A 57,671-nucleotide genomic window follows, 5' to 3' on the forward strand; every position below is an offset into this window, starting at 1 on the left:
GCTCAACGAGATCCTTTGCAGATGGAATTACGTGTACAATTACGTGAGACCACACCAGAGCCTGGGTTATCTCACCCCCATGGAGTTCCTGAAGGCGTGGATGGAGGAGAGCAAGGATAGGGATGATGTGTTCACCATGTAGTGAACCAGCACAGGGACTTGCGCGAGAGGCCGGTTCTCGCGCAATATGTATGCGACGCTGTCGATGCCTTTGCGATAAACCGGCTGCATGCTGTGGGCTCGCGTCCACCGGCGCGCAATCATGATGTTGCTGCGTGAAGCCGGGCATGACATGAAAGAGTACGGGGATGGGGATGAAAATGGCGGGGGAAAAAGCGCAGATGGCGCTGCGCATGGTCGTCACGACCGCGTTGATGGCCATCTTGGCGACGGTGGGTTGCGGCGGAGGGAAGCCGGTTCTCACGGAGACCATGTACTGCGGCGAGCCCTCGGCTCTTATCTATGATGCCGGCCTGGTGAGCGTAAGCGCGAACGGCGATCCCCTCCTGGAGCTCGCGGAGCTGCCCGATGCGTACTGGACGGCCACCTACAAGGATCCCCGCTACCTCGCCGGCCCCGAGTACCACGTGCTCGACTTCTGCCCCGATGGGAATATCGTGGTGGTGGGCGATTGCGCGCACTTCTCCGACTGGTCCTCCGAGGTGATAGTGGGGAAGTATGACGGCAACGGAGCGCCGCTTCCCGGCTGGCCCAAGTTCTACAAGGGTCCGCAGCGGTCCTGGAACGAGGGGCAGGACGTCACGGTGGATGACGCGGGGAATATCATTGTCACGGGATATGCCGTCCTGTGGAGGCTCGACGCGGAGGGAAACGTGCTCCCCGGCTGGCCCCAGTACTTCATGGGGGACAGCTCCATCAGCACGGCCGTGATCCTCGATACCGCGGGCGACATAATAGCCTGCGGGACCACCGCCTGGGAGGGGGGCCAGAGGTTCGTATTGAAGAAATACAGGGCGGACGGGAGCGTCGTCGAGGGCTGGCCGAAGAGCTACGGGATCGACGGCAGCGAGGAGAATTTCGCCTACGATCTCCTGCAGGATACCGACGGGAACCTGGTGGTATGCGGCTATACCCAGACGGCGGGCGTCCGGGCCGCGTTGCTGTACAAGCTGGACGCCGGGGGGAATGTCCTGCCCGGGTGGCCGAAGACCTGGAGTTCGGGATCCGGGGGCTACGACGAGTATTTCAAGGTCGCGCAGGATTCCAACGGCAACTATTGCCTGGTGGGAATAACCGGCGCCAGCGAAAGCTCCGGGAGACTGCTGGTCACGCGGTACAGCGCGGGGGGCGAGCAGTTGACCGACTCGGGCTGGCCCCAGGTCTATGATCACAACGGGTTGCGCGATGCCAGCCCACCCGACGCCTGGGGAGGCGGCGTGGACAGACTGGGAAACATCGCCGCCGCGGCTACCTGCCAATCGGACACCAATATAAGCACGGTGAAATACACGGACAAGGCGGCCATGGCAAGCGGCTTCCCCAAGGTGATGCAGCACCCCGGCTATTACGAGGTGACGCGCTCCTGCAGTGTTGACGAACAGGGCAATATCTATACCGTGGGATACTGGGAGGTCGACGACGGCAGCCACGCCGACTACACCACCTTCATTGTGAAGTACCCGCCGGGCAGGTATTCCGACACCCGTCCTTCCGCCGTCTTCAAGGAGGGAATCTGCTACACGGGCCTGGCAGGCTTCAGCGAGACGCTGGGACCGGAGAATCAAGGAAGCGTGCTTTACCAGCTCTCGCCGGATAGAGAAAACTGGTACTATAACGATGGCTCGGAATGGAGGATGGCTACGACGAGCCGTGAGGCAAACACCGCGGAGGAGATAAACGCCTCCATCGTTGATTACGCGGAAAAGATCGGGCCCGGAACGCTCTACCTGAGGGTATTCCTGGTAAGCGACGGCACGCAGAGGGTTCAGCTCGAGTCGATAACCGTAAGCTATAAGAGTTAGCGACGAGGTTGCTACACCCACGGGGAGGGTATCCCCCGTCACGGGAGGGTTTATAGTAATAGGGTAGTATTTAAACCGAGTATTTGGGAGGGGATGGCCATGATACGCAACGGCGCCGAATACCGCGAGAGCCTCAAGTCCATGAAACCCAACATCTACATGGGCGGGGAGATCCTTGGACGCGACAACCTTCCTGGGACGGAGATCCTGGAGCTCACCTGCGAGCTGGCCCACAACAAGGACCTGCAGCACCTGACCACCGCCAAGTCCCACCTCACCGGGGAGACCATCAACAGGTTTTGTCACATCCACCAGAGCCAGGAAGACCTGCTCATAAAGCAGGAGATGACCAGGGTGGCGTCCCGCATGGTAGGGGGCTGTATCGCCCGCTGCATGGGCATCGACGCCATGAACGCCCTCTCGGTGATCACCTACCAGTGCGACCAGGTCCACGGTACCGAGTACCACCAGCGCTGGCTGGAGTACCTCAAGTACTGGCAGGAGAACGACATCGTGGGCTGCTGCGCGCAGTCCGACGTCAAGGGCCACCGCAAGCGCCGCCCCCACGAGCAGACCGACCCCGATCTTTACCTGCGGGTGGTGGAGAAGAAGAAGGATGGAATCGTGGTGCGGGGCGCCAAGGCCCACAACTCCTTCGCTCCCCTGGCCCACGAGATAATCGCCATCCCCACCCGTTTCCTGACACCGGAGGAAGGACCCTGGGCGGTGGCCATCGCCGTCCCGGGAGACCATCCCGGCGTGAAGCTGGTCTGCCGCGGCGCCCGTTACCGGGACCGCGTCCCCTCCGTGGCCTCGCCGCTTTCCGGCAAGGGGGAGATCGAGTCCCTCACCATCTTCGACGACGTCTTCGTGCCCTGGGAGAGGGTCTTCCTCTGCGGGGAGACGGAGTTCGGCGGCCAGCTCGCCCTGCTCTTCAGCCTCTACCACCGCCATTCCTACACCGGGTGTAAGCCGGCCATGTCCGACGTGATCATGGGATCCACCGCCCTGGTTGCGGAATACAACGGCATCGAGAGGGAAGGCCACATAAGGCATGCCCTGGCGGAGCTCATATGCGTGGCCGAGCTGGTGTACGGGTGCGGCATCGCCGCGGCGGTGAAGTCGAGCAAAGCTCCCTCCGGCACCCAGATACCGGACGTCGTCTTCTGCAACGTGGCCCGCAAGCACGCCGGCGTGAACCTCTACCACGAGTACGACATCCTGGCGGAGGTGGCGGGCGGGCTCCCGGCCACCCTGCCCTACAGCGAGGAGTTCGAAAGCCCCGAGGTGGGGGAGCTGGTTAAGAAATACCTGGCGCGCAAGGACGGGGTGAGCCCGGAGAACATGTACAAGTGCTTCGCCTGGATAAGCGACCTTTCCTGCTCCTCCATGGCCGGCGTCATGCAGTACGCCGGGGTGCACGGCGGCGGTTCCCCCATCATGGAAGATATTGCCATTCTGGGCACCTACGACATCGAGGAGAAGAAGAACATCGCCAAGTTCCTGGCCGGCATACAGGATTAAGCGAAGACTTCATCTCAGCGCTGTCCTTTCTCGCGCAGCCCCGGGCGCCGGCCCCCGGGGCTTTTTACGCCTCCGCTCTTTGTCGCGAGGTGGCAGGCCCGGGGTGCGAGGATAACCGGTGATCGTCCATGGCGGCGGCCACGGCACGGCGACGGGCGTGGCTCGCGGAAAAAGCGCCTTACCGGTCATGAAGGCCATTCATCACCGCGTTCCCGCTCGCGTTTCCTTTCGTCTGTCGTGATGCGAAAAAACATCCCCTCGCAAACTCGCCGCAGCGGTCGCTGCGGAAAAAAGGACTTTCGGCGCGACCGTGGAAGAAAGTAAACGAGGCAGGCCCGAAGGGAGGGAGAGGCCGAGATTGTGTAATATCCAGCCGCACAAGAAGTGCAGCGAGTGCCCTTTCGTGACCTGTGATCATCATCCGCAGTTCTACCTCGCCCTGCAGTGCATCCAGCGCTGGTACGAGCTACACGAGTTCTACGGGATGGGGCCTTCCGGCTGCCGTTAGCCGGGCGGCAAGCCCCCGGGAACCCGCGAGGCAGACGGTTGCAGGACGGCGCTACCCAAGTTTTCTTCTGCAGCGAGGCCTTGTGCCTGGTAAACTCACACGGCTAAAAACCGCAGGACGGCGAGTCCATGGTTCTCACTAGGGCGGTTTGCGGGTAATCCCCTTGCGGAAAGGGTAGAATCTTATCATGAGCATCGTGCAGAAAGGGGAAGAAGGAGGTGGCGCCTTGCGTGAAAGCGGCGATGAGCGGGAGACAGCCCTGCGGGTTGAGGGCCTGAGCGTGGAGGTGGACGGCAGGGAGATCCTGCATGACGTCAACCTGTCCGTCAGGTGCGGCGAGACCCACGTCCTCTTCGGTCCCAACGGGTCCGGGAAGACCACGCTGCTCATGGCCCTCATGGGCTTTCCGCGTTACCGGGTCACCGCTGGACGCGTCTTCTTCGAGGAAGAGGACATAACCGGCCTTCCGCCGTACGAGAGGGCCAGGCGCGGCTTCGGTATCATGTTCCAGCGGCCGCCGACGGTCAGGGGGGTGACGCTCGAACAGATGGTCGGCCTCTGCGCGGGCGACGGCGTGGACGTGGAGGCCCTGGCCGGGGACATGAACCTGGAGGAGTTCCTCGCCCGGGACGTCAACCACGGTTTCTCGGGGGGAGAGATCAAGCGCTCGGAGCTCCTGCAGCTCCTGGCGCAGAACCCGCGCATCATCCTCCTGGACGAACCGGAATCGGGGGTGGATATGGAGAACCTCCAGCTGGTGGGGAAGGCCATCCGCAAGCTGCTCCAGAAGGATCTGCGGCGCCGCAGGACCAAGTGCGGCCTCATCATCACCCACACCGGGTATATCCTGGACTACGTGGAGGCGGACGTGGGGCACGTCCTCTGCGACGGCACCATCGTCTGCTCGGGGAACCCCCGGGAGCAGCTGGAAGGAATTAGAAAGTTCGGTTTCGAGGAGTGTGCCAGATGCACGCGATGAAGGGGTTAAGGGAAGAGCTCAGGGAGAGGGCAAAGGCGGCCGCGGGTAAGCGGGCCGCCTACGGGAGCGACCTGGACCTCCGCGCTTTCGTGGACGAGGCGTCGGAGGCCTGCTACGTGGACTCCCTGGAGGAGCTGGAGGAACTGAGCGCCGAGGAGCTTGCCCGCGCCGGCGTGGAGAAGAGCGGGCGCGAGAGGTCGGGCTCCTTCGTGCAGATCGACGGGACGGTGGTGCACCGCAAGGCCATGGAGAAGGGGCTGGAGATCCTGAGCACGCAGGAGGCCCTGGGAAAATATGACTGGCTGTGGGATTACTACTGGAAGGCGGTTGCGGTGGACGCCGACAAGTACACCGCGGCGGTGGAGCTCTCTCCCTGCGAGGGTTACTTCATGCGCGCACTGCCCGGCTCGCGCACCATATATCCCCTGCAGGCGTGCCTCTACATCCGCGAGCCGCGCTTCGTGCAGAGGGTGCACAACATCGTCATCGCCGAGGAGGGCTCGGAGCTGCATATCATCACCGGCTGCGCCAGCAGGCACGAGATCGAGGCGGGACTGCACCTCGGCGTCTCCGAGTTCTACGTGAAGAAGAACGCCAGGGTGACCTTCACCATGGTGCACAACTGGGCGGAGGGGATGGACGTCAGGCCGCGCAGCGGGGTGGTGGTAGAGGAGGGAGGGCTCTTCATGTCCAACTACGTGGTCATGGAGCCGGTACGCACCCTGCAGCTCTATCCCACCGCGAGGCTGGTGGGCGAGGGAGCGGTGGCGCGTTTCCACTCCATCCTGGTCGCCCAGCCCGGCAGCGAGCTGGACGTAGGCTCGCGGGTCATCCTCTCCGCCCCCCGTTGTAACGCGGAGATAATCTCCCGCGCCATCACCAGGGGCGGCTACATCGCGGCGCGTGGGCACATCCGCGGCGAGGTGGGGGGAGTGAAGGCACACCTGGAATGCCGCGGGCTCATCCTCGACGAAGGCGGGGTGATACACGCCGTGCCCGAGCTGGAGGGGCTTGCGCCGGACGTGGACATGTCCCACGAGGCGGCGGTGGGAAAGATCGCCCAGGAAGAGGTGGAATATCTCATGGCCCGCGGCTTGAGCGAGGAGGAGGCGACCTCCACCATCGTGCGCGGCTTCCTCAACGTGAAGATCGAGGGCCTGCCTCCCCTGCTCGAGAGGGAGATGCGGCGCATGATGGAGCTCTCCGAGCAGAAGGCCCTGTAGACATAAACGGGGTCGAGGCTCGTCTCGTGCGTGGTTGGGTGTGTGTTGGGAGGCCGGGCCGTGGGCTCATGCGCGCTCCACAACGTGCGTATTTCCTTCTTCCGGCGGCCGGGCCGCCGGGTAACGGTCTCGCTCGCAGGCTCGCTGCGACCGACCCTGTAGTTCCCGGCCTCGGTGTGTGTTGGGAGGCCGGGCCGTGGGCTCATGCGCGCTCCACAACGTGCGTATTTCCTTCTTCCGGCGGCCGGGCCGCCGGGTAACGGTCTCGCTCGCAGGCTCGCTGCGACCGACCCGGTCGTTCCCGGCCTTGGTGTGTGTTGGGAGGCCGGGCCGTGAGCTCATGCGCGCTCCACAACGTGCGTATTTCCTTCTTCCGGCGGCCGGGCCGCCGGGTAACGGTCTCGCTCGCAGGCTCGCTGCGACCGACCCGGTCGTTCCCCGGGCAAGTTGTGTGCGGGTAAGAAGGCCGGGCCGGGGGATCGTGCTCGCTCCACGACGCGCGGCCTCGCGATGGTTCTCATCTTCACGCAAAGGCTCCATCCATGCAAGGGTTTACCACCTACCTTCCTTGTCCAGAGGCCGCTTGCGATGTCGCTCGCCCGACCCCCGGACCCGGCCTGCCGAACGCGGAGACAGCATGCGTGTAAAAATCTGATAAAAAGGGTGCCATGTTACGACGATTGATAACTACTGTAAATAAATGTAAAATGTAGTTAAGTTAAGGTGAGAGGCGGCGTGACCGAAAATGGAAGGGATGCGTAAGGTCGCGCTGATTTTCGGAAGGGAGCTGGGAAGAACGGGATCATTCTTCCATGTGCCGGATGGCTGGAGGAGAGCAATATACGGGAGGTGGGGAGATTGAGGTCAAGGCTCATGGTGATGTTGTGCTTCACATTAACGGGTCTATTCCTTGCCGGCTTTGTCCTGGTGGGGGTTTCCGGGTGCGGAGGTGGCGGTGAGGAGAAGGGCGATGAGTACCAGAAGGGCTACGAGGACGGCGTGAGGGCCGAGCGGGCGAAATGGAGCGATGCCAAGCTGCAGCTTGCCAGGACGATGATCGAGGAGCAGGAAGCGAGCCAGGAGACCCTGCAGAGGCTCCTCAAGGGGGAGATCACCGAGATCAAGGTGGGCGAGATAACCGTTTCCGGAAGCGCGGCGAAGGTCAACATCCAGGCGGTCTTCACCGATGGGACGGTGATCAACGGTTTCGTGGACCTCGTGCAGCTGGACAACAAGTGGTATATGCAGAAGGTGACGGCGGAGAGGGGAAGCACCCCGAGTTGACGGGAAAGGCCTTCATCGACTCCAGCGGTTCCCCTGCCCTTGTCCTTGCGCGCGTTAAGCGGCGCTCTCAGGAAATGGGTACCGAAAGGCGATGGCGTGACCCCGGTGAGGCTCCTCACGGAGGGCAGGGGATGAGACAGAAGCGGAACGGCCGAAAGGCCCCAGCAAGGCCATGACGCCGGGGAGGCGGGTACGAGGGAGCCGTGGGACAGGCAAAGCGGCGCAAAGAGGTCGATGCGGGAAGGGTGTGAAGAGGTCGACGCGAAGAGCGTGCAAAGAGGTAGACGTGAAGAGGGCGCAAGAGAGAGGCGCATGAAAGGGATGGAGAGAGCCGGGATGAGAGCCACCCGGGAAAGCCGCGGAGAGCGGCTTCTCCCACCAGCCGCACTCGCGGCCTCTGTGCTGGCGCTTCTCCTGCTGTTTGCCTGCTTTGCCTTTGCCGGTTGCTGGCTGCGGGACGACAGGATGGAGGAAGAGTTCCGCAAGGGATACCAGGCGGGGCAGGCGGCTGCCGAGGCGGCTTCCCTCGAGAGCCGGAACGGCATGGAAGGAGAAGAGGCACAGGCGCTCCTCTCCCAGATAGGAGAGGGCAAGGGATCGAACCTCGAGTTCCGGGAGTACTCCCTCCAGGAGGACAGGTGCCAGGTCTACGGGCTGCTGCACCTGGCCGACGGGAGCGCCCTCGACGTCTACCTGGTGCTGGAGAAAAAGGACGGGATTTGGAAGATAGTGGAATTAAGGAACCTGGGCCAGGGGAACGGCGCCGGGGCCCAGTGAGACGGGAGAGCATGAGCCGGGTGAGCTCGGCAGAGGGAAGAGGCAGGAAACGGGGCGTGTCGGTTGGAGCTTAGGGACTACATCCAGGTCATCAAGCGCAGGAGGTGGTGGATCGTGGCTGCCGTGCTCCTGGTGACGGCGGCTGCGCTCCTCTACTCGTTCCTCCTGCAGAGCAGGCTTTACCAGGCCTCCTCGTGGGTGGTGGTCAAGGAGAAGCCCCTGGAGAGCTCCGTCCTGGAGCAGACCATAAGCGAGCTCAGCTCGCAGCCGGAGAGGTCCCTGCAGACCCACGTGGAGCTCCTCAGGACCAAGGAGATGGCCAAGAAGGTCGTCGAGGCCCTGCAGATGGAAATGGGCACCTCCGAGCTCATGGAGAAGATCGACGTACAGCCGGTGAGCAACACCAACATCATCGAGATAAAGGCCACCGACCGCTACCCGGAGAGGGCCCGGGACATCGCCAACATCTACGCCCGGGTCTACCAGGAATGGAGGCGCTCGGAGAACGTGCGCGAGATATCCAAGGCCCGCAGCGAGGTATGGTCGGTGCTGCAGTCGACCAAGGACGAGGCCATCGACCTCTCGCGCCAGATCGAGCAGCGTTTCGGTAACCAGCCCATCCCGGAGGAGCTGAAGGTGGAGCAGCAGATAGCCTACAACTACTACGTGGACCTGCAGCGTATTTACCGGGAGCTTTCCATCTCCGAGGACCTCATGTCCGGGGGCCTGGAGGTCATCGCGGACGAGGACGTCCCCGGGTCGCCGGTGAGCCCGCGCCCGGTGCGCAACGGGGTGCTGGCCTTCTTCCTGGGGTCCATCCTGGGGCTGGGGCTCGCCTTCCTCGTCGATTACCTCGACGACACCATCGAGTCCCGCGAGGAGGTGACCAGGCTCTACGAGATACCGGTGCTGGGAGAGATCCCGCGCTACCGGGAGCTGGAAAACCAGCAGCGCCGCTCCTCACTGGTTATGGTGACCGAGCCCAAGTCGCCCATCGCGGAGGCCTTTCGCGCCCTGCGCACCAACATCCAGTACGTGAATTACGAGAGGAAGCTGAAGACGCTGGCGGTGACAAGCGCCGGCCCCTCGGAGGGGAAGACCTTCGTGGTGGCGAACCTGGCGGTGTCGCTGGCCGAGGCCGGCCACCGCGTGCTGGTCATCTGCTCCGACATGCGCCGCCCCGCCATCCACGAGTTCTTCCACCTCCGCAACCAGGAGGGGCTTTCCACGGTGCTCGTGGGCGGCAAGACCCTCGAGGAATGCATAAAGGATGCCGGGAAGAGGAACCTGCGCGTCCTCACCTCGGGACCGCTGCCCCCCAACCCATCCGAACTCGTCGGCTCCCGCCGCATGAACGAGGTGCTGGCCAGGTCCAAGGCCCTGGCCGACCTGGTGCTCATCGACACTCCGCCCACCCTTGCGGTGTCGGACACGGCCGTCCTCGCCCCCCGCGCGGACGGCGTGCTGATAGTTGTGGGCCTTGGGACAGCAAAGCGGGATGACGCGCGCAAGGCAAGGGACCTGCTCCTCCAGGTGAACAGCAACCTGGTGGGCGCGGTACTCAACAACGTGGAAGAGGCGTGGAGCTACGGCTATTACCATTACTACCACCCCCAGACATAACGCAACACCTCACAGACGTAAGAACATGGTCCCCAGATCGAACATTTGGGAGATCGCTCCTTTCATCCTGTCGAATTTGCTTGTTTTGTCAGGATGAAAGGGCGGTCCCCCGACCTTTTCAACCCGGGAATCGCCTCCAGAAACGATACGGCATCCACCTCGGTGTCGGCCCTTGTTCGTTGCCTCTGGCGACACCCCGGTGCCTGACCTCCTGTTGGCCTCAGGGCGGGATTGTTTCGTCGGCGCTTCGCGCCTCCTCGCAGTGACATTCCCAAGACGCGCCTCCTCGCAATGACAGGGGCCCGGAAACGTCATCGCGAGGGATTCCCGGAAACGTCATCGCGAGGGACCCCCTGAAACGTCATCGCAAGGGACCCCCGGAAACGTCATCGCGAGGAGCGGAGCGACGAAGCGATCTCACACGTATTGCATCACCTCGTGCACATACCGAGACCCTTTCATGTCGGCCTTAACATGTGGAGCCCAGGATATGTTCAAGGGCATAGAAGCTCATGGCGTGAATGACGAATGTCGATATATTTCATTATGATGAACTGATGGTTGTGTTATATTGCGCTCGAGGACTCTTTTATCACGGGAGTGCCGGAGATGTGGCGTAAGACATTTATTGTCGGATTGGTGATCCTGGTCCTGGGAGGCGGCGTAGCCGCGGCCGCCTGGAGGTTCGTCGGCGGGGGCGACCGGTCAGCCGTCGAGGAAGTGCGGGAGGAAGGTGGCAGTTTCCAGGAGGAGCTGCAGGAAACGACGGCGGCACAGGAGGGGACCACGGCGGAAGGTGAGGATGCCGGCACGCAGGAATATTCCGGAGCCGGCGCCGCTTCGCCGGGCGTCACCAGCGGCGAGGACTTTTCCTACACCTCGCCCGAGCAGAGATACGTGACGGAGACCCAGAGGCACCAGAACTTCTTCCGCGCCGTGGCCGAGGGGAGGGTGCGCCGCCTGGACGTGGTGAGCACGGATGTCCGCCCGGTAGGCGACCCAGACACATCATACGTCTACTTCACCCTGACCACCACGGACGGGGGCACGAGCAACGGCACCATGGTCATGAAATACGAGGGCGGCATGTGGAGGATCGCCGCCATCGGCCAGTTGCAGGGGAGCCTGGGAGGGGGGACCAACTACAAGGTCCCGGCGAGCTTCGAGTCGGACCTGGCGAGAGAGGTCGCCGAGCTGCAGCCATTCCTCACCAAGGTAGCCGAGGGGAGGCTGGATTACATGGCGGTCTTTTCCGCTTCTCGCCCCTCGGAGAACGAGGCGGTCCTGAACGGGGAAGTGGCCGGGGTGGGCGGCAGGGTGGTCCCGGCCGAGATGCGCCTGCGGTGCGATTACGGCATATGGCATCTCACCTACGTGACCAACCCCCCTTGATGGCAGAGGTTCGCTAGAGGGACATATGAGGATTACCGGATGGTGGGCGCAGAGATGCCGCAGGTAGCAGATCCCAGGAAAGGAAAGAACCACCGTATCCCTCTCGCCTTGCTCCTGACGGTTGCGATGCTGGCATTCCCCACAGCCCCGCTCCTGCCCCCCGCGGGTCGCGCGCTTGCCGCCGCGACGGCGGAGGCGGCGAGAGACTCGGAACTCCCCCACGACCCCCTGGGAAGGTTGCCTTCCACCCCGGAAGAAGCCCACGCACGTCTCCGGGGCCGTGGTTTCGACTGGCCTGGGGTGGATGGCGGGGAGGGCGCTTTGCGGACGTACGGCGGCATGGCCGCAAGCGACAATGGCGGTGCCGCCAATGACGCAGGTGACGCCAGCGACGGCGAAGATGCCTTCCACGCGGCGAGCGTGCAGTCCGGGATCTTCGTCTCCCTCCCCTTCGAGACGGTGGAGGGAAAGATAACGCACGCGGGCGGCGGCGTGAGGGTGGAGCGCATCCGCGGCTCCGACACCCGGACCATAGACGACACCGCCAACGCGCAGGGATGGTTCTCGGTCGATTTCACCTCCATAGGCCAGGACATCCAGTCCGGGGACACGGTCAGGGTCACGGACCTCTCGGATTCGCAGACCGCGACGGTGGACTGCACCCTCACCGCGACCGTGAACGTCTCGGCGGAAACCGTTTCCGGAAGCGCCGCTTCAGGCAACCGGGTGGACGTGTACCTGAAGACGCCCTCCACCTATTACGGGGACATGCCGCCGGGCGCGGCGCATCGCCAGGTCTCGGCGGGCGGCGGCGTCTACAGCGCCGCCTTCGCAGGCACCAACATCCGCGACGGAGATGCCGCCTACGTCTACTCCACCGACGCCTCCGGCCATGTGGTGATGGAAATCGCCAGGACCGGAAGCACCCTGGTGGTCTATCCCCAGTACGACGAGGTGATGGGGTTCCACCAGCCCGGCGTCTCGGTCACGGTGGCGGTGGGCAGCGATTCGCGCACGGTGGGCAGCAGTGCAGCAGGGTTTTTCGACGCCGTTTTCACCACACATGACATCGTTCCCACGGATGTGGTCTCCGCGAACCTGGGCGGCGCGCACAGCATCACCGTTGCGGATGTTTCCGCCACCGCGGACCCCCTCACCGACCTTGTGCAGGGTAACGCGCCACCCAACCGCCCCATCCGCATAACCCTTAACACCTACCGGCAGCCTCTCATGGTGGAGACCGCCAGCGGCCCGGACGGCTCCTTCTCCTATGATTTCACTGGGAAATACACCGTCTCGGGCATCGAGGTGTTCAACGTGGCCTGGTACGACGACGACGGTGACTGCGTGGTCTACGAGTTCCAGACCTACAGCTGGTTCCTGCCCGAGGGTTACACGGGGCGCGGCTTCGACGAGTGGGTGCTGATCATGAACCCTAGCCAGGATGCAGCCTGGGTGAGGGTGCTTTTCCAGACCCTGGTAGGGCAGGTGGAGGGCCCCCTAATCCACGCCATGCCGCTGACCCGCGTCACGGTGCACGTGAACGACTGGGTCCCCGGCCACCACGTCGCGACCATGGTCACCGCCATCGACAGCGGGGAGATCATGGCCGAGCGCGCCATGTACATCAACGCCCCCTCGGAGGGGAGGTGGGGCTCCCACGACTCCATCGGCATCGTCACCCCCAGCCCGACCTGGTACCTTCCGGAAGGGGCCACCTATCCCGGCTTCGACGAGTGGGTGGTATTGCAGAACCCCAACGACGCGCAGGTGCTGGTGAAGGTGCAGTTCCTCGCGAAAGGCGGCGTGGCCAAGGAGCTGTACGTGAGCATCGAGAAGCGCAGCCGCTTCACCATCCACGCCAACGACCACGTCCCCAACGCGGAGTTCGCCACCCGCGTGGAGTGCCTCACGTCCGTGGGCGGGGAACCCCTGCCAGTCTTCTGCGAGCGCCCCATGTACATAAGCACCAGGGACGGCAGGCGGGGTGCCACCTGCTCTATCGGCTCGTCCACGCCGGCTCCGGAGTGGTACCTCCCCGAGGGCACCACGCGGCCCGGCTTCGACGAGTGGGTGACGGTGATGAACCCCAACAGCGTGGGCATCAACGTGCGGGCGGCCTTCCACACTCCCGCGGGAGTGGCGGGGAGCGTCACTTTCTACATGGTTCCCCATTCCAGGGGGACCGTCCACGTCAACGACCACGTCCCCAACCAGGACGTAGCGACGATGGTGACGTGCCTGGAAGGGTATGGCATTCTGGCAGAACGGCCCATGTACATAAACACCAGGGACGGCAAACGGGGCGCCCACGACTCCATAGGCGCCTTTGCCACCGCCGCCCGCTGGTACCTCCCCGAGGGCACCACCCGCCCCGGGTTCGACGAGTGGGTGGTGGTGCAGAACCCCAATGACGCGCCCGCCCAGGTGAGGGTCACCCTCCTGGGCCCGCGGGGGCCGGTGGCCCAGGCGACCTTCACCATGGGCCCTCGCAGCAGGGCGAGCGTGCACGCGAACGAGATGGTGGCGAACACGGACGTGTCCGCCCTGGTGGAGTCGGTGGGGGCAGTGCCGGTGGGGATACTGGCCGAGCGCGCCATGTACATGTGGGCGGCGGACAAGCAGGGCGCGCACTGTTCCATCGGCATCTCCCCCCTCTAGAGACATCACCCGGTGCAAGGCGTTGCGCGGCCGGGCCGCCGGGTAAAATTCTCGCTCGCAGGATCGCTGCGACCGACCCGATCGTTCCCGGCCTTGGTCGGGCGCATAACCGCATGGAAGGGAACCGCCCGGTATGGCTGGTCCGGTATGGACATCAGGCGGGGCGTCGGCCGCGCATGAGGTGATGAGGGATGTGCAGGAGGCCGCGCAGGCGCTCTGGCGGAGTATCGGCGAGGAGGAAGAAGATGAGGTTGGGGAGGGAGAAGGAACGCGCGCGGTGGGAGGGAAGGTGGCCGAGCGGGAGGGTGCGCAGGAAGCGCCGCATGAGTGGATAGGAGGGAAGGACGGACGCGGGGGCGTGGTCGGGGACGCGGCGCGCGCTGTCGAGCTCCCGCAGGTACCATAGGCCCGGCCCCACGTAACTCGCGACCATCCAGTCACGGCAGCAGCGGACGAGCTCTTCCCAGCTCGGCTGTGATTTCCCAATGATTTCCAGGACATCGCGGAACTTGACGAGGCGCGCGAAGCGGTGGTTCACCGCCAGGTCGAGCAGGGTGGTGGCCACGAGGTGCTCCGGCCGCAGGGCCCAGACGGGCAAACCGTCAAGGGTTTCGGGGAATGCGTCCCTCCAGAGGTCCGCAGCTCGGAAGCGCGTGCGCCTTTCGTACTCAGCCGGCCAGTGCATTCCCACGTGCACGTCCAGCTCCACCACGGTCTCGCCGTCCTCCAGGGCGAGGAAATAGACGGTGTGGGCGGGAGCGGGGACGAAGGACGGCCTTTCCGGCCGGGGGCGGAAACCCATGGACGAGAGGGCGCGGTCGAGGTCCCCCAGGGCCTCCTCCTCCACCAGGATGTCGAGGTCCCGGAAACCCCGCGCGCTCTTGCGCTCGTAGTAGCGCGCGGAGAGGTAATAACCCTTGAGGGGGACGACGCGCAGGCCAGCGCAGGCCAGGGCGGACAGGGTCTTCGCGGCGACGTGATGTATGAGGGTGGCGCGCACCGTCTCGCGCGCATGCGCGGACCTCCATGCCTCCATGACGGGTCGCGGGAGGGAGAGGTCCACTCCGAGTGACGCGCAGTCCTCGCATACCAGGTGCAAAAGCGGCTCGAGTTCATGGTAGGAGGCGTTCTCTTCCAGCGCCTCCACCTCCACCCGGGATATACCGCGGCTTATCTCATGCAGGCTTCCGGCATCGTCCTCGTTCCCGAAGCGGTAGGCGAGCGCCGCGAGCAGAAAGACGTCGCCCGCGCCGCCGCGCGGAGCGGCTGAACGGCGCGTTCCTCGGGGCGCGGCGGCCCCGTTCCCGGTCATCCAGGCTGGGGACCCCGCCATCGCAAACCCCCCCTCTCCTCTTCCCGGGATGAGCGCCCGGTCCATGGCGTTATGGTCGGAAAGGAAGAAAACGGGCCGCAAACCTTCCTGTCCTGCCCCCTCTCCCCGTCTGCGCATGAGTGCCCCCGCGGGCCGGGCCCTCTTGCCGTTCGCCCCCCGGGCCTTTCCTCCGGGCCGGTCGCCGCCCGTTCCGCGTTGTCGCCGCGCCGGTGCCGGACGCGGAATCGCGCTCCCCCTTCCTCCTCACCCGGCTCCCGTTCCGGGTTCTCACTTCCCCCGCGCTTTCCCGAGGCGGGAGCTCCCGTTCCGGGACTCTCGGTGCCGTCCCTCCGCGCCGCGGTCCTCCCTTCCGGGGTCCGGGATAAGGGGGATTTCAGGCGCTTCCTGTATTCTACTTTCCTACATTCTACAGGTTGCCCGCTCCCACATGTAACACCGCCTCGCGTTCACCGCACGCCGCGCGGCTGTGCGCGATCAACGCGACTACCGCACGCCGCGCGGCGTTGCGACGGCGCAAGGCGGACCTGCCGTGACTTGCTATATACTGTTGCCATGGAGAGAGGACACCGTTTCATGCATCCCTGGAAGATAAAGGCAGTAAGGCTGGCGGAGGAGCTCAGGCTGAGCGCGCTCGCTGCCGCGGCTTTGCCGCGGGCGGTCCTTTTCCCGGGGAGGGAGCTGAAGAGGCTGCAATGGCTACCGGTAAGGGCAGGGAAGGGGAGGGGCGCGGGCGAGGAGACGGTGCTGCGCTGCGCAGGCAGGTGGTTCGCCCTCCTCGACCGCATGCGGCTGCGCACCTCCTGCCTGACCCGTTCACTGGTGCTCGCGCGCCTGCTGCGCCGCGAGGGGCACGACGCACGCCTGGTCTTCGGCGTGCGCAGCGACAACGGCCGCAGGGAGGGACACTGCTGGGTCTCCGTCCGGGGCAGGGAGGTCGCCGGGAAGGTCCCTGGCTTCGAGGAGCTGCATTATGACGAGCGAAGGTGAGCGCCCGGGCGCTGCGCCGGGACCCCGCGCGAGGCTGCGGCGCGTGGAAGGCATCGCCTGGCGCGTCATAGAAGGAGAGGCGGTGCTGGTCAACGTGCGCAGGGACGAGGTCCTCCACCTCAATCCCACCGCATCCTTTCTCTGGTCGGGACTGGACGGCGGCAAGACGCTCGCCGTGATCGCCGCGGAGATGGCCGGGGAGTTCGAGGTCACGGAGGAGGAGGCCCTCGCCGATATCCTGGAGTTCGCCGGACTTCTCCTGCAGCAAGGGGTGGCCGAACTTGTCGACCTGGGAGAATAGCTATCTACTGGCAGGATATTCCATAAGAATCCGCTCCACGGCCGGTGACCCCACCGCCTTCCTCCCCGAGACCATGCCGCTCTTCCTCCTTCCCGAGGGGACCGGGATGCCCGACGACCTCGTGCTGCGCCTCGTGAAGGACGAGAGGGCGGAGGGAGACCCCCTGAAGCGCTTCTTCCCGCCCTCCTTCCGCCTGCGTCGTGGCGCGGAAGGGATGCGGTTCGAGCGGGTCGACGGCCACGGGGGACCCCTGGGGGGCATAGAGCACGACATGCACCGCGCCTTCCTGGGCCTCCCGGACCTGGCGCGCGGCTGGCGCCTGCCCGAGGAGGAGGAGGCGGTGCGCGAGACGCTGCAGGTCTTCCTCAAGGGCTGCCTACAGTGGCTCCTTCTGCGGGACGGCGGCACGCTGCTGCACGCCGCCGGGGTGGCACTGCGGGGAAGCGGCCTCGCCTTCGCCGGCCACACCCGTGCGGGCAAGACCACCCTGGCGAGGAACTTCCCCCCCGAGGTGGTGCTGGGCGACGACCTGGTGGCGCTGCGGCGCGAGGGGCGGGGATTCACGCTCTACGGCACGCCGTGGCCGGGACGCGAGGGGGGGAAGGTGGCCTACGGGGGCGTGCCGCTGGCGGCTATCCTGAGCCTGCATCCCGAGCTCCCGCCCGGGCTCCATGCCGTCACTCCCGCCGAGGCGGCGGCCGAGCTCATGGCCAATGCGCCCCGCACCGGGGATCCCCTCGAGGAGAGCAAGCTTCTGGAAATTCTTTCAAGTTTGACCACCGGCATTTCGATATTTAGGTTGAGCGTGAGGCTGGGAGAGGACGTGATGCGATATCTCGAGGATCTCCTCGCTCCCTGAAGACGTTTCCCGCGGACCGAGGGTGTGCGATAAAGGCGCGTCGGCGGGGAAGGGCGTCGGCCGGAAGGCCGGACCCGTGCTGCCGCACGTGGGACCGACGGGACGGCGCCAGGGGCAGGGCGCCAGGGGCAGGGCCCCCCGGGGCGGAGCCTGAAGGAGGGACGGCAGCAGGGAAGGTGAGCAGCGGACGGGAAAGCATGGGGCGGTAAGAGTAAAGGGACGGGAAAGCAGCGGACGGGAGGCGATGAAAGGTTTGGAAACCCTGGGCGACATGGACGCCGAGTTTATCGACAGGATCTTCCGGGCGCACGTGCCCTACTCGGGGAGCCTGGAGCTCACCCACCGCTGCAACCTCGCCTGCCGCCACTGCTACCAGTTCCCAGCGCGCGACGGCGAGCTTGACGGCGGCGCCTGGAAGGACATCCTGCGTCAGCTCGCGCAATGCGGCTGCCTCTTCCTCTCCTTCACGGGAGGGGAGCCCCTGCTGCGGGACGACCTCCTCGCGCTGGTGGCGCATGCGGCCGAGCTGGACTTCGTCGTCACCCTCCAGACCAACGCCACCCTCATGACGAGGGAGCACGTGCGCTTCCTGGCGGATATCCCCAATTTTCGCGCCGACGTGAGCCTGTACGGCGACAATCCCGCGACCCACGACGCCTTCACGGGGGTCGGCGGCTCCTTCGCTTCCACCAGGAGGGCGCTGGAGATGATGCTGGAGGAGGGTATCCCCGTCCTGCTCAAGGTGACCGTCGGCGACTTCAACTTCCACGAGCTCGAGGGTATCGCCGCCCTCGCCGACGCCATGGGCGTCAAGGCGGTCTTCTCGGCCCTCATCTTTCCCCGCAACGACCGCGATACCGCCCCCGCGGCTCTGCGCCTGGACGACTCCCGCCTGGAGGACTTCTTCCGCTTCGAAACCGCGTACATGCTCGACAGGCTGGGGGAGATGCTGGGCACGGAGAGGGAAGCGCTCACCTACGAGGACCTCGCCGCTTACGCGTCCCGCTGCGTGCTCAACCCCGACGAGGCCAGCGGCGGCAGGCGCAGGTACTGCGGGGGCGCGAGCACCGTGTTCGCCGTGAACCCCTACGGTGATGTATATCCTTGTGTCGCTTTCCCCCTTGTGGTAGGTAATCTGCGGGAGGATGATTTCACCTCCCTGTGGAAGAATTCCCCGTTACTTGACAAGTTGCGCGGGGGCGAGGGGATGTTGCCGCCGCCCTGCGGGGGATGTAAACTGCTCCAGGTCTGCTCGCCCTGCATGGCCCTCCACTACCTGGAGGAATGGGAGGGTTCCCACGTGGAAGGCGAGAGATGCCGGCATACGCGGGCACTCATGAGAGCGATAGAGGCATTGCGAAGTGGATGAGCGAACAAAAGCGAGGAAAGAGTACGAAAAACCGCGCATGTCGGTGATGCGCATCAACCGCTTCTTCTTCGGAGGTTGCCAGAACTCCTGGCCCAACTGCTACACCTTCTACATGTTCATTCCCGGCGCGGCTCGCTGCCGTTGAAGCGCGGCGCGGTAGAACCATACAGAAAGCCGGGAAACATACGTTAAGCAGGTAAAATACCGCCTTTCCGTTCGCCGTCCGTGTGTTCCGTTCACGCCCCGGATGCTGCCGTTTCCCAGATTTTTCGCGACTGGAGAAAAAAACCGTCCGTTAATAGAAGCGAGGAGACAAAAACAGCCCGCAAAAGTCCGGTAAGAGAGGAGCAAGAGAAGAAGAAGGACCTGGGACGGGTGAGGAAGATGAAGGGTTACGGGAAGCACCTGGTGGCGAGCGTGACGGTCGTCGCCCTTTTCGCTTTCTGCGCCCTGGCGATGGGGTTCGCGGGGGCTCCCGTGCAGGAAGTGCAGGGAAAGAGCTACGGGGATGCTCCGGGTGCGAAGGGCGTTACAGAGGCGCCCCTTCCGGACAAGGTGACCCTGGCGGGTAGGAATGTGGAGGTCGCGGAAGCCGATGTCGCCGTGGCACCGGCACCGGCGGCGGACGCCGCGTTGACCGCGGCCGCGCGGACGAGGGACACGGCCTCCGCCGTGAAGGGCGAGACGCATGAGGCGCCGCAGGTCGAGGTCGCCGCGCCCGCCGTGCCCGATGCGCCCAGCGTCCAGGTCAACCCGCCCACCGGGCTGACCGCGGCATTCATGCCGAAAACCCCGCCCTACGTCCTGCTGGAGTGGAATGCGAACAACCCGAAGAAGGGCCTCAAGGGGTTCATGGTCTACCGCTCGGTGGTGGGGGAGGATGGAGAGGAGCAGATCTTTGTCCCCGTCGGGGAGACCAAGAAGGATACCTACAACGATAGCCGCATCGAGCCGGGCCTCACCTACCGCTACCGCGTGACGGCGCTCTCCAAGGGCGGCGAGGAGAGCGAGCCCACGGAGCCGGTGGAGGTCGCGACCTACAAGGACGTGCCGCCCATGGCTCCCGAGGGAGTGCTGGCGGGCACCATGGAAACGGGAGTGGGGATCGACTGGTCGCCCAACACAGAGCCCTACCTCCTCGGGTACAACGTTTACAGGCGTAACGCCCTGGGCGGCTACGACAGGCTGACCAGAACCCCCATCACCGCCAATAACTACTACGACAGGACGGGAGTGGCGGGAAGCGTCTACGCGGTGGCCGCGGTCAACGGGTACGGCACCGAGTCGCCGTACGCCGAGGTGACCGCACAGGGGGTGGCGCCGGTGCGCTACGATGACGGCGACCCCAACTCCACCGTCGAGGGGCTCTGGGTTTACGAAGGCCATCCCAGCGCCTCCGGCGGCAAGATAAAGGTGGCGGGTAGCAAGGGTGACAGGTTGCACTTCTCCTTCACCGGACGACAGGTGAAGATGATATCCGCGAAGTACTGGACGTGCGGGGCTGCCAACGTCTACGTCGACGGGAAGCTCGTGGGCACGGTGAACCTCTACAACTACGACCTGGTTTTCGGGAACGTGGTGCTGAACGTGCCCGGCCTGCCGTACGGAAGGCACGTGCTCACGGTGGAGCTGCTCGGCAGCGGCAACCCGGAGGGGAGCTTCAACTTCGTGAACGTGGACGCCTTCGATGTCTGGTAAGGTTTTTCAGGCGGATGGGCCGCGGAGTCCCGGCCCTTGAAAAGGAAGTTTGAGGCAACGGGGAGGCAAAGAAAGGAGCGGCAAAAGGAGCTTACAAAGGGAGGCAAAAACGTTGCCGACAATGGGCCGCCCGTCAGGGCGGCCCAGCCATTGAAAGAACGATGCGGCGCCGGGCGGGGACAGGCGGGACATGACCGGGCGCGTGTCCCGGGCAGGACGGAGCCGGTATAATGCAGGCAGGAACGCCTGTGGAGGTCAGGAACGCCCGTGGAGGTGCGGATGCCGTCGCGGGCCCCCCGCGCGGCGCGGGAGGCACACGAGAAGGGGACGCGTGGCGCGCCGTGGGCAGGAACGGTGCGACGTGCCGGCTCCCGTGTCCCGGAAGCAGGGGCATGGCGGCCGGGAGCGAGGTGACCCGGAGGGACGCGTTCCGTTTGGGAAGGAGGCTCACGAGGACGTGAGGCGGTTCACGGGAAGGCGCAATCCCGCTCGTGGAGCGGGTTCCTTGGGTTCCGCGGGCTCCGCGGGTTCCGCGAGGAGATGGGCAGTGACCGTGTCCGTTCTCCTCGGTCTGCTCCTCCTGGCCTCCTTCGCCTTCTACCTGGCACGGGTGAGCGGCGTGGACGGCGGCCTTGAGGAGAGCGACGGTGGGGAGGGATTCACCTCATGGGCGAACCCCGACCTTCCGCGGCCGACGAACGTGAAGGTGGTGGCGGAGAGGGGGACCACCATCACCTGGGAAGGCCTGGACGACATACGCGTAATCGGCTACAACATCTACCGCTACAAGGGCGCCGGCGACACCGGCTCCAGGATAAACGCCGCCATCGTATCGGACACCGTGTACCACGATGACGAGGGCACCATGTTCGACAGCTACGTCGTGGTCCCCGTGGACACCATGGGCAGGGAAGGAGGGGCGTCCGCGCCCGTGGCGGCCACCGAGAAGCCGCGGTCCATAGCGACCCTCGACCCCGTGCGGGAGCCGGAAAAGCTCACCGACCACACCTTCGAGGGCGGTTCGCAGGGGGAGGAGGAGCAATTACCACGGCAATCCCCGCAGTTGCTGGACTGCACCGCCCCCGGCATGGTCTATTCCGGGGACTGGTACCTGGAGCATTATGACGAGGTGTTCGGGGGCACCCTCATGGTGACGCCCTACGCGGGCGACTACTTCACCTACACCTTCGCGGGAGACGGCGTGACCGTCATCTCCGCCCGCCACTGGAACTACGGCATCATGGAGGTCTACCTGGACGGGGAACTGCGCGCCCAGGTCGATCTCTACTCGGATACCGTGCAAACGGGCCAGAGGGTCTTCACCGCCTCCGGCCTGGGCCCGGGCGCTCACACCATCAAGCTGGTCTGCACCGGCCGCAGCAATCCCTCCGCCTACTTCACCTTCATCGACCTGGAGGCCCTGGAGGTAGAGTAGGCTACGGACAGGTGCCGCAACGGCCGGGCGGCGCGGCCGGTCTTCCGTCGGCCCGCAAACCGTGGAGATGGGAGAGGTGCCGGAGCAAGTCGTTTCCCTCCCCGTGAAAAACGAGCCTTAGATTTCACGGAAGCCGCCATGGGACCGTGGCCGGGGATCAGCCGTGCGTGGCCGGGGATGATCCGTGCGTGGACGCTGACGGCAGCAAGTCCATTGCCCGGGGGAAGAGGTCACGGCATGGGCGCCGTTATTTCGGCGGGTTGTAATAGTAATAGTGGTAGTACCCGTAGCGGGTGGCGGGGGCGATGTTGTTGATGACCAGGCCCAGGATACGCGCCTCCACGCGGCGCAGCAGCTCCGTGGCGCGGCGGGCGCTGTCGCGGGTGGAGCTGCCGTAGCGCGCCACCAGGATCACCCCGTCCACCACGGAAGCCAGGGTCATGGCGTCCGAGGCCACCAGGGCGGGAGGGGAGTCCACCAGCAGGAAGTCCGCGACCTCCCTCAGGCCGGCGAAGACCGCCTTCAGGGCCTCGGAGGCCACCAGCTCCCCGGGGTTGGGCGGCTTGATCCCCGCGGGGAGGACCATGAGGTTGCGGTTTCCGGTCTCCTGCACCGCCTCCGCCAGGGGCATGCCGCCGGCGAGCACGTTGCTCAGGCCGCGCTCCCCGTTTACCTGGAAATACTTGTCAAGCACGGGCTTCCTCAGGTCGGCCTCCACCAGGATGACCCGCTTCCCCAGCTCCGCCAGCGCCGCCCCCAGGTTAACCATCACCGTGGACTTGCCCTCCTCCGGCTCGGCCGAGGTGAAGAGGATGACGTGGCACTTCCCCTGCAGGCCGAGGAACTGCAGGTTGGTGCGCAGGGTGCGGTACCCCTCCACCGCGGGGTGGCGGGGGCGTTCGCTGTAGATGATGTGGTGCGCGGGGAGCTCCTCGGCTGGGATGAAGGGTATCTCGCCTATGATGGGCACCCCGTAGTGCTGCTCGAAGTCCTCCCGGGTGTGCAGGGTGTCGTCGAGGTACTCCACCAGGAAGGCCAGGCCCACCCCCAGGATGAGGCCCAGGAAGAGGGCGAGGATGCCGTTACGCAGCGGGCGGGGGCCGGTCCTGGTGCCCGCGCGGGCTGGCTGGATTATCTCCAGCCCCCGCTGCTCCAGCGACTCGGCGATGCGCAGGGTCATGTACTTCTCGTAGAGGGAGGCCCACAGGCTCACCACGCGCTGCGCCTCCGCCTGGAGCTCGGCGGGCATGTTCCCCGCCGTGTACTGCTTGGCCCTCTCCGCCACCTCGCGGATCTGTTCCTCCACCTCGTTGATGCGGTTCCAGACCTCCTTGCGCGCCTCGCTGATCTGGCGGATGGCGGCGAGCTGGCGGCTGGCGATGTATTCCTCGGCGTAGGCCTGGGCGACGTCCCGCGCCAGCAGGGGGCTGCCGGTGTGCACGAGGATGTCGAAGATGTTGGTGCGCTGCACCTGCTCCACGCTGACCATGGATGCCAGTTCCTGGAAGGAAGGCACCTCCTCCGGGATGTACGCCTCCTCGCCGGCCTCCCGCTCGCGGGCGCGCTGCTCGTAGAGGAGCTTCAGGTGGGATTCCACCGCCTGGGCCATGGTCTCCGTCTTGATGATCTCCGTCTGCGTCTGTATGTAGCGGTCGGGGTCGAAGAGGGCGGAGGTGAAGAAACTCCCGAGCACCGACTCGCTCGCCGAGCTCACCTCGCTCAGGATGCGCACCCGCGACTCGTACACCGGGGACTGCAGGAAGGTGAGGATGAGGGTCACGGCCACGATGACCGCCACCGCACCCAGGATTATCCACCTGCGGTTGACGAGTACGTTCAGGTAGTCCCTGAGCTCCATGCCTTCACCACCCGGCGCGCGTTGCGCCCTCGCATGCCTTCCGGACACCGGCGCGCCTTCGCATCCATGCCTCCTCGCGTATCGCCCTGGCTGGCGCTCGCGGCTCCTTCCGTGGTCTTTTAAGCGGTCGTTTCTATGGTAAATGTTTTACCTTGCGCGCACAACGAAACGCGCGAGGAGGCCGCCGCGTGCCGGCCGCGTGCCCGCTTCATATCCGCCGCGTGCCCGCTTCGTGCCGGCCACGTGCCCGGCCGCTCCTACTCCCCGCGCACCCCGATGCTCACGTGCCCGCCGTCACGGTTCCTCCAGTACATCACCCGCTCGCATATCACCGGCAGCGAGGAGAGCACGGAAGTGGAGATATCGCTGGACGGCACCACGTCGTTCGCCTTCAGGGTGAAGCGCGACCTGGCCGCCACCGGCACGGAGAGGAAGACGGTCTCGCCCTTGGGTTTCATGAAGGTGAAGGAGACAACCGCCCCGGCGGCGTTGGGGTTCTGCACCATGATGTACTCCTCGAACCCCCAGGCGGTTGTTCCCTCCGCCAGGTACCAGCGGGTGGAGGGCATGGGGGTGCCGATGGTGTCGTGGCCTCCCCGCGAGGTGGCCCCGCTCCAGTACATGGGCCGCTCGCAGATGATGGGGACGTTGGAGGAGAGGTGGGCGGAGAGGTCGCTGTTCCCCAGGCCCGGCAGCGAGTCAACGCCGATGGTCTGGCGCGCATTCCCGGGCACCACCAGGCCGAAGGGCCTTACCGTCCCGTCGGGGAGCATGAACTCCACGTTGACCACCGCCGGCTGGGGATTCGGGTTCTGCACCGTGATGTACTCCTCGAACCCCCAGGCGGTGGTCCCCTCCGCCAGGTACCAGTCCCGGCTTGCGGAGGGAGTCCCGATGGTCACGTGTCCCAGGTCCCGTCCGTAGCGGTACATGGCGCGCTCGCAGATCACCGGCGCCTTCGCCTCCACCCTGGTGGAGACGTCGCTCTCCTGCACCAGGGCGTTGACGGAGACCGTCTGGCGCGCGTACCCGGCGACGGGCAGGGTGACGGTCTGGGTGATGCCCCCCGGCTTCATGAAGGTGATGATAACGTCGGTCGCGGTGGGGTTGGGGTTCTGGATGGAGAGCCAGGTCTCGAACCCCCAGGCGGTGGTCCCCTCCGCCAGGAACCAGGTGGGAGAGGGGGCGGCGACGCCGATGGTGTCGTGTCCCCCGGCGCGGTTGTTCCAGTACATGGCGCGCTCGCATATCACCGGCGCCGTGGCCTCCACCCTGGTGGAGACGTCGCTCTCCGGCACCAGGGCGTTGACGTTGATGGTGAAGCGTGAGTTGCCGTCGACGGGCACGGAGAGGGATTGCGTGGCGCCCCCCGGCTTCATGAAGGTGACGTTCGCGGTTACCTGGAAGGGATTGGGATTCTGGACGAGCACCCAGGTCTCGAACCCCCAGGCGGTGGTGCCCTCCGCCAGGTACCATATCCTGGAAAGTGGCGGTACGGTGTTGTTGACGCTCACCGTGCGCGAGTCGGAGGCGTTGTTGCCGTTTACGTCGTAGGCGCGCGCCTCCAGGGAGTAACCCGGGGCGTCGGTGTCCTGCCGCGTGTCCCAGTCCCACCGGTAGGGCGCCGTCGTGTCCTCGGCGCGCTTCACCCCGTTCACCCAGAACTCCACGCGGTCGATGCCGTGGTGGTCGTAGGCGCTCACCTCAACCCCCACCGTTCCGGCCAGGACGGAGCCGTCCGCGACGTTGGTGATGGCGCAGGTGGGGGGGACGATGTCGTACCCGAGGAAGACGAAGTGCTCGCCGCAGGCCGGGCGGGCGTTGCCCGGACCGTCGCCCATGGATGCGCTCACCACCAGGTCCTCGTGGCCCGTGGCGTCGCCGTCCAGGTTGGCGGAGGCGAGGCAGGCCCCGAAGACGTCCCCGGTCTCCGCCCCGTAGATGATCATCCCCGCCCCGCCGGCCAGGTCCACCTGGGAAGGCCACGGGGAAACCCCGTTGACCAGCCAGGCCGCCCCGCAACTCTGCCTGCCCGTCCCCTTGCCGAAGCCGGTGCTGCCCACCGCAATGTCCCGCACCGGGTCCGCGTTGAAGTACAGGGCGTCCACGCTGTAGCCCGCGCCGGCGTTGTAGTCCGGCCCGTAGATGGTGATGTCCGCCGGGGTGGAGGCGAGGTCCACCACGTGGGTGAGGTCGCCGCCGTAGACGACCACCACCTCCCCGCAGCCGCCGCGGCTCTCCCCCGGGCCGTCCGCCCACATGACGCCGAAAAGCAGGTCGTCGAAGCGGTCGTCGTTTATCTTCTTCAGGGGCTGGCACATGGAGGTGGGGAGGCCGTCCATGGGGCTCGCCCCGTAGATGGTGCAGTCGCTGTTGGAGGCGAGGTCGATGAAGTAGGGGTAGGCGCCCTTGTTGCGGCCGTAGACGACGTAGGCTTCCCCGCAACCGTCGCGGGCGTCGTCGGGCCCGTCCGCGTCGAAGGCCCCGATGACCATGTCCAGCTTGGTGTCGCCGTTGAGATCGCCCAGGCTCACCGGGTAGCCGGCCGAGTCCAGGGGTGTTATGCCGTTGATGACCTTGTTGGGCTTGATGGGGTTGTTGTAATCCCAGGCGGGCCAGGTGTCACGGCCCCACACGATGTAGGCGCGGCCGGTGGCCGCTTCCCCGCAGGTCCAGGCGCGGTTCGCGTCGACGGCGTCCACCGCGTTCTGGTCCTGCGAGAAGAGGACAAGCTCCTGTGACCAGTTCGCCCCGCCGTCTATGGTCTTGAGGATGGTGCCGCCCTCTCCCACGGCCCAGGCGGCGGTGGCGCTACCGGCGGCCACCCCGCGCAGGTCGGTGGTGGTGCCGCCGGACTGTGCGGACCAGCCGCTCCCGTCATACTTGAGGATGGTCCCCCCGTCGCCCACCGCCCACACGCACGAGGCGGACGCCGCGCTCACCGCGCGCAGGTCATGCGCGGTGGGGCTGGGGTCCACCGGGGACCACGAGCTCCCGTCGTAATGGAGGATGGTCCCCCCGTCGCCCACCGCCCACACGTCGCTCGCGCTGACGGCGGCGATGCCGTGCAGGTCGGCGGTGGTGCCGCTGGACTGGGCGGACCAAGAGCTCCCGTCGTGATGGAGGATGGTCCCCCCGTCGCCCACCGCCCACACGTCGCTCGCGCTCACCGCGGCCGCGTCGCGCAGGTCGGCGGTGGTGCCGCTCGCCTGGGCCGTCCAGCCCTTGCTGTTGCTGTAGTTCCCGTTGAAGATGATGGTGCCGCCTTCCCCAACCGCCCAGGCGTGGGAGGTGTCGTAGGCGGCCACCCCGTGGAGATCCACCTTGAACTGGTGGAAGAGGGTGTCCGCCTGCCAGGAATTGCCATCGTAGCGGTAGATGGTGTCGTATGCGCTGATGTACTTGCCCACCGCCCAGCCGTGGGTGGCGTCGATCATGGAGAGGTCGTGGATGAAATCCTGGTTGGCCCGCCCCTGCGCCGACCACCCCGCGCCGGATGCCGCGTCGTAGTGATGCATGCCGCCGTTTCCCAGGTGGGCGCCGAAGAGGGCGTCGTCGAAGCCGTCGCCGTCGATGTCCCCGGCGATGACGCTCATGCCGCACATCTCGCCGCCGTTGGCGCTCGAGAGGTAGAGGTCGGGGGGCTTGGCGTTGAAGTCCCAGGGGGATTCGTCCTCGAGGTCCGCGCGTCCGAAGACCACCGCCACCGCGCCCGCGAACAGGCCTCCCCCGGGGCTGTCCCAGATGGCCCCCATGAGGATGTCGTCGATGCCGTCGCCGTTGAGGTCGCCGCAGGCCACGGAGTTGCCCAGGAAGCTGCCGTAGTACCCGTTGATGACGACGTCGGCTTCCGTTCCCAGGTCCACCTCCGGGTCCAGGGTGGAGCGCCCGTAATAGACGTAGACCTTGCCCGTGTAAAAATATGGGAAGTCGTCGCCGCCCTGGTCGTGGCCGATGACGAGGTCAGGCAAACCGTCGTCGTTGACGTCGCCGGTGGCGGTGTCCGCGAACATGAGGACCTCGCCGGGATCGCCCCCGTAAATGTAGACGTCCTCGTCCCCGTCCGCGACGTCCTTCTGCACGGTTGCTCCCGGGGCGGGCAGGGTGGTAAGGATGATCAAGGCAAGGGCAAGGGACAGGACGAGCGGCACGCGGCATCTTGACGGCTTCCTTTTCGCCATGAGACGGCCTTTCGTCTCCTTTTCCCTTCCTTCCCCGAAAGAGCTCTTTTCCAATATTTTTAAGGTCGGTTCTCCCTGGCGTCAAATAAAACAGCGCAGAAAAGCTTTATCAAGGCGGTTCTTCCCGCCCGGCTCTTCAATTATATATCGGATGGCAACGGTCCCCACATAAGATAGCGTGTGTCAACTACCGACATTAAGACGGCCTCGCGTTCTCCACAAACGCCGCATCCCGGAGGCGCGTCCTACAAACGCCACGTCCTGGAGGCACGCTCTACAAACGCCACGTCCCGGAGGAGCGCCAGCGCCCCTTTCCCTGTCATTGCGAGGAGGCGCGCCAGCGCCCCTTTCCCTGTCATTGCGAGGAGGCGCGAAGCGCCGACGAAGCAATCTCGCCCGGAATAGGAATGAGGCACAGGTACCGGGAGGGAGAGCGACGTCCGCATGAGATCGCTTCGTCGCTCCGCTCCTCGCGATGACGTTTCCGGGGGGTTCCTCGCGATGCTTCCGTACTCCTGTCATTGCGAGGAGACGCGCCAGCGCCCCTTTCCCTGTCATTGCGAGGAGGCGCGCCAGCGCCCCTTTCCCTGTCATTGCGAGGAGGCGCGAAGCGCCGACGAAGCAATCTCGCCCGGAATAGGAATGAGGCACAGGTACCGGGAGGGAGAGCGACGTCCGCATGAGATCGCTTCGTCGCTCCGCTCCTCGCGATGACGTTTCCGGGGGGTTCCTCGCGATGCTTCCGTACTCCTGTCATTGCGAGGAGACGCGCCAGCGCCCCTTTCCCTGTCATTGCGAGGAGGCGCGAAGCGCCCCTTTCCCTGTCATTGCGAGGAGACGCGAAGCCGACGAAGCAATCTCGCCCGGAATAGGAATGAGGCACAGGTACCGGGAGGGAGAGCGACGTCCGCATGAGATCGCTTCGTCGCTCCGCTCCTCGCGATGACGTTAAAAGCCGCTCCTCGCGATGACAGGAATAACGCTAGCGATGACGTTTAAACGGGTGGGCCCTTTCCAAGAACGTCATTGCGAGCGGATACTCGGTAACGGGAGATCAAGGTGAGAAGTGTTAGCGGCGGTTCTTGCTCCTCCTGAATATCCCCGGGAAGGCACGCCGCCCCCTCGTGCCCTCTTCTCCCGAGTAATAGTGGTAGGGCGAATAATAGTGGTAACCGTAACCGTAGCGTCCGGCGATCTCCACGTTGTTGATGACCACGCCCAGGATGCGCGTGTCCACCTTGGAGAGCAGTTCAACGGTGTGACGGGCCCCCTCGCGGTTTGCGATACCGTGGCTGGCCACCAGCAGCACCCCGTCCATCATGGGCGCCATGGCGATGGCGTCGGAAACGGCCAGCACGGGCGGGGCGTCGACGATGACGTAGTCGTATTCCTCCCGCAGCCGCCGCAGCAGTTCCTGCATGGCCTGTGAGGAGACCAGCTCGGCGGGGTTGGGCGGCTTCACCCCGGACAGGAGGAAGAAGAGGTTGCCGTTCTCCGACCCTATCGTCGCCTCCTCCAGGCCCGCCGTGCCCATGAGTATATCGGTCAGCCCTTTCCGCGCGCTTTGCGCGAGCTCGCCCAGGTAGCCTTCCAGCACCGGCCGGCGCAGGTCCGCTTCCACCACCAGGACCCTCTTCCCCATCTCCGAGAGCGCCGCCGCGAGGTTCACGGCCACGGACGTCTTGCCCTCGTCCGGATTGGAAGAAGTTACCATGAGCAACCTGCGGTCCCCCTCCAGGTTGAGGAACTGGATATTGGTGCGCAGGTTGCGGAAGCCCTCCGCGGTGGCGCTGTCGGGGCGGGAGAAATAGACGATCTCCATGGCTTCCGCCCCCAGCCCTTCCGCCCGGGCTATCTCGCCGATGATGGTGGTGCCGTAATAGCGCTCGAAGTCCTCGCGCGTCTTCAACGTGACGTCGAGGTAATCCACGAGGAAGGCCAGGCCCACGCCGAGGATGAGGCCCAGGAAGAGGGCGAGCACGCCGTTGCGCGTGGTGCGCGGGCTCACCTTCTCGCCCGCCTCGGCGGGCTCGATGACCTCCAGCCCGCGTTGCTCCAGGGCCTCGGCGATGCGCAGGCTCATGTACTTCTCGTAGAGGGTGGCCCAGAGGTTGACCGCCTGGCTGGCCTCGGCCTCCAGCTCGGGCGGGATGTTCTCCTTGGTGTACTGCTTGACGCGCTGGGCGATGTCCTGGATCTGGGACTCCAGCTCGGTGATGCGGTTCCAGACCTCCTTGCGCGCCTCGCTTATCTGCTTGATGGAGGAGAGCTGGCGATCCAGGATGTATTCTTCCGCGTAGGCCTGGGCGATGTCCCGCGCCAGCAGGGGGTCGTGGTCGGTGACCGCGATCTGGAAGACGTTGGTGTTCTGGGAACGATCCACCTTCACCCTTTTCATGAGCTCCTCGGGAGCAGGTACCGAGGCGGGGATGAAGACGTCCTCGCCCTCCTCGCGCGCGTAGCGCGCCTCCTCGTAATCGTACTGCAGGCGGTCGTACACGGCCCTGGCCATGGTGCGCGTCTAGATGATCTCGGCCTGCGTCTGGATGAAGGTGTTGGGGTCCCCGAAGGCCAGGCTGTAGAGGGCGTCGGTCGCGGATTCCCCCGCCTTGTTGATGTCCGCGAGGATCATCACCCGCGACTCGTACAGGGGGTCCTGCAAGAGGGAAAGGACCAGCGCCGCCGCGATCACCAGCACCGTGACGCCGATGATCACCCACTTCCGCGCCAAGACGACGTTGATGTAATCCCTCAGCTCCATGGCTCCACCATTATATCCCAAGTGTCCCACCAGGTAGGGGACCCATCCCCACCAGGAAGGGAGCCAGGACTCGTGTCATGCCCGAGGCATTAACGAGGCCTGGCTCCCAGTGGTGCCTACGGCATATTACCCGGACATATCCGCGGCTCGACCCCCGGACCTGCCCGCCTTATTCCATCAGGCCGGGGACGGCGATGGAGGAGTGGCCTCCCGCCAGCCCCTGGTAGCGGAAGTACTCCGCGCGCTCCACCACCACCGGCACCCCGTTGGTCGAGGTCACCTTGGTGGCCACCTCGGCGTTGGAGAGCCCCGGCAGCGCGTCCAGCCACACGGACTCCCTCTTCCCCGCGCCCACGGGCAGGGTGACGGGGGCCGCCGTCCCGCCTCCCGCGAGCTGGAAGGAGAGGGTCACCACGGCGTCCGTGGTGCCCGGGTTCTGGATGACCACCCAGGTGTCGAAGTCGCCGCCGGTGTAGCCCTCCGCCAGGTACCAGGTGGTGGAGGGGTTGTCCGTCGCTATGGAGCAGTGGCCGCCGGCTATGCCCTTGTAGTTGAAGTACACGATGCGCTCCACCACTACCGGCACCCCGTTGGTCGAGGTCACCTTGGTGGCCACCTCGGCGTTGGAGAGCCCCGGCAGCGCGTCCAGCCACACGGACTCCCTCTTCCCCGCGCCCACGGGCAGGGTGACGGGGGCCGCCGTCCCACCGCCCTTGAGCTGGAAGGAGAGGGTCACCACGGCGTCCGTGGTGCCCGGGTTCTGGATGACCACCCAGGTGTCGAAATCGCCGCCGGTGTAACCCTCGGCTATGTACCACGTGGTGGAGGGGTTGTCCGTCGCTATGGAGCAGTGGCCGCCGGCTATGCCCTTGTAGCTGAAGTACACGGCGCGCTCGGCCACTACCGGCACCCCGTTGGTCGAGGTCACCTTGGTGGCCACCTCGGCGTTGGAGAGCCCCGGCAGCGCGTCCAGCCACACGGACTCCCTCTTCCCCGCGCCCACGGGCAGGGTGACGGGAGCCGCCGTCCCACCGCCCTTGAGCTGGAAGGAGAGGGTCACCACGGCGTCCGTGGTGCCCGGGTTCTGGATCACCACCCATGTGTCGAAATCGGTCCCCCTGGTATACCCCTCGGCCAGGTACCAGGTGGTGGAGGGGGTCAGGGTACCGATGGAGTTGTGGCCTCCCCTCTTTCCGCCATAGTTGAAGTACATGGCGCGCTCGGCCATTATCCAGTTGCCCGAGATCGAGGTCACCTTGGTGGACACCTCGGCGTTGGAGAGACCCGTGAGGGAATCCACCAGGACGGAGGCCCTCTTGCCGGCGCCCACGGTCATGGGCAGGGAGGGAGCCGTCCCGCCGCCCTTGAGCTGGAAGGTGAGGACCACGCTGGCGTCATCGGCCCCCGGGTTCTGGATCACCACCCAGGTGTCGAAACCTCCCCCGGTGTAGCCCTCGGCCAGGTACCAGGAGAAGGTCTGGAACTCGTAGACCACGGCGTCTTCCTCGTCGTCGTACCAGCAGACGTTGAAGACCTCGGTGCCCGTGGCCGTGAACCTGGACCCCAAATTGACGCTGAAGTTCCCCGAGGCGTCGCTGGTGGTCTCGTAGATGACGGGACCGGGGCCATAGCTGTAGGGGTCCATGGTGATCCTCAATTTCCGGTTGGCGGGTGCGGTCCCGCTCACGGTGTTGGTGGAGGGGTCGCACCTGGCGGTGACGTCCCGCACGGTGATGGAACGCGCTGTGCCCATGTTGCAGGACACGGTGTCGCCGTCCTTGATGTTATAGTCCGAGAACCAGGCCTCGAAGAAACCGTCACCCAGGGTGCCCACGGTGCGCGACTGCGCTCCGCCGTTGATGTTAACCGTGAGCGACGTCCCCGCAACGTGGTAGCCCAGCACGTCATCGAACTGTGGATAGACGACCAGGCCGGTCCCGGAGCCGTAGGCCACGTTCATCACCTTGTGTCCGTTGGCGTCGGTGGAGAAGATCAGCGCGGCGTCGCCTGCTTTCAAGTCGAGGCCCGAGATGTTGGCCGTGTAGTTACCGCTGCCGTCGGCCGTGGTCTGCACGTGGGCTGCCCCCGGAGGCACGTCGGCGTAGTAGGTGGATGGGGCGACGATATAGACGTCCACGGTGTTATTCGCAATCGTGCCGCCGGTCACCCTGTCGTGGGCGAAGTCCATGGTTCCGGTGAGGGTGCAGAAGATGGCGACGGTGTCGTTGTCTTTAAGGTCCGTGACGTACACCCTGTCGCCGCTTGCGATGTCACCGGCCGACATGTCGGCCTTGAACCAGCCCCCGTCGTCGCTCGCCACCGTCGTGGTCTGCTTTAGTCCCCAAGTGCTGTCGTACAGATCCACCTGCACGTTTTCGCCGGGATTGGAGATGAAACCCTCCACGGTGTCGTAGGGGATGGAAACCCGCACGGTATTGTTCACCACCGACGCGGCGGAGAAATCCCCGCCCCCCGTGGCCTCGGGCCAGGAGACGGACCTCTCCTCCAGCCTCCGGTGCGCCTCCTCCGGGGTCGAGGGAAGACGGTGCAGGGGGTCTTGCGTGATCTCCGCACCGGGCGTCTCCGCGCCGGGCGCGCCCGCCCCCGCTCCCTCTCCCCGCGCAGCGGCGATGAAGATGGAGAGCACCAGGAACGCGGCTATCAAGAGGGAGAGGCAGAGATGTATCAACAGGTTCCTTTTCGTCGTTCTCATCATCATGGTTCTCACCCCTGACGTCTTCCCGGCGTTATTTCACGCTCTCGATGTTGGTCAGGTGCCAGACGTTGTAGTCCTTGCGCAGGGTCATGCGCGTGTACTCCACGCGCCCCCCGATTCCCACCACGCGGCCGGTGAGGATGGTCAGGGTGTCGGTGGGCCGGCTCACGTTGTCCACCACCATGTAGTCCAGCCTCCCCTGCGCCACCTTGGTGAGGAACTCCTGCAGCTCCGTGAGCTCCCGCGCCAGGTCGGCCTCGAAGCTGGAGGGGACCACGTACTCGGTGCCGCCCCCCAGCTCCCCGGTGAGCTCGCGCACGGCCGCGATGCGCCACAGGCCCCCCTCGTACTTCAGCACCATGGTCCCGTCATGCTTCTTGCCGTCGGTGGTGGTGAGGGTGAAGTAGAGGTAAGAGGAATTGGCGTCTCCCGCGGGCTGGTAGTCGGTGGCGATGGCGTCCAGCCTCTTCACCCGCCCCTCGGCCAGCGCGATGAAGAAGTTCTGGTGGCGCTGGGTCTCGGTCACGTAACGCTGGGTGGGCGTGTCCTGTGAGAAGTCCTCGCCCGAGGGGAGTCCCGACGCCTGGTAATCGGCGGCCTCCACCCCGTCCGTGCCCGCCTGCGCCTCGCCCCCGATTTCATTGCCTCCCGGGGGCGCGGAGGTCTCGGATCCGCCCAGCGCCCCTTCCCCGCTGCCGGTCGCGGCTCCTTCCCCTCCCTTGACCAGGTCCACCACCTTCCAGGTGGCGAGGGCCAGGCTCGCGGAAGCGAATACCGCGACCAAGGCGATGATCACTGCCCTCCGCATATGCATCACCCCTTCTCGATACTCGGACCTGTCTCGACCCTGCCGCGGCCCTTGCCGGCCGCCTTTTCAAAAGCCCCACGCCCCCGTCGGCGAAGGCGGGTGGTCCTTGCCCCGCCGGCTCGACGCGTTACCCGGTCAGAAGAGATCTCATTCTCGAGAATCTCCCCATCTCGTTCGATTCTCCCGAGCTTGTATGGACAGACGAACGCTGAAACCTAACAAAACAGCCAATTTTAACTTATATCACGAAATCCAATCCAAGTAAAACTTTCCCGGGAAATTAAGACTTCCCCGGGAAATCCCTTGCTCGCGCTATCCCAGGCCCGTTTCTGCTCATGATTTTTCTACTCTTTTCTACTTTTATACTCATAATATTTATACGTTTATACGCCTAATGGGATTTATTCCCTCTCATGTTCATAATTTTCATGCGCTTAATGGTATTTGTTCCCCGTTAACCTCCGGGTCAAACCCGCGCCCTGGCTCCCGAAAACCGTTCACCCGGGCACACCCCGAAAAGCGCCACCCCCATGGGCCACCCCCATGGCCGTGAATCCCCCATGCACCGCCATGCGGGACCGCGCTGCCCAGTACGTCTCCACGCGCGCAGTAGAGTTCCAGGGACCGCCCCTCGCGTTTCTACCCGGGAAACCGAGGGCTATTAAGGAACTATTAAGGACGTACATATAAATCGAGGACCATGATGAATGTATATAATAGGGATGGACCGACGGGAGAAGGACGCGGCGATGGAAGCAAGGAACAGCCTCATCCGTAAGGGACGCGTGCCGGCGTGCCGCCCGGCGGGAAAGGCTGGCATGGCCGGCCGGGAACTGACGGGCAAGAGGTGCCGGGATGCCGCGGGGCGCACGCTCCGCCCCGTGGGCTTTCTCCCTGACCGGTTCCCTGCGCAGGCCAGGGCACGGCGCCGCGACGCGAGGGACGCGAGGGGCACGGCGGGCTCCGGGGGAGCTAAGGCGTCCGGGACCCGCAGGACCGGGGCCCCCAGGACCGGGGCTCCCAGGGCCGGGGCTCCCGGGCGACATCCCCTCCGGCGCTTCCCGGCCCTCTTCTCATCGCATGCAGTCCCCGCCTCGCTTGCAGCACCCGCCCAGCGCGCTGCCCTTTTCGCTCCACGCACGGCCTTTTTCGCTTCGCGCAAGGCTCCCGCATCGCGCGTGGCCCTACTCGCCTCGCGCGCGGCCCTCCTCTCCGTGACGCTCCTCTTCATGCTCGTGACCTGCGCCCTCCCCTGCCTCGGCGGAGCCCCGTCCCGTCCTCAGGTGGGAGGAGGCGAGGAAGCCGCGAAAGCCGCCCCCGCCAACGTCAACGACATCTCCGGCTCAGACGCCGACCACGCCTTCCTGGTGGGGAGCGGCGGAGCCGTCTACCGCACTAACGACGGAGGCGCCACCTGGATACCGCAGGACTCCGGCACCGGCGAGGAGCTGCTGGCGGTTTCCGTGCCCCCCGCGTGGGAGGCGAGCGGGAACGCCCCACCGGCCGGCGTGGCCTGGGCCTGCGGCCGCCGGGGCACCGTCCTGCGCACCACCGACGGCGGGGCCACCTGGGAGAGGCTGGAAGCGGGCACCGCCCGGGACGTACACGACATCTCCTCCCCGGACGCGGACACCGCCTGGGCGGTGGCTGGGGGGCCGGACGAAAAACCACTGGTGCTGCGCACCACCGACGGCGGCGCCACCTGGGAGCACCTGGACCCGGGCAACCTCAACCCCCTGCGGTGCATAGCGGCCCTGGACCGGGACACCGCCCTCGCCGCGGGGGAGAACGGCACCGCCCTCCTCACCACCGACGGAGGCGCCACCTGGGCCCTGCAGGACACGGGCACCGCCGATCACCTGGTATCCCTTTCCATGGCAGGGGATGGAAACACGGCTTTCCTCTACGCCGTGGGGGACGCGGGCATGCTGGTTAAGGCGGCATGGGGAGGCGAAGGTGCAGCCCAGGAAGGCGAAGGAGCAGCCGGGGCAAGCGAGGGAGCTACCGAAACAAGCGAAGGCGCAGCCCAGGCAAGCGAAGAAGCAGCCGGGACAAGCGGAGGTTCGGCCCACGAACGCCCCTCCCTCCTCGCCTGGTCCGCGGTGAACACGGGAGCGAGGTCAACCCCCTGCGCCGTGTGCGCCCTGGACGCCGCCTGCGCGTGGGTCGCCGGCAGCGGCGGCTTCCTCCGCCGCACCACGGACGGTGGCGCCACCTGGGAGCAGCGCGATACCGGGAGGGGCGAGGACATCCTGGCCCTCTTCGCCCCCGACCGCGAGAACCTGTGGGCGGCGGGCGCCAACGGCCTGGTGCTGCGCAGCTACGACGGCGGCGCCACCTGGGTCCCCCAGTACGTGGGGGACGGGCGCACCCTCCTCGACGTGCACGCCCCGGATGCGAACACCGCCTGGGCGGCGGGGGAAGGAGGGGCCGCCCTGGTCACCGTGGACGGCGGCTTCACCTGGACGCCGGCTTACCCGGGGACGGCGAAGGACCTTTACGGCGTGGCCGCGGCGGACGCGGCGAACGCCTGGCTGGCGGGCAAGGACGGCGTCATCCTGCGCACCAGGGACGGCGGCAGGAGCTGGGAGGAGCAGCCCTCGCGCACCGCCTATGACCTGCGTGACGTATCCTGCGTGGACGCCTCCGTCGCCTGGGCCGTGGGCCGGCGCGGGGTTATCGTGCGCACCTTCGACGAGGGCTACACCTGGTACCGGCAGGACCGCGAGGAGGGGCCGGACCTCCTCTCGGTGTGCGCCGTGGACGCCTCCGTGGCCTGGGCCGTGGGCCGCGAGGGCACCGCCCTGCGCACCACCGACGGCGGCGAGACCTGGCAGGGGCTGGAAACGGGCACGGACCGGGACCTCCTCTCGGTGTGCGCCGTGGACGCTTCCGTGGCCTGGGCCGTGGGCCGCGAGGGCACCGCCCTGCGCACCACCGACGGCGGCGCCACCTGGGAGGAGCTGGATACCGGCGCCCCCGCCGGCGCGCACCTCACAGCCGTCTCCGCAAGCGACCCCGACCACGCCTGGGTATGCGGCGAGGGCGGCTTCCTGGCCCGCACCACCGACGGCGGCGCCACCTGGGAAAGGCTGGAAACGGGCACCGCGCGCGACCTCCACGGCGTGACCTCCCCGGGCGGGGACACCGCCTGGGCGGTGGGTTGGCGGGGCACCATCCTCCACTACCGCTCGACCCCCCGCCTGGACGCCCTGGGCCCCGCCACCGCGGAGGCCGGGGGCGTGGTCACCCTGGTGGGCCTGGCCTTCGGCGCGGGCGGCGAGGGCTCCTCGGTGTCCTTCGGGAAGGCGAAGGCCGTGGACTACCGGGCCTGGGGCGACCGCCTCATCAAGGTGGCCATCCCCCCCGCCGCGGGGACCCGCGAGGAGGTCTCGGTGACCACTCCCCTCGGGACCTCCGCGTCCCGTCCCCTGGTTATCCTCCCCAGGCTGAGGGGGGTGAGCCCCCGCTACTGTTTCGCGGGAGGGCACCTCACCCTGGCGGGGGCTTCCTTCGGCGAGGAACAGGGGGATTCCTACGTGACCATGGGAAAGGCCAGGGTGGGCGAGTACGTCTACTGGTCCAACAACTACGTCAAGTTCAAGGTGCCCGGCGGCCTGCCCTCCCAGGTTGAGGTCACCGTGACCACCCCCTCGGGGACCTCCAACGCCCTGCGGGTGTCGGTGGTGCCCGGGCCCCAGCCTCCCGGGGCGGCCGCCCGCCCCCGCGTCGATTTCCTGGACCCCCCCTCCGCCCTGCGGGGAGCGGAGGTGAGGATACTGGGCTCCGGCTTCGGCGCCGAGCGCGGCTCGTCCTACGTCTCCTTCGGGGACGCGAGGGCCGAGGAGTACCTCTCCTGGGGGGACGGCGTGGTGGTGGCGCGCGTGCCCGCGGGTGCCAAGGGCCCCCTCAAGGTCAGGGTGACCACCCCCGCGGGAACCTCCAACGCCGTGGACTTCACCGCCCTGGTGCTCCCATCCATCCAGTCCCTCTCCCCCTCCTCGGGGCCGCAGGGGACCCTGGTGGAGATAAGGGGTGAGGGCTTCGGCCCCCACGAGGGGCCCCGTAACTACGTCTCCTTCGGGGACGTCAAGCCCTCCGTCTACGAGTACTGGTCGGAGGGACGCGTGGTGGTCAAGGTCCCCTCCGGGATCGCCGTGGGCACCACGGTGGCGGTGACGGTGACCACCCCCCTGGGGACCTCGGCACCGGCCGCCTTTTACCTGCGCCGGCCGCACCTGCGGGGGGTGACCGCCGCGGGCGGGACCGCCTACGCCTGCGGGGAGCGCGGCACGGCGCTCAGGTCCTCCGACGGGGGAGCTTCCTGGGAGGGACTGGAAACGGGCACCACGGCGTGGCTCCACGGCATAAGCGCCTCCTCGCCCACACTGGCCTGGGCCGTGGGCGAGGGGGGCGTCATCCTCAAGACGAACGACGGCGGGGCCACCTGGGTCCCCCAGGTCTCGGGGACCGGCGGCACCCTGCACGCGGTCGCCGCCGTGGACGCCTCCACCGCCTGGGCGGTTGGGGAGGGGGGAGTCATCCTGAGGACGGACGACGGAGGGGCCACCTGGACCCCCCAGGCCTCCGGCACCGGGGCCACCCTGCGCTCCGTGTGCGCGGTGAGCGGAAGCGTCGCCTGGGCAGTGGGCTCGGGCGGGGTGATCCTCAGGACCGCGGACGGCGGCGCCACCTGGACCCCCCAGAACTCCCGCACCACCGCCGCCCTTTACGGCGTGAGCGCCGTGGACGCATCCGTGGCCTGGGCCGTGGGCGAGGGGGGCGTCATCCTGAGGACGGACGACGGCGGCGCCACCTGGACCACCCAGGCCTCCGGCACGGGGGCCACCCTGCGCGCCGTGGCCGCCGCCAACCCCTTCCAGGCCTGGGCCGTGGGTTCGGGCGGGGTGATCCTCAGGACCGCGGACGGCGGGGCCACCTGGACCCCCGCGGGAAGCGCGCCGGCCGACCTCCACGGCGTGACCGCCGTGGGCGCCTGCGCCCTGGCGGTGGGCGACAACGGCACCACCAAAACCCTCCCCTAACCCCAACCCCCCCTCCTCAAACATCATCGCGTTCACTCATAAATGTCATTGCGAGCACTCATAAATGTCATTGCGAGGAGCGTAAGCGACGAAGCAATCTCAATCGCAAAAAACGTCATCGCGAGCGTTCTCTATTTGTCATTGCGAGCACCTTCTTTAACGTCATTGCGAGGAGCGTAAGCGACGAAGCAATCTCCCCCCGATCCCCGACCCCACCCGTTGACACCGGGAAACGTCATTGCGAGGAGCGTAAGCGACGAAGCAATCTCCCCCGCAAAACCCACCATCGCTAACGTCCTTGCGAGCGTTCTTTATTTGTCATTGCGAGGAGCGTAAGCGACGAAGCAATCTCCTCCGCAAAACCCGCCAATCATTGGGGTATAATTCGTTCATGTATGGAATTGGAGGAGACGCTCAACAAACCCACGTAAGGAGAAGCGCATGACATCCGACTTCAAGGACATGGCCGTGCTGGTCACCGGGGGAGCCGGCTTCATCGGCTCCAACTTGGCCCTGCGCCTGCTGGAGGAAGGGGCCCGGGTGAAGGTGCTCGACGACCTGAGCACCGGGAGGATGGAGAACCTCGAAGAGGCGAAGGACGACATCGAGTTCATCCGGGGAGACATACGCGACGAGGGGCTCCTCGAGAGAACCCTCAAGGGCGTGGAGGTCGTCTTCCACCAGGCAGCCCTCCCCTCCGTGCCACGATCCATCGAGGACCCCCTCACCACCCACCAGGTGAACACCACCGGCACCCTGACCCTTCTCCTTGCCGCCCGGGAAGCGGGGGTGAGGAGGGTGGTCTACGCCTCGTCCTCATCGGTGTACGGCGATTCCCCCACCCTGCCCAAGGTGGAGGACATGCCGCCCGACCCCAAGTCTCCCTACGCCCTCTCCAAGTACGCAGGGGAGCGCTACTGCCAGCTCTTCACCCGCATCTATGGCCTGGAGACGGTCTCCCTCCGCTATTTCAACGTCTTCGGCCCCCGCCAGGACCCCACCTCCCAGTACGCGGCGGTCATCCCCCGCTTCATCACCGGCATCCTCTCCGGGAAGGGGATCACCATCTACGGGGACGGCAAGCAGACCCGGGACTTCACCTACGTGGAGAACGCCGTGCAGGCCAACCTCAAGGCCGCCCTGGCGGAAGGGGCTGCGGGAGAGGTCTTCAACGTCGCCTGCGGCAAGAGCATCACCGTCCACGAACTGGCCCTCTTCCTCATGGACGAGCTGGGCAGGGAAGTTCCCATCGAATGGGCTCCCCCCCGCCCCGGCGAGGTCCGCGACTCCCTCGCCTCCATCACCAAAGCTTTAAATGGCCTGGCCTACACCCCAGCATTCGATGTCAGGCAAGGACTTAAGAAAGCCGTCGCTTGGTACGGGAACAGGGATTAACGCCAACTCAGCACTCACCGCCTCCAGGCCCTCAGCCTGCTCTTCACCGCTCGGTAAACCATTAGATCTTCCTCCGAATAGCTCCTGGTTAACAACGTTATGATTACTCCTACAATCAGAAGGATGGGATAACATGCCAGCACCAGCCACTTGGAGTGCGCTACCATGGAGCGCAGGGGAAGGTAAAGCCCTCCGCTTGTCGCAGGAAACCATATCATCAACCCTAAAATGGAGAAGATTAAGAAGAATGAGCTCAAGGTGAACGGTGCCCCCCTTTTTTGCTATAAAAGAAGGAGGATGGGGGAAAAAGCGACCCAAGCGGTCATGGTCCCATACGAAGGAAGGCAAGAAGAGGCCCGGAGACATGGCTTGATAAGAATTAAGCCCCTACTCGAGTCAATGTGTAATAACCCTATGTGTAAGATGTCCTTATAGGCCTATCCGGTTAGACAAAGATAGCGTGTTAAGAGTTTATCGGGATGAGATGCCAATTTTGTGAAAAGCATCCCTATTCAGGTTGAGTTTGAAAGATTAAGACTTATCATTAAAATATTACTATGATCTATTTTGGGAGAGCTGCTTTTCTGTTAAGCAAGCCGGGCATTAAGAGCCAACTTCTATCTTTCTATAAGAGGTTGTTTGGAGAAATCGATCCGCATTCTCTCATACGCTGGAGAGCGATCTGGCCTATGATTGAGAAGGCGGAGAAAACCCTAGATGTAGGGTGTGGTAACGGAATTTTCACCTTCGACCTAGCAAAAAAGGCAAACGGCAATGTGATAGGATTAACCTACATTAAGAAAGAACTAGAATATTCGACGAGATTAAAAGAGGCATATGAATTAAGATACAACAAATGTAATGTGGACTTTTTAATAGGGGACATCCTTGAACTGGAAAAGCTTGATACGCTTTTTGGACAAGTGCTGTGTGTTGATGTAATAGAACATATCGAGAATGACAAGGAGGCATTTTCCCAGATGTATAGAGTGTTGAAGCCAGGCGGTTGCCTTGTTCTTTCTACCATAACAAAGGAATATCCCAAGTATTTTGGGTACAAGTTCCATAGGGCAATTGGTCATGTCAGGGAGGGATATTCTCTGAGAGATTTGCGGCAATTATTGGAGGCAGTTGGCTTTGAGGTTGAAGAAACTATATACCATAGTAAGTCAATAGCTAAGCCAATAGGCATTCTTTTTTATAAACGGGAGATTTTGCGAGCTCACCCATTGGTGATGTATGTAATTCATCCCCTCCTTTCCGTATTAAGTTTGCTGGACCCCGTTTTTCCAAATAAGAACCCTCTGGGAATTGCAGTAAAAGCAAGAAAGGTTACTTGACAGTATGCGTGAGAAGCCACGTAGTGGTATATATTAACTCATGAAAACGACTGGTGCTCGGGCGCTAAGTAATATAACCTCTTTGGTGGCATCAACTATAATAGCCGAGGCAATCGGCTTTGTTACCGTCGCTTTCTTGGCAAGAAAGCTAACCGCGGTTGGGTTTGGGCGTTTGGCTTTCGCGCAGGCAATTCTCGCCTATTTTGTGCTGTTGGGTGACTTTGGTCTCAATCTATTCGGTACCCGCGAAGTCGCAAGGGACAGAGGTAATATACGGAAAATCGTAAACGGGGTGGTGACTCTCCAAGGTACTCTATCAATCATTGCTGCGGCGTTAATGTTGTTATTCGCCATTCTTATACATAGACCCTCAGAGGATAAGTCCATCATTATGCTTTACGCAATCACCATTATCCTCACAGGCATCTCTATTGACTGGGCGTTCAGGGGCTTGGAGCGCATGGTGATTGTAGCCTATTCGCGGATTTTCAGGGCTCTGCTTTACGCAGGCCTTGTCTTTCTGCTTGTAAAGGACCAGTCGGATATCCTGAATGTTCCGCTTAATGCTATAATCAGCGCTGCTCTATCTGTAGCGGTCATGGCGGTAATATATATACGGAAATACGGTTGGATAAAGCCTTATTTCAATCTGAAGTTCTCTAAATATGCTTTAATGACAGGGATTCCTTTTTTCTTTTCCATAGTATTGATACGAATATATTACAATCTAGACACGGTGATGCTTGGTTTTATGAAGTCCGACGAGATGGTAGGTCTATATAACGCAGCCTATAAGATAATCCTCGTAATCTTAGGGTTGGGAAGCCTTCTGCAGGAGGCATTCTTTCCCCTGTACTCGCGATATTATAAAGAATCGAGAGAGAAACTTCAAATATTGTTGAATATCTCAGAGAAGGTATATGCAACCATTGCTCTTCCGATTGGAGTTGGTGGAACTCTGTTGGCTAAGCCTTTGCTTATACTTATATATGGAAATAACTATGAAGGTGCAACTATACCTTTCCAGATTCTCATATGGACAGTTGTCGTAATTCTCTTCTCCTTAACGTTCGGGTTTACACTTATGTCTTGTGATATGGAAAGGGCTTATATGTTGGGCGTTGGTTGTGGGGCCCTGGCAAACATCATCCTGAATTCTTTACTTATACCTCCGTTTGGAATGACCGGGGCTGCCGTAGCCACGCTTGCTGCGGAAGTGGTTGTAATAATATATATGATTGTAAAGTCAAGGAGAATAGCTCGAATCCATGTTGAGAAATATATTTTCAGGCCGGCTATTTCTTCCACCGTAATGGGGTTAGCGATTGCATGGTCCGGTCTCCATGTGCTTATAAACATACTCATCGGTGCCGTAGTCTATAGCATAGCTTTCGTATTATTGAAGGGGATAACGAGAGATGATGTTATGTTGTTCAAGAGATATGTATTAGGCAGGAGTATTAATGGATAAGAGGATACTAATAATAGGTGCTGGGCCTGCAGGCTTGGGCGCAGGTTTAGCACTACATGATCTCGGCTATGAGAATTGGAAGATATACGAGAAAGAGGATTATGTCGGCGGGCTTTCTGCGTCCTTCAAGGATGAGAAGGGTTTCACATGGGACCTTGGCGGTCATGTCCTCTTCTCCAATAATGAGGCATTCAACACCATCTTCGAGAGAATTATGGATGGTGAGTACATAGAGCACGAGAGGGAGGCATGGATAAGATACAAGGGGAGTTGGGTTCCATATCCTTTCCAAAATAATTTGAAATACCTCCCCTTACGAGAGCAGCTATCGTGTCTTACGGGTTTGGTTAGAGCGCGGTTCAGGTCAGGGCGAAGACTATCGGCTAACTTCGAAGAATGGTTGATTAATACATTTGGCAAGGGTATATGTAGCGCTTTCATGCTTCCTTATAATCGTAAGATCTGGTGTTATCCACTGGATAAAATGGGGTACCAATGGATTACCCAAAGAGTAAGCGTACCGAGTTCATGGCGGCTGGCGAAAAACCTTGCGCTAAGAAAAGACGATATAGATTGGGGGCCTAATAATACATTTAAGTTTCCGCTTAAGGAAGGAACGGGTAATATTTTTAAGCGCATGGCAGAAAAGATAATGGTGAATATTGAATTCAGAAAAGAAGTGATTGCTATCAGAGCAGGACAAAAGGAGATAACAATTTCAGGAGGCAAGGAGGATAGATACGACCTACTTGTAAATACTATGCCCCTGGATGAGCTTATCTGCGCGCTTGATGAAAAATCTGCAGCGCTGAGCAATGCGGCAAAAGGTCTCAAGAGTAATCAGGTGACAGTGGTGGGAGTGGGGATCGAAAAGCCAAACCCCGCCACAAGATGCTGGATGTATTTTCCGGACCCTGCTGTTCCTTTTTACCGCGTGACCAACTTTTCGCATTATTCCCCATTCAACGTGCCTGGAGGCAAAGTTCACAAATTCAGTTCGCTCATATGTGAAACATCTCATATGGGTGACAGAAGAGAAGACGAGATAGCGGAAATGACTCTTGCGTCATTACTCTCAGAAGGATTTCTCGAAAAAGGAGAAGAGCCGCTTTCAATATTTATTAAGACCCTTCCCAAAGCGTACCCAATCCCAACTAAGGACCGCGACTCGAGGCTATCTTCTATTCAAACGTATCTCATTAATAACGATATCTATTCAATTGGTAGATTTGGTACCTGGAAATATGAAATAGGGAATATGGACCATGCGGTAACGATGGGTTACATGCTATGCAAGAAACTGGTAAACGAGCTAGGGTGATGGAACATGGCGTTTCCGCTTGTAAGCATCATCATTCCAAATTGGAATGGAGCCGATCATCTTAAAGGTTTATTAAAATCATTATCAGAACTAAATTATCCAAAGGAATCAATGGAAATAATTATTGTCGATAATGGTTCTTGTGATAGATCTCAGGAGATAATAAAGAATGAATATCAAATTATGCAACCACAAGGATGGCATGCACTGAAATTGATAGAAAATAAGAGAAATCAAGGTGCCCCAGCAGCTTACAACCAAGCAATAAATGCAAGCGCACCGTATTGTGAGTTCTTTCTAAAATTAGATAATGACATATTGATTGAAAGAAATTGCTTAAGGGCTATGGTAAATGAGATGGCATTAGACGAAAGGATAGGTGCTATCGGGCCAAAGATATACTATTTCAATGATAGAATTCGACTAAATTTTGCAGGAGGGAAATTAAACAAGTTGACATGCAATACCAAACATATTGGATGTGGCGAAATCGACAGGGGTCAATATGATGAGAAGTGTGAAGTAGATTTTTTAACAGGGTGTGTAACCCTGATATCAAGATTATGCGTGGAAGATGTAGGTATGTTCGACGAAAAATATTATTGGTACTATGACGAATTGGATTTTCTATATAGAGCAAAGAGAAGAGGTTGGAAATTATTGTATTTACCAATCAAGGGGGCTTGGCATAAAATTGAGAACAGAAAGAAGCAAGTATCGCTGCTTGGTTCATACTATTTTACTAGGAACAGGCTTTACTTTGCGTGGAAAAACTGTCGCCCCTTTTTCATCGCGGTGTTTGTTACATCTTTTCGATATGCTATATTGCCACATTTATTAAAAATGAGATGGGATTACTTGAGAATGAACATCATTGGATATAGTGACTTTTTCAAAGGAAGGATGGGGGAAAAGTTAGAGCTGGCCCGGAAAAACTGGACAGCCCCTTAAGTGGTAAACTGCTCCCGAGAGACGAAAGGAGCAGTGAGATGGCGAAGAGACCGAGGAGGAACCACACACCGGCCTTCAAGGCCAAGGTGGCGCTGGAGGCGGTCAAGGAGGAAAAGACCGTAGTGGAGATCGCCGAGATCTACGACGTCCACCCCAACCAGGTCACGAAGTGGAAGAAGCAGCTTTTGGAGAGGGCCTCCGAGGCCTTCGAGAAGGAGAGGCCCCAGGAGGAGGGCCCCAGCGTGCGTGAGCTAAACGCCAAGATCGGTCAGCTGGTGATGGAGAACGATTTTTTAGCAAGTGCGCTCGGGAAGCTTCACGGGACGAGCGCAAAAAGATGATCGCGCCCGAGCATCCCCTGCCACTCGCCCGGCAGTGCCGCCTGCTCGAGCTTGCAAGGTCCACCTTCTACTACAAGAAGAAACCGCTTCCGGAGCGTGACCTCAAGATGATGAGACACATAGACGAGATCCACCTGGCCTGGCCCTTCTACGGCAGCCGCAGGATAATGCACGAACTGCGTGGGCGGGGATACAGAGTGGGCCGGGGCCACGTCTCCCGGCTCATGAAGATCATGGGCATACATGCCATCTACCGCCGGTCCCGCACTGGACTTGCCCCATTTCTGTTGACACCTCAACTTGTGGCAGCGGTCATCTCCGCTGCCTCCTCCGTTTCCCTAAGCATTCTTTCATACTCTGCTGGGCTCTTGTAGCCCAAGGCTGAATGCCTCCTCTTAGGGTTGTAGAAACCCTCGATGTACCGGAAGACGGCAAGTCTCGCCTCATCCCTGGTTTTGAACCGGTAGCGGTGGATGAGCTCCGTCTTCAAGGTGGCAATGAAGCTCTCCGCCGCTGCGTTGTCGTACGGGTCACCCCTACTTCCCATGGAGGGGATGATTCCCGATGAGCGCAGCGTCTTTCCGAAGGCCAGGGACCCGTACTGGCTTCCCCGGTCGGAATGGTGGACGGTGCCCTGAAGGGGCCCTCTCAAGGTCACCGCCATCCCCAGGGCGTCTATGACCAGGTTTGAGGAGAGGTCGTTCCTCATCGACCAACCGCAGCACCTGCGCGTACACACATCGACGATCAAGGCCAGGTAGAGCCAGCCCTCCCAGGTGGGGATGTAGGTGATGTCCGCCACCCAGAGCTCATCCGGGCGAGAGGCGGAAAAGTCCCTCTTCACCAGGTCGGGGGCTGGAGGAAGATCCGAGACTTCCCTTCCGGCCCTCCCTTTCTTCCTTCGGGACACCCCCTCTATCTGGAGCTCCTTCATCAGGCGGGCCACCCTCTTCCTGCCCACCCGTATGCCGTGGGCCTGGGCGAGCTCGGCGTGGATACGGGGAGCGCCATAGGTGCCAAAGGAGGAGGCGTGGATCTCCGCAATGAGAGCCATAAGCTCCTCGTCCTCGGTTTTTCGCCTCGAGGCCTTCCTCTTCTTCGAGGCGTAGTAGCTGGCGCGCGACACACCAAGCACGCTGGCCAGGCGGGAGACCGAATGGTGCGTCTTCTCTTCGTCGATCAGGGAAAACTTCATCGCCGCTGATCCGTCTCCCGGGCGAAGAAAAGCGCGGCCTTTCTCAGGATTTCCTTCTCTTCCTTGAGGATCCTGTTCTCCCGGCGCAGGCGGTTGAGTTCCTCTCGTTCCTCGGTGGTGAGCCCTTCTGCCTTGCCCTCGTCGATGTCCGCCTGGCGTACCCAGCGGGCCAGGGTCCAGTCGGATACGCCGATCTCCCGGGCCGTATCGGCGAGGGTCCTTCCGCCCATGCGGTAAAGCCTCACCGCCTCGGCCCGGAACTCCGGTGGGTAGGGTTTTCCTTGTGCCATGCTCTCTCCTTTCTCGAGGGACCCATTATCCCTCAATCCAGGGTGTCAACGAAAGCGGGTCAACTCCACAGAGGGTTGTGGGAAGGTGGCGCTCCCTCCTCCCCGAGGCCTGCTCCGTGCTTTCCTGTGGCCTGGAGGACACGCTGACCTTCTACTCCTATCCCAGGAAGCACTGGCGCCACATCCGTTCCAATAATCCCTTGGAGAGGCTCTTCCGCGAGGTGCGCAGGCGCTCCCGGGTGGTGGGGGTCTTTCCCGACCTCACCTCCTGTCTCATGCTCGCAGCGGCCAGGCTGAAATGAACCGAGCTGTCAATGGCGGGATAAAATTGTACAGGTTCTGGCGGTTTAATTTTGTACATAGCGAAGCAAGCATTTAGCCTTTCTCGACCCCCTTGCCCTTTGCTTTGGAACCCTTGACCTTATCCTTCAGGCGGAATGAGTCACCTTTCAGGTTGAGCACGTGGCAATGGTGCAGAAAACGGTCCAGGAGGGCAGCGGCAAGGGTGACATCTGACAGGTACTCTCCCCATTCCCCGACCCCCTTGTTGGAGGTGATGATGACGGATCCACGCTCGTATCTCGCTGAGATCACCTGGAAGAAGAGGTGGGCCTCCGCCGGCCCCATGGGTAGGTAACCCACCTCGTCGATGATGAGCAGCGAACAGCCCACGTAGACCCGCAGGGACTTGGGAGAGGAGGAGGTGCGGGAAAGGCGCTTGATCATCTCCTCCAAGGTGGTGAAGTAGACCTTGTGGCCGGAGCGCGCCGCCTCCACGCCTATGGCCACCGCCAGATGCGACTTGCCGATCCCGGGCGGGCCTAAAAGGAGCAGGTTCTCGTGGTTCTTTACGAAGCGCAGGCTGCAGAGCTCCGCCACCACCTTGGGGTCGAGATCGGGCAGATGGGTGAAGTCGAAACTCTCCAGGGTCTTTACCTGCGGGAAGCGGGCCAGGCGCATGAGCATGGTCTCCCTCTTGGTGGCGCGATCGGCGAGCTCCAGTTTGAGCATACTGGCCAGGAAATCGACGTAGGAGAGCTTCTTGCGGGTGGCCTCGAGCACCAGTTCGTCTAAGGCCCGGGCGGTGGCATGCAGGCCGATGGCCTCGAGGTCATCTACTATCTCCACTGGCCACCTCCTCGTAGACGGAGAGGTCGCGTTTCTCCACCACGTAGGGAGAGAGCCCCATCTCCTCGAGCCGTACCAGCGTCTCTAGGGCCTGCTCGGCCCCGGGCACTCCCTGCCAGTGGTCCGGGTTGAGGAGCCGGGCGCCCTCGCCCTTGGGCCTCCTCGCATAGGAGGCTAGAAGGGCTCCCCGGGTCGAGTAGATGATCACTTCCTGTGGGGTTGCGCGCAGCCTCACCTCCCTTCCGGCGAAGGCCGCCGGGGCCGAGTAGAGATTGCCTTCGAAGGAGACGAAACAGTCCCGGGAGACGCATCTGCGGTGGCTTACCGCGTAGGCGAAGGGCTCCGAGGGGAGCGGCAGCAGATAGGGGCGCTCAAGCTCCAGGCGCTCCGCCGGCGCCATGCCGGTGGTGGCATGGGTGCGGGCGTTGTAGGAGGCGTCGAAGCAGGAGAGCTCGTGCTCCAGGTGCTCGAGGTCCAGGAAGGTATGGGCGTAGAGGAAGGTCTTAACCCCGCCAATGGGCCGCTCCACCTTGCCCTTGGTCTGGGCTCGGTAGGGCCAGCAAGCCCGGGTGCTGGTGCCGTAGTGGGCGCAGAAGCGCAGCCACTCGTCGGCGATCACCGCATCCTCGCCAGGGCGACGCGGCTTCACCACCACCGGCTTCTGGTTATCTAGGAGAACTTCCTGGGGTATGCCGTCCGCGGAGGAGAAGGCGTCGGCGAGCCCCGCTATGAGCGACTGCCTGGTCTCATCGGGGGTCACCAGCGTCTTGCGCCAGCGGGAGAAGCCGAGCAGGTAAACCAGCAGGATCACGGGGGATCTGCCGGAGAGGAAGGATACCTTGGCCTCACCGAAATCGACCTGGGCCTGGTAGCCGGGCAGGGTCTCGAAGCGGACGGTGGCTATCCGGGCCAGCTCCTCCCGCCGGAAGCGCACGTAGTCCTTGACGATGGTGTAGCCGCCCTCGTAGCCCAGGGGCTTGAGCCGCTCGTAGATGATGGTGGATCTCATCTTGGGCCGCATCTCCAGCCAGCTGTCTATGACCATCTTGAAGGCATCCAGCTTGGAGCCTCGTTCTCTTCCCTTTGCCTGGGGAGGCTCCTCTTCCTCGCAGAGCCTCTTGGCGGTCCTTCTGTCTATCCCCAGAAGCTCCCCTATCTCCACGTAGCTCATCCCTTGAGCGCGCAGACTCTTGGCGTCCATCCAGGTCTTCTCCCGGTACATAGAACCCCTCCTTTCTTTTAAAAGAGGGATTCTTCCTGTCTCTGTCGTTGTCCTACTGGCTTGGATTGCTATGTACATTTTTATTCCGCCATAACGTGTACATTTTTACACCGCCGTGGACACAAGCAGAGGCGCTGGGAGAAGAAGCGTTACATGGACATAGACCTTCTGCTCGAGGACCTCGTACAGAAATCGAAGGGGGTGAAAACGACAGGAGCATGAACCACGTGAGGGAGCCATGGCATATTATGGATTTACACACTTTTGGTTGCACTAACCACTGGCAAGAGAGTACCACGGGAGGCTGCTTATCATGGAATCAATCTTTTATACGCTACCGGTCGTTATCCAGTTTCTTCTTGCATTTTACAGATAGCTTCATTTATTAATCTTGTCCATTTCTTAAATACATCATTTTCATTGAAAAAAGATCTCACTAGTTTTTGGGCCTCATTTCCAATATTTTGCCTATAATCATCATTTTTCATTAGATTAATAATTGAATGCAAGAATTCCTTCTTATTATTAGCAATAACGCAATGCTTTCCATTTATAATTGGTAACGAGTCAAACACTGCATTTCTTCCAATAGTTGCCTTTCCTAATGTCATTGCAGCAATAACTCTATTTTGTATTCCCGTTGCTGTGTAATCTGGAATTACAACAATATCAGAATTCGAAATCGATTTAAGATAATCTTCTACCCATGGATAGTAGAAAATGCTATTACTTGAAGCTACCTTATTTTCGATATATCGATTTATCGATCGCTTGCCTGGTTTTCCTATTATTATCAATTTTACATTTGGGTTAATATTTTTAATTTTTTCATAAATTTTGCTAATAAACCATCTAGTTCCCTTTGCAATACTTTCTATTCCTAAATTCCCTAAAAGGTATATAAAGAAACAATTTGTCTCTCGTTTAGATGGTGTATCGAAATTTGTTATATGAGATGGTGCGGCAATCGGTATAACTCTTAGATGTAAATTTTCATCAAGCACGAAATAATACTTCGCGTCTTTTTCTGAAACAACATGAATATATGATGCGAGTCTTAAATATTGTTTTTCAAAAGATCTTATACGGTTTGAATTATAATAATAAATTAGTTTTCTAATGATATTTTTAGTAGTGCTTCCTTTTAATTTATAAGAGAGAGATATTGCATCCTTTGTTGATAGTATTACCGGAGCTTTTATGGTTTTAAGATATATAGCCACAGGAAGTCCGTCTAGAAATACAAGGTCATATTTATATTTATCTATGATGTCTTCTATGTGTTTAATATAATTGCTATTATGCCATCTTGCTAGAAATAGAGGTTTTCCCTTTAATATGCATATGATTCGATGGAAATTAAGCTTGAAGCCCGAATTCTTTCCTAATATTGCTATGGTAAAGACATTTGGTATGCTCGAAAGGTAGTTTTTCGTATTTTCAACAATTTCCCTGTTAGTAAATCCTATTATGTGACATTCATAATACTGTGATAAATATCTCAATAACCTATCCATCTGGTAATTCGGGCCATTATTTAATGGAAAAGGTAGATCTGAAAGAATCATCAGAATTCTCATAGATGGCCTCAAATCTGACCAAGCTCCGTCAAGTGGTGCATTAAGCCCCATCATGCCATCCCCCTTCATGATGACAACCTAGATAGCATAGTCGGCTGCTGGCGTGAGTGTCTACACCTACTTCTCTGCTATCTCGATAGCGTTCCAGTCGATCCTCTTCATCCTAGCTTTGGCGAACAATTCCAGGCTCATGTACCTACAGCAGACCGGCCACTTTTCGTGCTGCTCGGCCAGGAAGGCTCCGACCAAGCGCATCACCAACGCCCGGTTGGGGAAGATGCCCAACACATCTGTGCGTCTACGCACATCGCGGTTGAGACGCTTACGCGGGCCTGTGGACCAGATATTAAGCCAGTGTGCCCTGGGATAGGTGGCGAAGGCAAGGTTATCGTCGCGGGCCTCGGCGAGCATCTCCGCCGCCTCTGGGGAGCGGGTCTCGAGATGCTCCACCGCCGCGGCGTGCTGGCCGAAAACACTCTTTTTATCGGGCGGGGCGAAGATAGTGCGCACGCAGGTGGCCACCAGGTCATGGGAGGCCTTAGGGATTCTGCAAAGGAGGTTGCGGGCAAAGTGGGTGCGGCACCTCTTTAAGGAAGCGCTCGGCAGGCAAGATGCGATGGCGTACTTGAGGCCGGGGTGGGCGTCAGAGATGACCAAAGACACCCCGGAGAGCTCGCGGGACAGGAGACCCCTGAGGAACGCCGTCCAGCCCGCTCCGTCCTCTGTGGTTATGGAATCTACCCCACACACCTCGCGGCGGCCGTCCGAGTTGACGCAGGTGGCGATAACACAGGATACGTTCATCACCCTGCTGCCTTCTTTAACCTTATGAGTGAACGCATCGAGCCAGAGATAGGTGTAGGGTCCGCCGTCGAGGGAGGGGAGCGGAAGGAGGCCACCATCTCGTCTAAGCTCTTGGTCATGCGGAAGATCTGGGAGCGGGAGATGCCCTCGATCACTAGGGCCTTTGTGAGCACCTCCGCCCTACGGGTGGAGACCCCGGTTAGGTAGGAGTCGGCCACCACGTTCGCCAGTGTCTGCTCCGCCCGCCTTCCGGGCTCAAGCAGCCAAGCGGGGTAGTAGGAGCCTTGCCTGAGTTCAGGGATTTCAAGGTCGATGGACTCCACCCTCATGTTCCAGGGCCGCTGGCGGTGTCCGTTCCTGGAATTCACACGCTCCTCCGAGCTCTCCCGGTACACCATCCCGCAGATGGCGGCTACTTCAGCGCTCATGAGCATGCCTGCCATCGACCTCATAATCTCTCGCAGAAGATCCACGTCTGCCTCCTCCAACTGCTTGCGCAACCACTCTACAGGGTCCATGGTAGGGTTGGCCATCGTTCTTCTCCTTTTTCTCGGTTACTCCTTTGAGAAAAGAATGGCACGGTGGTCGCTCTGTCTCCAGGGAGTTTCCGTGAGGGCGCGGCCGGGTAATTCCGTTCCGCCTCGGCTCCACTCCATTCCCTGGCCTTCCTTCCCTTTCTTCATACACCACTAGAAGGGACTCTAACCCCAAATCTTTCAATAATTATTGTGTGCCGAGTTTCTACGTAATGATTCATATACATGAATTATGCCTGTATTCATCAAATGCTAGAAAACATATTAATAATGAAAAAATAATAAAACCATGTATACTGACATTTGCCGGGCCAAGCAGGCTTTGTGCTATGATAGATATACAAAAAGAAAAAATGGTACAAGAAGATATAATTGTGAGACCAATGTTAGGTTCCTCTTCTTTTATTATAAAAGGCTTACGCCTTCCTCTCCATGCAAGCAATATAATTTTAAACCATAATGTATAAAATACGATGAAACCTATTATCCCCAATTTATAAAGAATGTATAGTGGCGTGATATGGGGCAGCCAGTGTTCGTAACTCGATATTTTGAATAATGGATTATAAAATGTATATGCCGCTCCTGCACCAGCTCCTATAAAATTATCTTCAATAATCGATTTTATAAGCCCCCTTGCTTCCTCTAGGCGATATGTATCTTCATTAATTCTTTCAATATTAAATAGATCCTTGATAGTAAAATTCTCATTTGAAGATGTTTTAGGGATATTAATTGTTAAATTAATCAAAATAGTTGCTATCATAAGAAGTATAAATATAATAGTCGCACTACGGACTAAATTAATCTTCTTTTCTACTAAGTAAATCATGGAGGATAGAATTGAAATTAAGAAACCGATAATGCTTGCTCTTGTCTGTGATAAACCAATGATGATACAAGCTATTAACAAATAAACAATAAAAATTAATCTATGATTCTCTCTAGTTTTTATTTTGGATTGCGATCTTTGTTTCTGTAAATATGGCGTCCTTCTTAGTAAAATATTTATAAAGCCATATATGCCAAAAATATTGGCAAAAATCATAGCTCCATATGAGATACGCCATGTTCTCCATGTCGGAGGGAATATCCTGCCAGCAGCAATCGGATCAAGCCATCCAAGATAAATGTTCTTACCTGTTAGTATACCGAAAATACCAAATGAAAATAATATAACGTTTGCCATAAAACAATACTTTATTATAGATATAAAAATATCATCTAACATATGCTTTTCAATCATTCTAAAGTCCATGTAAAATAACGGGAAAAGGATAATGAAGTAACTCCAATTATTTAGTTCCTTGAGATAAAAGTCATAATTAGTATTAAGAAAAAATCCAGAAATCGCTGCGATAAGAAATATAAACCATAATATAATGGTCAATTTCATTAATGGTTTATTTTGATTTTTATATCTGAATTCTTCAAAAGGATATCTCAATAGCTTGCACAACAAAGCAATAAATAAAAGAACATTTCCTATACTAATCTTTCCTAAGGTAGTTGCATAGCCTGGTGTTTCACCAAGTATAGAAAAGGGAGAAATAGTAATGAGGATATAGAAGAACAAAGGCACTCGGCGAACAGGGGGTAAAAGCAATAGAACAAAAGCAGTAATGGATATTATTATTGAAGTTGTTAACACACCTGGTAATATTATACATAATATTAATGATATCGTTATTATTATATCGATTAACATTTTTCTGATGTTCTGAGTCTTTAATCGTTTTTAATTCAATTGTTAATAATGGAAATCTATGTTTTTTATTATACCGCACCTGGTTTCCTGGACACAACTCTGGCTAAAATCACGCCGCCGATTATCGCTCATTCCGCTTCGATCTTGTAGTAGGCTCTCCTGGCGACTGCCGGGTTTAGGTAACCGTTCGTTTCGATGAGCCATAGGTTGTTATAGAAATCCACGAAATCTTATACCAGCTGCCTTATCTCCTCAAGGTTCTTGAATACTCTGTTTGAGATGACTTATTCTTTTATAGCGCGGAATAACCGCTCCATTACCCCGCTGGTCTGGGCTGCTTTAAGAAGGCGAAGCTGTGGGCCAGCCCCAAGGTTTTGATCTGCTTATGGAAGTGGCCATAGAGGTACTGGCTATGATGGTCGATGCGCATACTGAGCCCGTACGCCACACCACCTCCGCTGATGAAGTTGGCCTTCCTTGTTGACACCTTGGTTTGGGGGATAATGGGACCCTCGAGAAAGGAGAGGGCATGGCACAAGGGAAACCCTACCCACCAGAGCACCAAAACGAGGCGATGATGCTTTACCGCGTGGGCGGAAGGACCCTCGCCTGAACGGCACGAGAGATCGTGTATCCTTCCGGAACTTGGCCCGTTTCCCAAGCCAGGCGGACACTTGGGAGGGCAAGGCAGAAAGGCTCACCACCGAGGAACGAGAAGAACTCAACCGACTGAGCCGGGAGAACAAAATCCCCAAGGAAGAAAAAGGAATCCTTAGAAAGGCCGGGCTTTTCTTCGCCCGGGAGCAGGACCTGTGGCGATGAAGATCGCCCTGACCCGAGAAGAGAAGGCGCACCATTCGGTTTCCCGCCTGGCCAGCGTGCTTGTTGTGTCGCACACCGGGTACTACGCATAAAGGGGAAGGGGTTTCTCGAAAAGGTTGGCGAAGGATGAGGGGCTGAGATCCTCATAGCGGAGATTCATACCGCCTCCTTCGGTACCTATGGCGCTCCCCGCACCTGCGCCGAGCTCGGGAAGGTTCACGGAAACCGGGTGGATAAAGGGTAGGGTCGCCCGGACGGTGAAGGAGCTCCGGGGAGAGGGAGTGGGAAGGAGGAGGAAGAAAAGGAGGGCCGGAAGGCAAGCATCGGATCTCCCCCCGGCCCCCGACCTAGTGAAGCGGGTCTTTTCCGGCTACCTTCCGGATGAGCTCTTCCTGGCGGTCATCACTTACATCCCCACCTTCAAGGGCTGGCTCTACCTGGTTTTGATCATCTATGTGTGTACGCGCAGGTGCTGCGGCTGTTTAATGAGGAACGACCTTTCCGCGAATTTGGTCATAGACGCTCTGGGGATAACGGTGACCTTGATAAAGCCGCTGCGGGGCACCATTCACCATTCCGACCGGGGAAGTCAGTACGGGTCCTTGGCCTTCGGAAAGACGCTGCGCGAGTCGGGAGTCATCCCCGCCATGGGGAGTAAGGGTGTTCCGCAGGCAATGCAGCGGCGGAGAGCCTGATGGCAACCTTGAAGACGGAGCTCATCCACCGCAGCCGGTTCAAAACCAGTGATGAGGCGAGGTCTTTCGTCTTCCGCTACATCAAGGGTTTCTATAACCCTAAAAGAAAGCACTCAGCTCTGGACTACAAGTGCCCGGCGGAGTATGAAAGAATGCTTACGGAAACGGAGGAGGCAGCGGAGATGACCGCTGCCACAAGTTGAGGTGTCAACAGAAATGGGGCAATTCCAGGCTTCTAAGAAGTACCCTCGATGGCATCGCCGGCAAGGTTTTCAAGGCCGTAGGGGTAGCTGCGCCGCCAACGGCGAGGATGGCACAACTGTAGTGCCAGCCCCTTTCTTCAATGCCTAAAATGCCTATCTACCTGGTATTATAAAAACGCAACCGTAGTAAATGAGTTAAGATATTTATTATATTTGCTATTTCTTGCGCTATTTGAAAGGAAATATACTATAGTATTAGAAATTTAATATAGTTATATGCTCTAGAGAGGTAAAATTGAAGGTTCTTATAAATGCTTTGGCTTCAAAAGCTGGTGGTGGTATAACATATTTAAAAAATCTTTTAGAATATATTAGCAATAATGAGATAGGTCTTGATATTACAGTTCTCTTATCCTCTGTTTACCAAGGGCAGTTTGTTAGTAAAGAGTATAGGAATGTCAAGAAATGGGTTGTTCGGATGCCAAGATCAGCCGCTCTGATGGTTCTCTGGGAACAAACTATATTGCCATTATTATTATGGAAAGGACACTACGATGTCATCTTTAATCCTTGTAATTTCACACAGTTATTAACGCCAATAAAAGACGTTATAGTGGTTAGTAACCTTAATATTCACTCGATTGGGAAAATGAAGGCAAATAATCGGCTGCCGATAACATTCAAGCTATTTTGCCAATATATTCTTGCTAATTTATCTTTGTTAAAAGCGAAATGGGTAATATATCCTACTCGTACCGCATATAAGGAAGTCGAAGAATCTGTGCTAGGTAAATTAGGGGACAATTATTCAATTATTCCATACGGGGTAAATAAGGAAGTTTTTTCCAATGCTGATAACATTAAGGATAATAGTAAAGGTAAAGAAAAATTTACTATTATCTATGTCTCTAATTTTGCAGAGCATAAGAATCATGCAAAGCTAATAGATGCCTTTTTATTAATCAGCCAAAAAGGAATAAAGTCCCAACTAATCTTAATTGGTGATATCAATGCAAATAAAGCAAAGAAAAAATGGTGTAGGAATAAAATATATAGAGATTACAGCAGTGAGCTTTTTCGAATAGCAACGGAAGAAGATATTATTCTTACAGGCCATGTTGAAAATGATGGATTGCCTAAATATTATAAGATGGCTGACATGTTTGCATTCCCTTCACTTAGAGAAAGTTTTGGCCACCCAATAGTGGAAGCGATGTCTTGCGGCCTACCAATTGCAATATCAGACTTGCCTTATGCTCATGAAATCTGTGGAGATGCAGCAGTTTACTTCGATCCTTTAAATCCTAAGGATATTGCTGATAAAATTATTGAGGTGTTGCTAAACGATGAACTAAGAGAATCACT

Annotated in this window: 41 protein-coding genes and 1 pseudogene (1 of these 42 running past the window's edge); 29 read left to right on the forward strand and 13 right to left on the reverse strand. The window is 60.6% G+C overall.

Going from position 1 to position 57,671, the window contains the following annotated elements:
* The 11 genes from H5T73_10535 to H5T73_10585 all read left to right on the forward strand — a co-directional run.
* Window positions 1-142: transposase (locus H5T73_10535; GenBank protein ID MBC7248196.1), on the forward strand; the 142-nt coding region annotated here is incomplete at its 5' end.
* A gap of 172 nt (window positions 143-314) precedes the next feature.
* Window positions 315-1,982, forward strand: a complete 1,668-nt coding sequence (locus H5T73_10540; GenBank protein ID MBC7248197.1) for a hypothetical protein — start codon at window positions 315-317, stop codon at window positions 1,980-1,982.
* Window positions 1,983-2,084: 102 nt separating this feature from the next.
* Entirely contained in the window at window positions 2,085-3,506 is a 1,422-nt protein-coding gene (locus H5T73_10545; GenBank protein ID MBC7248198.1) for an aromatic ring hydroxylase, read from the forward strand.
* Window positions 3,507-3,864: 358 nt separating this feature from the next.
* On the forward strand, window positions 3,865-4,014 hold the full coding sequence (locus H5T73_10550) for a hypothetical protein (protein ID MBC7248199.1): 150 nt from the start codon (window positions 3,865-3,867) through the stop codon (window positions 4,012-4,014).
* A 187-nt stretch (window positions 4,015-4,201) separates the two neighbouring features.
* Window positions 4,202-4,993, forward strand: a complete 792-nt coding sequence (locus H5T73_10555; protein ID MBC7248200.1) for an ABC transporter ATP-binding protein — start codon at window positions 4,202-4,204, stop codon at window positions 4,991-4,993.
* Window positions 4,990-6,216, forward strand: a complete 1,227-nt coding sequence (locus tag H5T73_10560; GenBank protein MBC7248201.1) for a SufD family Fe-S cluster assembly protein — start codon at window positions 4,990-4,992, stop codon at window positions 6,214-6,216. The genes H5T73_10555 and H5T73_10560 overlap by 4 nt, the downstream gene beginning before the upstream one ends.
* Before the next feature lie 858 nt (window positions 6,217-7,074).
* Window positions 7,075-7,500, forward strand: a complete 426-nt coding sequence (locus H5T73_10565) for a DUF4878 domain-containing protein (GenBank protein MBC7248202.1) — start codon at window positions 7,075-7,077, stop codon at window positions 7,498-7,500.
* A 336-nt stretch (window positions 7,501-7,836) separates the two neighbouring features.
* Entirely contained in the window at window positions 7,837-8,277 is a 441-nt protein-coding gene (locus H5T73_10570; GenBank protein ID MBC7248203.1) for a hypothetical protein, read from the forward strand.
* Between the two features lie 63 nt (window positions 8,278-8,340).
* The gene (locus H5T73_10575) at window positions 8,341-9,900 is read left to right on the forward strand and encodes a polysaccharide biosynthesis tyrosine autokinase (GenBank protein MBC7248204.1); all 1,560 of its coding nucleotides are present in this window, start codon (window positions 8,341-8,343) and stop codon (window positions 9,898-9,900) included.
* Window positions 9,901-10,536: 636 nt separating this feature from the next.
* Window positions 10,537-11,292: a hypothetical protein gene (locus tag H5T73_10580; GenBank protein ID MBC7248205.1), complete on the forward strand. Its 756-nt coding sequence runs from the start codon at window positions 10,537-10,539 to the stop codon at window positions 11,290-11,292.
* A 108-nt stretch (window positions 11,293-11,400) separates the two neighbouring features.
* On the forward strand, window positions 11,401-13,953 hold the full coding sequence (locus tag H5T73_10585) for a hypothetical protein (protein MBC7248206.1): 2,553 nt from the start codon (window positions 11,401-11,403) through the stop codon (window positions 13,951-13,953).
* Between the two features lie 154 nt (window positions 13,954-14,107).
* Here H5T73_10585 and H5T73_10590 read toward each other — a convergent pair whose 3' ends face one another.
* Window positions 14,108-15,286 carry a nucleotidyltransferase family protein gene (locus H5T73_10590; protein MBC7248207.1) on the reverse strand — a complete coding sequence of 393 codons (1,179 nt, stop codon included), beginning with the start codon at window positions 15,284-15,286 and terminating at the stop codon, window positions 14,108-14,110.
* A 573-nt stretch (window positions 15,287-15,859) separates the two neighbouring features.
* Between H5T73_10590 and H5T73_10595 the strand changes: the two genes are divergently transcribed.
* From H5T73_10595 to H5T73_10620, 6 genes are all read left to right on the forward strand, one after another.
* Entirely contained in the window at window positions 15,860-16,273 is a 414-nt protein-coding gene (locus H5T73_10595; GenBank protein ID MBC7248208.1) for a lasso peptide biosynthesis B2 protein, read from the forward strand.
* A complete protein-coding gene (locus H5T73_10600) occupies window positions 16,257-16,574 on the forward strand; it encodes a PqqD family protein (GenBank protein MBC7248209.1) in 318 nt (105 codons plus the stop codon). Before H5T73_10595 ends, H5T73_10600 begins: the two co-directional genes overlap by 17 nt.
* Window positions 16,555-17,433, forward strand: coding sequence for a hypothetical protein (locus tag H5T73_10605; protein ID MBC7248210.1), 879 nt, complete (start codon window positions 16,555-16,557; stop codon window positions 17,431-17,433). Before H5T73_10600 ends, H5T73_10605 begins: the two co-directional genes overlap by 20 nt.
* A gap of 244 nt (window positions 17,434-17,677) precedes the next feature.
* The gene (locus tag H5T73_10610) at window positions 17,678-18,802 is read left to right on the forward strand and encodes a radical SAM protein (protein ID MBC7248211.1); all 1,125 of its coding nucleotides are present in this window, start codon (window positions 17,678-17,680) and stop codon (window positions 18,800-18,802) included.
* A 375-nt stretch (window positions 18,803-19,177) separates the two neighbouring features.
* Window positions 19,178-20,500: a hypothetical protein gene (locus H5T73_10615; GenBank protein MBC7248212.1), complete on the forward strand. Its 1,323-nt coding sequence runs from the start codon at window positions 19,178-19,180 to the stop codon at window positions 20,498-20,500.
* Between the two features lie 547 nt (window positions 20,501-21,047).
* Window positions 21,048-21,935: a hypothetical protein gene (locus H5T73_10620; GenBank protein MBC7248213.1), complete on the forward strand. Its 888-nt coding sequence runs from the start codon at window positions 21,048-21,050 to the stop codon at window positions 21,933-21,935.
* A gap of 247 nt (window positions 21,936-22,182) precedes the next feature.
* On the opposite strand, the gene H5T73_10625 is transcribed toward H5T73_10620, so the two are convergent.
* The 6 genes from H5T73_10625 to H5T73_10650 all read right to left on the reverse strand — a co-directional run bounded on the left by H5T73_10625 (window position 22,183) and on the right by H5T73_10650 (window position 34,259).
* Window positions 22,183-23,793 carry a polysaccharide biosynthesis tyrosine autokinase gene (locus H5T73_10625; protein MBC7248214.1) on the reverse strand — a complete coding sequence of 537 codons (1,611 nt, stop codon included), beginning with the start codon at window positions 23,791-23,793 and terminating at the stop codon, window positions 22,183-22,185.
* Between the two features lie 257 nt (window positions 23,794-24,050).
* Window positions 24,051-27,974, reverse strand: a complete 3,924-nt coding sequence (locus H5T73_10630; GenBank protein MBC7248215.1) for an FG-GAP repeat protein — start codon at window positions 27,972-27,974, stop codon at window positions 24,051-24,053.
* A gap of 1,069 nt (window positions 27,975-29,043) precedes the next feature.
* Window positions 29,044-30,486, reverse strand: coding sequence for a polysaccharide biosynthesis tyrosine autokinase (locus H5T73_10635; protein MBC7248216.1), 1,443 nt, complete (start codon window positions 30,484-30,486; stop codon window positions 29,044-29,046).
* Between the two features lie 9 nt (window positions 30,487-30,495).
* Complete coding sequence (locus tag H5T73_10640) at window positions 30,496-30,735, reverse strand: hypothetical protein (GenBank protein MBC7248217.1); 240 nt, start codon at window positions 30,733-30,735, stop codon at window positions 30,496-30,498.
* Window positions 30,736-30,904: 169 nt separating this feature from the next.
* Complete coding sequence (locus H5T73_10645; GenBank protein ID MBC7248218.1) at window positions 30,905-33,454, reverse strand: hypothetical protein; 2,550 nt, start codon at window positions 33,452-33,454, stop codon at window positions 30,905-30,907.
* 28 nt (window positions 33,455-33,482) lie between these two features.
* Window positions 33,483-34,259 (reverse strand): hypothetical protein, encoded by a 777-nt coding sequence (locus H5T73_10650; GenBank protein MBC7248219.1) that lies wholly within the window; start codon window positions 34,257-34,259, stop codon window positions 33,483-33,485.
* Window positions 34,260-35,437: 1,178 nt separating this feature from the next.
* On the opposite strand from H5T73_10650, the gene H5T73_10655 reads away from it, so the two are divergent.
* From H5T73_10655 to H5T73_10690, 8 genes are all read left to right on the forward strand, one after another.
* Window positions 35,438-39,304, forward strand: a complete 3,867-nt coding sequence (locus H5T73_10655; GenBank protein MBC7248220.1) for an IPT/TIG domain-containing protein — start codon at window positions 35,438-35,440, stop codon at window positions 39,302-39,304.
* Between the two features lie 462 nt (window positions 39,305-39,766).
* On the forward strand, window positions 39,767-40,699 hold the full coding sequence (locus H5T73_10660; GenBank protein ID MBC7248221.1) for an SDR family oxidoreductase: 933 nt from the start codon (window positions 39,767-39,769) through the stop codon (window positions 40,697-40,699).
* 557 nt (window positions 40,700-41,256) lie between these two features.
* Window positions 41,257-42,039 carry a class I SAM-dependent methyltransferase gene (locus H5T73_10665; GenBank protein MBC7248222.1) on the forward strand — a complete coding sequence of 261 codons (783 nt, stop codon included), beginning with the start codon at window positions 41,257-41,259 and terminating at the stop codon, window positions 42,037-42,039.
* A 40-nt stretch (window positions 42,040-42,079) separates the two neighbouring features.
* Window positions 42,080-43,510, forward strand: coding sequence for an oligosaccharide flippase family protein (locus H5T73_10670; GenBank protein ID MBC7248223.1), 1,431 nt, complete (start codon window positions 42,080-42,082; stop codon window positions 43,508-43,510).
* On the forward strand, window positions 43,503-44,831 hold the full coding sequence (locus H5T73_10675; GenBank protein ID MBC7248224.1) for an FAD-dependent oxidoreductase: 1,329 nt from the start codon (window positions 43,503-43,505) through the stop codon (window positions 44,829-44,831). The genes H5T73_10670 and H5T73_10675 overlap by 8 nt, the downstream gene beginning before the upstream one ends.
* 6 nt (window positions 44,832-44,837) lie before the next feature.
* Window positions 44,838-45,782, forward strand: coding sequence for a glycosyltransferase family 2 protein (locus H5T73_10680; protein MBC7248225.1), 945 nt, complete (start codon window positions 44,838-44,840; stop codon window positions 45,780-45,782).
* A gap of 38 nt (window positions 45,783-45,820) precedes the next feature.
* A complete protein-coding gene (locus H5T73_10685; GenBank protein ID MBC7248226.1) occupies window positions 45,821-46,123 on the forward strand; it encodes a transposase in 303 nt (100 codons plus the stop codon).
* Window positions 46,120-46,497, forward strand: a complete 378-nt coding sequence (locus H5T73_10690) for a transposase (protein ID MBC7248227.1) — start codon at window positions 46,120-46,122, stop codon at window positions 46,495-46,497. Before H5T73_10685 ends, H5T73_10690 begins: the two co-directional genes overlap by 4 nt.
* Here H5T73_10690 and H5T73_10695 read toward each other — a convergent pair.
* A protein-coding gene (locus H5T73_10695) for an IS3 family transposase (GenBank protein ID MBC7248228.1) occupies window positions 46,419-47,608 on the reverse strand; the annotation gives its coding sequence in 2 pieces (ribosomal slippage) (window positions 46,419-47,353 and window positions 47,353-47,608; 1,191 coding nt in all). The two genes, H5T73_10690 and H5T73_10695, sit on opposite strands and share 79 nt — an antisense overlap.
* A gap of 77 nt (window positions 47,609-47,685) precedes the next feature.
* Between H5T73_10695 and H5T73_10700 the strand changes: the two genes are divergently transcribed.
* Window positions 47,686-47,910, forward strand: a complete 225-nt coding sequence (locus H5T73_10700; protein ID MBC7248229.1) for a transposase — start codon at window positions 47,686-47,688, stop codon at window positions 47,908-47,910.
* A 73-nt stretch (window positions 47,911-47,983) separates the two neighbouring features.
* On the opposite strand, the gene H5T73_10705 is transcribed toward H5T73_10700, so the two are convergent.
* The 5 genes and pseudogenes from H5T73_10705 to H5T73_10725 all read right to left on the reverse strand — a co-directional run bounded on the left by H5T73_10705 (window position 47,984) and on the right by H5T73_10725 (window position 54,586).
* The gene (locus H5T73_10705; GenBank protein ID MBC7248230.1) at window positions 47,984-48,736 is read right to left on the reverse strand and encodes an ATP-binding protein; all 753 of its coding nucleotides are present in this window, start codon (window positions 48,734-48,736) and stop codon (window positions 47,984-47,986) included.
* Complete coding sequence (locus tag H5T73_10710) at window positions 48,720-49,958, reverse strand: IS21 family transposase (protein ID MBC7248231.1); 1,239 nt, start codon at window positions 49,956-49,958, stop codon at window positions 48,720-48,722. Before H5T73_10710 ends, H5T73_10705 begins: the two co-directional genes overlap by 17 nt.
* A gap of 344 nt (window positions 49,959-50,302) precedes the next feature.
* Window positions 50,303-51,607 carry a glycosyltransferase family 4 protein gene (locus tag H5T73_10715; GenBank protein MBC7248232.1) on the reverse strand — a complete coding sequence of 435 codons (1,305 nt, stop codon included), beginning with the start codon at window positions 51,605-51,607 and terminating at the stop codon, window positions 50,303-50,305.
* A 48-nt stretch (window positions 51,608-51,655) separates the two neighbouring features.
* Window positions 51,656-52,875 (reverse strand): annotated as a pseudogene (locus tag H5T73_10720) (IS256 family transposase).
* Between the two features lie 220 nt (window positions 52,876-53,095).
* Window positions 53,096-54,586, reverse strand: coding sequence for an O-antigen ligase family protein (locus tag H5T73_10725; GenBank protein MBC7248233.1), 1,491 nt, complete (start codon window positions 54,584-54,586; stop codon window positions 53,096-53,098).
* Between the two features lie 1,103 nt (window positions 54,587-55,689).
* Here H5T73_10725 and H5T73_10730 point away from each other — a divergent pair.
* The 3 genes from H5T73_10730 to H5T73_10740 all read left to right on the forward strand — a co-directional run.
* A complete protein-coding gene (locus tag H5T73_10730; GenBank protein ID MBC7248234.1) occupies window positions 55,690-56,103 on the forward strand; it encodes a DDE-type integrase/transposase/recombinase in 414 nt (137 codons plus the stop codon).
* Complete coding sequence (locus tag H5T73_10735) at window positions 56,103-56,306, forward strand: IS3 family transposase (GenBank protein MBC7248235.1); 204 nt, start codon at window positions 56,103-56,105, stop codon at window positions 56,304-56,306. The genes H5T73_10730 and H5T73_10735 overlap by 1 nt, the downstream gene beginning before the upstream one ends.
* Before the next feature lie 295 nt (window positions 56,307-56,601).
* On the forward strand, window positions 56,602-57,671 hold the 5' portion of the coding sequence (locus H5T73_10740; protein MBC7248236.1) for a glycosyltransferase family 4 protein. The gene runs 94 nt beyond the window's last position; only the first 1,070 of its 1,164 coding nucleotides appear in the window; its start codon is at window positions 56,602-56,604; its stop codon lies off the right edge, out of view.

This window comes from Actinomycetota bacterium (assembly GCA_014360655.1).
Taxonomy (GTDB): Bacteria; Actinomycetota; Geothermincolia; order Geothermincolales; family RBG-13-55-18; genus JACIXC01.

What these genes read in the sequence shown, in the direction of transcription:
- H5T73_10630 (MBC7248215.1), bottom strand. Translation starts at nt 27,974, where the DNA reads ATGGCGAAAAGGAAGCCGTCAAGATGCCGCGTGCCGCTCGTCCTGTCC.
- H5T73_10600 (MBC7248209.1), top strand. Translation starts at nt 16,257, where the DNA reads ATGACGAGCGAAGGTGAGCGCCCGGGCGCTGCGCCGGGACCCCGCGCG.
- H5T73_10540 (MBC7248197.1), top strand. Translation starts at nt 315, where the DNA reads ATGAAAATGGCGGGGGAAAAAGCGCAGATGGCGCTGCGCATGGTCGTC.
- H5T73_10645 (MBC7248218.1), bottom strand. Translation starts at nt 33,454, where the DNA reads ATGATGATGAGAACGACGAAAAGGAACCTGTTGATACATCTCTGCCTC.
- H5T73_10715 (MBC7248232.1), bottom strand. Translation starts at nt 51,607, where the DNA reads ATGAAGGGGGATGGCATGATGGGGCTTAATGCACCACTTGACGGAGCT.
- H5T73_10725 (MBC7248233.1), bottom strand. Translation starts at nt 54,586, where the DNA reads ATGTTAATCGATATAATAATAACGATATCATTAATATTATGTATAATA.
- H5T73_10675 (MBC7248224.1), top strand. Translation starts at nt 43,503, where the DNA reads ATGGATAAGAGGATACTAATAATAGGTGCTGGGCCTGCAGGCTTGGGC.
- H5T73_10610 (MBC7248211.1), top strand. Translation starts at nt 17,678, where the DNA reads ATGAAAGGTTTGGAAACCCTGGGCGACATGGACGCCGAGTTTATCGAC.
- H5T73_10710 (MBC7248231.1), bottom strand. Translation starts at nt 49,958, where the DNA reads ATGTACCGGGAGAAGACCTGGATGGACGCCAAGAGTCTGCGCGCTCAA.
- H5T73_10680 (MBC7248225.1), top strand. Translation starts at nt 44,838, where the DNA reads ATGGCGTTTCCGCTTGTAAGCATCATCATTCCAAATTGGAATGGAGCC.
- H5T73_10685 (MBC7248226.1), top strand. Translation starts at nt 45,821, where the DNA reads ATGGCGAAGAGACCGAGGAGGAACCACACACCGGCCTTCAAGGCCAAG.
- H5T73_10670 (MBC7248223.1), top strand. Translation starts at nt 42,080, where the DNA reads ATGAAAACGACTGGTGCTCGGGCGCTAAGTAATATAACCTCTTTGGTG.
- H5T73_10690 (MBC7248227.1), top strand. Translation starts at nt 46,120, where the DNA reads ATGATCGCGCCCGAGCATCCCCTGCCACTCGCCCGGCAGTGCCGCCTG.
- H5T73_10555 (MBC7248200.1), top strand. Translation starts at nt 4,202, where the DNA reads ATGAGCATCGTGCAGAAAGGGGAAGAAGGAGGTGGCGCCTTGCGTGAA.
- H5T73_10625 (MBC7248214.1), bottom strand. Translation starts at nt 23,793, where the DNA reads ATGGAGCTCAGGGACTACCTGAACGTACTCGTCAACCGCAGGTGGATA.
- H5T73_10660 (MBC7248221.1), top strand. Translation starts at nt 39,767, where the DNA reads ATGGCCGTGCTGGTCACCGGGGGAGCCGGCTTCATCGGCTCCAACTTG.
- H5T73_10560 (MBC7248201.1), top strand. Translation starts at nt 4,990, where the DNA reads ATGAAGGGGTTAAGGGAAGAGCTCAGGGAGAGGGCAAAGGCGGCCGCG.
- H5T73_10590 (MBC7248207.1), bottom strand. Translation starts at nt 15,286, where the DNA reads ATGGCGGGGTCCCCAGCCTGGATGACCGGGAACGGGGCCGCCGCGCCC.
- H5T73_10735 (MBC7248235.1), top strand. Translation starts at nt 56,103, where the DNA reads ATGGCAACCTTGAAGACGGAGCTCATCCACCGCAGCCGGTTCAAAACC.
- H5T73_10650 (MBC7248219.1), bottom strand. Translation starts at nt 34,259, where the DNA reads ATGCGGAGGGCAGTGATCATCGCCTTGGTCGCGGTATTCGCTTCCGCG.
- H5T73_10635 (MBC7248216.1), bottom strand. Translation starts at nt 30,486, where the DNA reads ATGGCCAGGGCCGTGTACGACCGCCTGCAGTACGATTACGAGGAGGCG.
- H5T73_10570 (MBC7248203.1), top strand. Translation starts at nt 7,837, where the DNA reads ATGAGAGCCACCCGGGAAAGCCGCGGAGAGCGGCTTCTCCCACCAGCC.
- H5T73_10640 (MBC7248217.1), bottom strand. Translation starts at nt 30,735, where the DNA reads ATGGAGCTGAGGGATTACATCAACGTCGTCTTGGCGCGGAAGTGGGTG.
- H5T73_10665 (MBC7248222.1), top strand. Translation starts at nt 41,257, where the DNA reads ATGATCTATTTTGGGAGAGCTGCTTTTCTGTTAAGCAAGCCGGGCATT.
- H5T73_10595 (MBC7248208.1), top strand. Translation starts at nt 15,860, where the DNA reads ATGCATCCCTGGAAGATAAAGGCAGTAAGGCTGGCGGAGGAGCTCAGG.